The organism is Polyangium spumosum (genome assembly GCF_009649845.1).
GTDB lineage: Bacteria > Myxococcota_A > Polyangia > Polyangiales > Polyangiaceae > Polyangium > Polyangium spumosum.
Map to the genome: position 1 here is coordinate 346,030 of NZ_WJIE01000008.1, position 48,574 is coordinate 394,603.

General features: G+C 66.3%; 20 protein-coding genes (1 of these 20 cut by a window edge). 8 read left to right on the forward strand and 12 right to left on the reverse strand.

The window, feature by feature from the left end:
* Nucleotides 1-2,060: the 5' portion of a DEAD/DEAH box helicase family protein gene (locus tag GF068_RS27905; RefSeq protein WP_338046597.1), read on the reverse strand. It extends 2,197 nt beyond the left edge of the window; 2,060 of the gene's 4,257 nt are visible here — the first part of the coding sequence; it begins with the start codon at nt 2,058-2,060; its stop codon lies off the left edge, out of view.
* A 77-nt stretch (nt 2,061-2,137) separates the two neighbouring features.
* Complete coding sequence (locus GF068_RS27910; RefSeq protein WP_153822520.1) at nt 2,138-3,349, reverse strand: hypothetical protein; 1,212 nt, start codon at nt 3,347-3,349, stop codon at nt 2,138-2,140.
* A gap of 474 nt (nt 3,350-3,823) precedes the next feature.
* Between GF068_RS27910 and GF068_RS27915 the strand changes: the two genes are divergently transcribed.
* On the forward strand, nt 3,824-5,773 hold the full coding sequence (locus GF068_RS27915; RefSeq protein WP_170319720.1) for a ParB N-terminal domain-containing protein: 1,950 nt from the start codon (nt 3,824-3,826) through the stop codon (nt 5,771-5,773).
* Nucleotides 5,774-5,862: 89 nt separating this feature from the next.
* Nucleotides 5,863-6,300 carry a hypothetical protein gene (locus GF068_RS27920; protein WP_153822522.1) on the forward strand — a complete coding sequence of 146 codons (438 nt, stop codon included), beginning with the start codon at nt 5,863-5,865 and terminating at the stop codon, nt 6,298-6,300.
* 383 nt (nt 6,301-6,683) lie between these two features.
* Here GF068_RS27920 and GF068_RS27925 read toward each other — a convergent pair whose 3' ends face one another.
* The 4 genes from GF068_RS27925 to GF068_RS27940 all read right to left on the reverse strand — a co-directional run bounded on the left by GF068_RS27925 (nt 6,684) and on the right by GF068_RS27940 (nt 20,449).
* Nucleotides 6,684-7,934 (reverse strand): 5-methylcytosine restriction system specificity protein McrC, encoded by a 1,251-nt coding sequence (locus tag GF068_RS27925; protein WP_170319721.1) that lies wholly within the window; start codon nt 7,932-7,934, stop codon nt 6,684-6,686.
* Between the two features lie 59 nt (nt 7,935-7,993).
* A complete protein-coding gene (locus tag GF068_RS27930) occupies nt 7,994-9,943 on the reverse strand; it encodes an McrB family protein (RefSeq protein ID WP_170319722.1) in 1,950 nt (649 codons plus the stop codon).
* Nucleotides 9,944-10,172: 229 nt separating this feature from the next.
* Complete coding sequence (locus tag GF068_RS27935; protein WP_153822525.1) at nt 10,173-16,019, reverse strand: pentapeptide repeat-containing protein; 5,847 nt, start codon at nt 16,017-16,019, stop codon at nt 10,173-10,175.
* 173 nt (nt 16,020-16,192) lie between these two features.
* Entirely contained in the window at nt 16,193-20,449 is a 4,257-nt protein-coding gene (locus GF068_RS27940) for a DEAD/DEAH box helicase family protein (protein WP_338046598.1), read from the reverse strand.
* A gap of 207 nt (nt 20,450-20,656) precedes the next feature.
* Between GF068_RS27940 and GF068_RS27945 the strand changes: the two genes are divergently transcribed.
* The 3 genes from GF068_RS27945 to GF068_RS27955 all read left to right on the forward strand — a co-directional run bounded on the left by GF068_RS27945 (nt 20,657) and on the right by GF068_RS27955 (nt 27,122).
* Entirely contained in the window at nt 20,657-22,012 is a 1,356-nt protein-coding gene (locus GF068_RS27945; RefSeq protein ID WP_153822526.1) for a DUF6361 family protein, read from the forward strand.
* Nucleotides 22,009-23,802 (forward strand): phospholipase D-like domain-containing protein, encoded by a 1,794-nt coding sequence (locus tag GF068_RS27950; protein ID WP_153822527.1) that lies wholly within the window; start codon nt 22,009-22,011, stop codon nt 23,800-23,802. Before GF068_RS27945 ends, GF068_RS27950 begins: the two co-directional genes overlap by 4 nt.
* 557 nt (nt 23,803-24,359) lie before the next feature.
* Nucleotides 24,360-27,122: a helicase-related protein gene (locus GF068_RS27955; RefSeq protein ID WP_170319723.1), complete on the forward strand. Its 2,763-nt coding sequence runs from the start codon at nt 24,360-24,362 to the stop codon at nt 27,120-27,122.
* Here the strand turns inward: GF068_RS27955 and GF068_RS27960 are convergent.
* The 4 genes from GF068_RS27960 to drmA are packed head-to-tail and all read right to left on the reverse strand — an operon-like array spanning nt 27,117 to nt 34,944.
* The gene (locus tag GF068_RS27960) at nt 27,117-28,883 is read right to left on the reverse strand and encodes an AIPR family protein (protein WP_153822529.1); all 1,767 of its coding nucleotides are present in this window, start codon (nt 28,881-28,883) and stop codon (nt 27,117-27,119) included. The two genes, GF068_RS27955 and GF068_RS27960, sit on opposite strands and share 6 nt — an antisense overlap.
* A 21-nt stretch (nt 28,884-28,904) precedes the next feature.
* Entirely contained in the window at nt 28,905-29,678 is a 774-nt protein-coding gene (gene drmC, locus GF068_RS27965) for a DISARM system phospholipase D-like protein DrmC (RefSeq protein ID WP_240807472.1), read from the reverse strand.
* A complete protein-coding gene (drmB, locus tag GF068_RS27970; protein ID WP_153822530.1) occupies nt 29,678-31,561 on the reverse strand; it encodes a DrmB family protein in 1,884 nt (627 codons plus the stop codon). Before drmB ends, drmC begins: the two co-directional genes overlap by 1 nt.
* Nucleotides 31,558-34,944: a DISARM system helicase DrmA gene (gene drmA, locus GF068_RS27975; protein WP_153822531.1), complete on the reverse strand. Its 3,387-nt coding sequence runs from the start codon at nt 34,942-34,944 to the stop codon at nt 31,558-31,560. The genes drmB and drmA overlap by 4 nt, the downstream gene beginning before the upstream one ends.
* Nucleotides 34,945-35,283: 339 nt before the next feature.
* Here drmA and GF068_RS27980 point away from each other — a divergent pair, with 339 nt between their 5' ends.
* Entirely contained in the window at nt 35,284-36,528 is a 1,245-nt protein-coding gene (locus tag GF068_RS27980) for an HD domain-containing protein (protein WP_153822532.1), read from the forward strand.
* The gene (locus GF068_RS27985; protein WP_153822533.1) at nt 36,525-37,064 is read left to right on the forward strand and encodes a hypothetical protein; all 540 of its coding nucleotides are present in this window, start codon (nt 36,525-36,527) and stop codon (nt 37,062-37,064) included. The genes GF068_RS27980 and GF068_RS27985 overlap by 4 nt, the downstream gene beginning before the upstream one ends.
* Nucleotides 37,065-37,256: 192 nt before the next feature.
* Here GF068_RS27985 and GF068_RS27990 read toward each other — a convergent pair whose 3' ends face one another.
* On the reverse strand, nt 37,257-41,330 hold the full coding sequence (locus GF068_RS27990) for a DNA methyltransferase (protein ID WP_153822534.1): 4,074 nt from the start codon (nt 41,328-41,330) through the stop codon (nt 37,257-37,259).
* Entirely contained in the window at nt 41,327-44,590 is a 3,264-nt protein-coding gene (drmD, locus tag GF068_RS27995) for a DISARM system SNF2-like helicase DrmD (RefSeq protein WP_338046599.1), read from the reverse strand. Before drmD ends, GF068_RS27990 begins: the two co-directional genes overlap by 4 nt.
* A gap of 85 nt (nt 44,591-44,675) precedes the next feature.
* On the opposite strand from drmD, the gene GF068_RS28000 reads away from it, so the two are divergent.
* The gene (locus GF068_RS28000; RefSeq protein WP_338046600.1) at nt 44,676-48,257 is read left to right on the forward strand and encodes a helicase-related protein; all 3,582 of its coding nucleotides are present in this window, start codon (nt 44,676-44,678) and stop codon (nt 48,255-48,257) included.
* The last annotated feature ends 317 nt before the right edge of the window (nt 48,258-48,574 follow it).

Here is a 48,574-nt window from a genome sequence, read left to right on the forward strand (position 1 = left end):
TCCAGGAAGACGCGGTGATTGCCCACGAAATCCAGGGCGACGAGCCGCGTCTTCCCGTCGGTGGAGCGAAGACCACGACCGAGCTGCTGAAGAAAGACGACCGGAGACTCCGTCGGGCGGAGCATCACCACGCGATCGATGGCCGGGATGTCGATACCTTCGTTGAAGAGATCGACCGTGCAAAGGGCGTCCAGCGTCCCGTCGAGGAGCCCAGCAATGGCACTCTCACGCGCGGCCGAGGTCGGCCCCGAATGGACGGCGGCCACGCGAACGCCCTGCTTCGCGAGGAACGCGCAAGCATGATCGGCGTGGCGGATGGAGCAGCAGAACACGAGCGTGCGCTCGCCCGGATGCTCCTGCCAGGCGCGGAACATCCGTTCGAGCCGACCGTCCGTGTCGATGGCCTGTTCGAGCGCCTCGGGATCGAAGCGACGATTGCGGAATGGGATGGCGTCGTAATTCGTATCGTCCTTCAGCCCGAAGTAGGCGAAGGGCACGAGCAGACCGCGCTGGATCCCCACGCCGATGTCGGCCCGGTAGGCGACGTGGTCGTCGAAGAGCCCCACCACGTCCGCGCCGTCCGCTCGTTCCGGAGTGGCGGTGAGCCCGAGGAGAAAGCGTGGCTTCAGCCGATCGATGATGCTGCGATAACTCGGCGCGGTGCCGTGGTGAACCTCGTCGACGATGACATAGTCGAACCCCTCGGGCGCGAGGCGCGCGAGGTGCTCCGGGCGGGAGAGCTTCTGGATGGAGGCGAATACGATGTCGCCTCCGAGGTCGTCCTTGTCGCCGACGAACCAACCAAAACGAACGCGCGCATCGCGGAGCTGACGTCGGAAGGTATTCGCTGCCTGCACGAGGAGCTCTTCTCGGTGAGCGAGAAGAAGAACGCGGGGGCGGTTCCCGTGTACCTTGGCAAAGGCCGCGACATCGAACGCTGCAAGCCACGTCTTGCCGAGGCCCGTCGCCAGGACACAAAGCGCGCGATTGCGCCCCTCGGCACGCGATTGTGCGAGGGCGGCCAGAGCTTCCCGCTGGATGGGATGCGGATCGGGCGGTAGCGCCTTCGCGTCGTCGTCTTCCTCGCCGGGAGGCAGGGCGAAGACGGGGGCCTCTCGGGCACGACGTGCATAGTCAGCAATCCAATCGGCCGTGAGCGGGACGGCCGCGGCCCAACATTGCTCGTAAGCATCGATGATGGCCTGATACGCAACCCGATCGCGGTGACGATCCACGCGAAGGTTCCACTCGACCCCTGTGCGCAGCGCGGTATGGGAGAGATTGCTCGATCCGACGAACGCTGCGCCGAAATCAGGCCCCTCGAAACGCCAGGACTTGGGGTGGAAGGAGCGGACGCCTTCGGGCAGGCGCTCCACTTCGACGATCCGGGCCTCGAAACGTCCGGGGGACGAGCCCTCGGGTGCAATACGTGCTTCCCAGGCGTCCATCCAGTCCCGTAGCTTTGCGAGGGCCTCGCTCTGGGTGATGTTGAGGTAATCGCCCGTGACGAGTCGGACGCGCGCGCCACGCGAAAGGGCGCCGGAGACATGGGCCTCGAGCAGGCTGACGCCGCTCTGCTGAACGAACGCTGCGAGGATGGCGATATCGGAGGCTCGCCGGAAGAGAGGATCGATGTGCCGGAGGAACGGGTCGACCTTGCCGCCACGGGTGAGGGGGTCGGGCCGGTTCTCCAGATAGTTCCCTTTGCCGGGAATGACATGCCGCACGCCGCCGCGCGGGTCGTCGACATCGCCGCGATACCGCGGAATGACGTGCACGTGCAGGTGCATGACCGTCTGGCCTGCGGCCTCGCCCGCATTGATGCCGATGTTATAGCCGTCCGGGGAGTGCTCCGCGTCGAGCTTGCGCTTGACCTCGTCGACGAGCTGGAAGATGGCCGCCTGCTCCTCGGGGGTCGCCTCGAACCAGGTTGCAATGAGCCGGCGCGGGATGACGAGGGTGTGGCCGGGGCTCACCGGGTAGAGGTCGGGGACCGCGAAGGCGAGGGGATTGCTCGCGATCCAATGGGAAGGCGGGATTCCGAGGAAGGGGGAGGACACGAGGGCTGGGCGGAGGATACACGACGCAGTTGAGGACGGGAACAGGCTGGTGAAGCCGGGCGCCGAAAGACCGCGCTCTACAGGCCGGCCTTCGAGATCCGAACCATGAGCGTTGCTTTGCGCGCATGCCGCGCCCGAAAAGCCTGCAGCAACGTCTGGAAGTCGCCCGCTCCCGATCGCGCGGCAAGATCACGAAGGTCCACGAGAACCCCCACCGCTGCAACGTAGTTCTTGGACTGTTTGGTCGCGACGAGCGTCTCGACATTCAACCAGAGCTGCTTCTCCTTGCCCGCCAGCGCGCCCAGATGCTTCGCCCGCTCGCGCGCCGCTTGTCGCTGCCGCCGGTCCGCCTCGGCAGCCGCTTTTCGTTCGGCGTTCTGCCTACGCTCCACGGCGTGCCTCTCGGCGATACGGCGAATCTCGCCGATGGTTCGTCGTTGCGGCGCCGCCATACTCGTCTTCGCCGGATCGTGGTCCTGCACGAACCGACGATGAAGCTCCGCCGACACGGACAGCGTGTCCTCGGCGAACAAGCGGGCGAGCCACGTATCCTTCTCGGCCGGCGGGAGCGTCGCGAGCCAAGCCCTCAGCTCTTTTCGGCCGGGCGATAGGAGCGACATCTGCGCGCTCGTCTCCGCGGCGGCACGAAGCAGATCCGGGTCGATACGCAGGAACTCGACCAACGCATCGAGCGAAGCGCTGAGTTGCCCCAGCCCTGGCGGCACGGGCGGCTCCGGCTCCTCATCGTCGAGCTCGTCGGCCTGCACGGCGAGCAACCAGCCGAGGTACAGCGCCCTACGATCGCCGCGAGCGAGCTCCGCGCGAAGTGCGATCAGAGGAGATAGAATGCCCTCACCGGAGTCCCAATCTTCTCCCTCGTCGTCCTCCGAGGCGAAGGTGAGGACGACCTGGTCTTTGTTCTTGCGCGCCGTCAGGCTGTTTCTCGAGCAATACGGACGCACATCGGCGAGGTCGAGGACCTTCGAAGGCAGGCGTACTTTGAACACGTGCGTGCCCCAGTTCGCGAGATACAGGAACGCGTCGAAGTAGCGGAACATCCACGCGTCTTCGTCGCCCTTGAAGTTCCCCCACTCGTAATGGTTGACGAAGCTCGTTGGCGTGATGCGGGCACGCGTCGAGTACGAACGGAGCTCGGCCATCTCCTTTTCGGTGAGAGATCTATCGATAGCCTGAAATTCATAATACTGATACTCACTCATTACATTCGCTCCTGCGATGCTGCGATCCAGCCCGGTGCGGGAACCAAGAGCGGCGCCGGGCGCCCCCACGGGATGGGCAACGGGATCGCCGTGCGGCAGAGGACATCGCGCTCCTGGATCGCATGTTCCGCGCCAAACCGCAAGAAGGGACAAACCTTTCGCTACGGGTCCGTGGCACCCGCGCGGACGAGGCTTCTTTCAGGGGCAGGCTCCTGGATCTCGAGCTGCTCGGGCGACATCCCTCGCGCGAGGCGGAGATCTCGGAGCCGTGCACCTAGCTTGGCGACAACCGGGTGCAACAGCAGGACGCCGGCGAGCTCGGGGATGCGGAGCTACCGGATGACGTCGTTCACCTCCGCGATGGGCGTGCGATGACGCCGTGGCGGCTCTTTCGGCTCTGCCACCGATGGCGACGGCCTGATGGTCGACTGTTCTGGCTAGTTAGGTGGTGGGTCGACAGGGACTCGAACCCTTTGTGCAGCAATCATCCAAGTCGGCGATGGTGCTCGTCTTTTTGGCGCAAGGGTTCGAGATCCTTGGCGATTGTGGCAGGCGGGGAGGCCGCGTGCGTCGCGCGTGTCCCCGGGAGTCGACCGGCGTCATGGAACAGTTTTGGAACAGGTTTGGAACAGGTCGGGGACGGGGACGAAGGGCAGGTCGCTGATGAAAGCTGAACGCAAGCAGGGCACGCGACGAGGCGAGAGCGTGATCAGGAGCGAGCGCGATGCGCTCATCATCGACGAGGAGCTTCAGGCGTTGATTCCGCGCCTGTCGGCGGAGGAGCTCGCGCAGCTCGAGCAAAACCTCCTCGCCGAAGGATGCCGCGAGAAGCTCATCGCCTGGGACGACGGGCGGCAGAAGCGCCTGCTCGATGGGCACAACCGGCTGGTGATCTGCAAGCGGCATGGGCTGGCGTACGAGGTCGAATGCATCTCCTTGCCGGATCGTGAAGCGGCGATCCAGTGGATGCTGAAACATCAGCTCGGGCGCAGGAACCTGACGCGGGAGGCGATGAGCTACCTGCGAGGGCGGATGTACCTCTGCGCGAAGCGCCAAGGCGCGCGAACGGATCTGACTTCTGGGCAGAGTGTCCAGAGGTCGACGACGGCTGAGTTGATCGCCGCGCAGCACAAGGTCGACGAGAAGACGATCCGGCGAGACGCGCGGTTCGCGGAGGAGCTTGACGAGTTCGCCGAGGTGTGCGGGGCGCAGATCAAGAACGAGGTGTTGGCGCGGGAAGCGCGGATCACGCGCAAGGATGTGCCTCGGTTGATCGCGCTGGAGAAGGCGTCGCGCGAGCAGGTGGTCGCTGGTGTTCGAGGGGGTGCCAAGGCGTCGGTGCTGCTGCGCGAGATCGAGCGCAGTGGTGGAGAGGAGACGCAGCGAGAGCGCAGGAAGTCCGAGGATGCGGCGGGCAGCATGAGCGCTGCGCTCGAGCATCTGGAGAAGGCGGTGGGGATCCTCCGCGGCTTGGAAGCGGCGTCAGGCTCCGAGGAGATCCTCAAGCGGATCGACACAGAGGTGCAGGTCCTCTCGAAGGAGATCGAGCGGCATCGGGTCGCGCTGCAGCGTCCTGAGACGCTGCGCGTGGATGTCTTCGCAGCCGTTCAGGTGGTGTTCGAACTCGAGAGCGAGGGGATCTTGAAGCCGCCGCTGATGACGGGGGCAGATGCCTTGCTCGCGGATCCCGCGGATCGGCATGCGCTTCGCAGGCAACTCGCGGAGGTGAAGAGGATGAGCGCCAGGCGCACGGGACGGGCTTCGAGCGGCTCGAGCCTCGGGCGCAGTGCGAGTCCCGCGAACGATGTCGTGACCACGAGCGGCGGCAGGCTCCTGTCCTGGAAGACGTTCAACACGATCCGGTGGTATCTTGCACGGCAGCAGCCGACAATGGAGCGCATCTACAATGCCTGCGGAGAGACGCGCGTGGAGAGCCCGGCGGATGCGCGGATCTGCGAGAAGATCGACCGGTTTCTCGAGAGCGTTGGTCCCCAAATCATCGACGACAGCTTCTCGTACACTGATTACCTCGAGGCACACTGCGCCGATCGACAGGCGTATCAGGACGCCCTACGAGTGATGGGCCAAGAGATCCTCGCGTACGTACGGGCGCTGAATCGATCCCCGGCCCAGAGCCTCCAGGGCTTGCAGAACTACTCCGCACGATCGCAGCCCACGCAAGTGCGCACCGGGGCCGCATCCGGAGCCGGAAGGAAAAGGGCAGTGGCGCCCCCGGCCGTGTCGCGCAATGGCGCCGGTGGAGCGCCGTCAGGGAGCGTGCTGAACGGACCGGCTGCGAGCGACCGACCGAGAACACCGCCGATCGAGTCGATCAACGTGCGAGACGAGGTCTGTGTCCTCCTTGCCGAGTACCTGCATGGTACCTTGCCGAGCCCCGCCCACGTCATGGCGGCGATTCAGACGAAGAACTGGCCGCCGGAGACGATCCAGGCCGCGCAAGAGCAGGCGCGGCAGGTGCTCCCGCCCGGGTGATGGCCGCTCAGGCACATGACGAGGAGGACGGGCCGAAAGAAAACGCTCCAACTTGCCTTTCGGCCAAGCAACGCGGTAACACCTTCCGCGTGGAGATCTTCATCTACAGCCGCGGCGCTGTCGAGCGGGTTCCGCCGCACGACGTCCCCCACGTGATCGTCTCGATCACGTCGAGCGAGGCGGATCGAGCTCGGATCCCCGAGTCTCCACACTGTCGGGCTCTTCTCCGCCTTGCGTTCGCCGACGCGGACGCGAAGTCGGAGTCCATTCCCGAAGAATCGCTCTTCTCGCGAGCGCACGCCCGCGCCATCTGGGATCTCGTCGATGAGCACCTCCCGCACATCGAACGGCTGGTCGTCCATTGCGATGCTGGAATGTGCCGCTCGCCGGCCGTGGCCGCTGCCGTCGCGAAGGTGCTGACGGGCGATGATACCGAGTACTTTCGTCGATATCGGCCGAATATGCGGGTGTACCGGACGATGCTGGAGACGTATTACGAAGAGAGGGCGGGCGGGGAGGCGTCGTGAGCGTCCAAGCGCTGGGCTACGCGCGTGTCCTGGCAGCTCTAAGTGATTGGTGGTGATGGGCTCCGGAGCCCGTGCTCCGCGCGCACTGGAGGACTCCTCAGCGCCGCACTTAGATCTTGAACCGCTCGTTATACTAACCACCCAAGATGACCACGGTCCCGGGCCGCGGAGGAGGGCGGGGCAGGGGGATCCGCCGAGGAAGTATTCGTGGCCGAAGGCGCGGCGGGCGAGCCGAGGGCCTTGCTCTCGGCGAACTCTTGTTGCGGCGGCGCCGGGTCGTCATGGCAACACGCCGAGAGGAGCGCGAGCCATGTCATGAGAGAGGGCGTGCGCGTCATCCCGTCCTCCGGAGGAAGACCGCAGGACGGAGCGAAGATTCCGGCTTAATCTGGATCCACAGCGAACCCGAGCGCCTCGATCAGCCGAGAACACGCAGGACCTTTCGCCCCCTCGCGGAGCTCCGCGAGCACCCTGACGATGGGCAACGAGATTACCAAAAGCTCCGCCGCGGTGACCGTCTGCGCGTCACGCACCAGCACTCGAGCAGGTGGTTCCAGCTTATCCGTCGAGGCAGGATGTACGAGCAGCGCCCGTCGGGGACATGGATGCCGACCGTGGCCATAGGCATACAGGAACGCCTGGTAGAGATCACCGGTTTCTACGGCACCCGTCCCGAGCAACTTGTACTTGGCATCGATCGGCAGCAGCAAGCGCTCGCCGTCCGTTCTCTCGACGACGATGTCGGGGACTACGTTGGCGTACGTACGACTCTCGTCTCCGTTCCACAGTATAGACCCGTTCGACCGCTGGTAACGGACATGGCATGGGCGCCCGGCCAATAGCTCCTCGACGAGCCGCCACACGAAGCGCTCGAACAGCCGGTTCATGTCCATCATGAAGGCGAAGGAGCTCGTCTCACCGCCACCGATCACGTCGTCGACGCCCAGTCCCTCGAGGATGATGCGCGACACCTCATGGGCGTCTCGATAATGCTCGTTCACGCGGTGGTAGCTCATCCCCTCGAGCAACGTCTTGGAATCTACTCCTTCCGTCGAGCAGACCTCCTTGAATACATCATTTGCATGCCGAACTCGTCGACGGACGTTGGGATGGTCCGCCCGCCGCGCGCACGAGGCGAGCGCCAGCGCGAGAAGTTTGTTCTCCGGGATGTCCTGGTCGCGCTCGTCGAAGCGGCACTCGACACGATCGACACGCCCGTATCGGCGAAGAATCTGGCGATCCACGAGGATCCGACCACGCACTACGCCGAGGTCCTCTTCCCGCTCGACGTAATCCGAGAGGATGCCTCGCCGGATCACGTGCTCGGACGCCTCGGCGAGAAGAAGCGCGAACAGGTCGAACAGGTGCGTGCCAGATGCGTCCAGGGATCCAATACCCGCGGTGCGTCGCAGCGCATCGATGCCCGTCGTGCGCTCGATCATCTCCACGAGTCCGTGATGCCCACCAGCCGCTTTCGGCACGATATGAAGATCAAACTGCTCGAAGCGGACGAGCCCCACCCACGCGAGCGCCCGGACGCGCACCTTGCCTCGCCACACGTCGATCTCGAGGCGCCTGTCCGCCCCCTTCGCGAGCGCGTCGGCGAGATCCCAGTCTGCGCGCGAGAGCTCCACGCCGTCGATCTCGCGTGACTCCCACTCCTTGATGGTCACCACGCAGTGGGGAGCTCGACTCATGCACCGCTCTGCGAGGTCGGCGAGAGCGCGAGCCTCAATGCCTCGATCAGGTCGTCGGCCTTCGACAGGTACTCGTGATTCAGGGTGCGCGCATCAGGGACGAGCTTGTTGCCGATGTACTTCGCCAGCCTGGAATAGTCATCGTAGCAATACTCTTGCAGCAACGGCAGGATGTCCTGACGGAATCGTCGAGCGAACACCTCCGGATCGTCGATCGCCCGATCGCCGTCGAGGAGGTAGGCATGGCCGATCTGCTTCTCCCGCCCCTCGTTTGCCGCGATGCGCCTGTTCAGCTCCTCGAGAAATACATCGAGTGCGAGTCCGTTCACGCTCGTGCCCTGAAGGACCTCGGGCTCCGGCATGCACTCGATGAAGCCGAACCGGCGCCGCAAGGCGGCGTCGAGCAGCTTGATGCTTCGATCGGCCGTGTTCATCGTGCCCAAGATGTAGACATTCGGCGGGATCGCGAAGCTCTCCTTGCTCTGGGGCAGCGTGATGGTGAGGCCCCGCTTGTCTTTTTCCAGCAGCGTGATGAGCTCGCCGAAGACCTTTGCGAGGTTGGCCCGGTTGATCTCGTCGACGAGCACGAGAAACCGCCGGCTCGGCTGTGCCGCGGCGTCGCGGCAGATGCGCTTGAAGACGCCATCTTCGAGCTTCAGGCTGAGCGTTCCGGTCGACGTGGGCGCGGGGCGGAAGCCTTCGATGAAATCCTCGTAGCTGTACGAGGGATGGAACGTCAGGCGAGTCAGCGGAGCGGACCCTGGCTGCTGCTCGGCGAGGCGTGGGGCCGCGAGGCGTCCCTCCTCGGCCCGGAAGCGCTCGGCATCCGCGAGCACGAGGTGCGCGTCGGCCGCGCCGCTGTGCTGCAATAGCCACCACACTGCGAAACGGCGAGCGAGGTAAGTCTTTCCCGTTCCCGGCGGACCATAAAGAATGACTTGCCCCTTGTGCTCCAGCGCTGCGCTGAGCTCAAGGAAAGTGTCGTCCACCCGCGGGGGAGGCATGGTCGTCGGCGGCCCGCCCTGTTTGCTGATGATGGTCGTGTAGAGCGCCGGCGGTATCGGGTCGACCGTCGTCAAGCCCCAGCGCGGCTGCGACGGGATGTCCTTCGCATAACTCGTATCCCATTTGACGCGGACGGTGTGCTTGAACTCGGGGCGCTCCGGTCTCAGCTCGTAGCCCGGCTCGATCACCTGACCGACCGCCAGGACCTTCGACTGCCCCTTGTTCGCGACCACGATATCGCCGGGCTCGAGCTCCATCAACGTCCAGAGCTCTTTGGCTTTTTGCGTCAGCTTGCTCTTGTTCCCGTTATAGAGAGAAGAAAAACGCTCGCTGAAGGCAGCGCGGAAGGACTCTTTCGAATCATACTCACGCAGGTCGCCGACCTCGTCCCAGCCGACGCAGATGTAGCCCCCCTGCAAACACGCCTCCCAGAACTTCGCTTGCTCTCCGGGGGCGATCTTCACGACCATTCGCGACTCCCTCGGGTCGGCCCACGTGTAGAGGAAGCTCCCGATCTCCGTGGTCGTCCAGCCGTCGAAGCGACCTCGTTCGCGCAAGGCTGCGAGCAGCGCTCGATTCAGGCCGACCGTGCGCAGGTTGCCGTCCTCGGCCTCCGGCCGCCCGAGCAGCCGCAGGAAATGGCGCAGGTGCTCCCTGGAGGCGACGTTGAGAATCTCTTCGGGGAAGTAGACGTGCAGCGCCTTGCACCGAAGGGCGGCCCCGCCTTCGAGCGCACCGAGCTCGTCAATGGCTTGCCAATCACCCATCTTCGCCAGCTCGAACGCGCGGACGAAGGCCGCGCGCACCTGCTCCCACGCCTCCTCCTCGTCCCGGTACTTCTCGTCGTGGTACCACCCGAGGCTGCCCTTGCGCTTGTAGATCAGGTGCTTGCTCGCGTTTCCACCTCGAATGCTTCCGAGGGCCGGCGTCCCCCATTCCATCCACCAGCAAAAGCTTTCTTGAGGTTTTCCCTGCCCCAGGGCGTAGCGCTCGAGGGGCATCGACGGCCAGCGATCGAGCGGGAAGCGATCGAGCATCGCGGAGCGCTGTTGCCGCACAGCAGCGGCGGCTTCGCTGGTGGAGGATCGGTGGAAGGAGGAAAGCGCCTCCTCGAGAGACGGGCGGGCAGCGTCCATGCAACGGCAAGAGAACCGTACGCCGCCGGACGTGTCAAGCCTTCCTGCAATACCCGAGCTGCGCCAATGCTGCCTCGGCGTCGTCACCCGACAGGTCGCCCGCAAGCGCGGCAGTCACCCGTTCGGGCCGATGAAGCGCTTCTCGGAGCCCGCCCAGCGGGACGTAGAGCCGCGCCCGAGAACCAGGCAGTGGAGCAAATGCGATCCGGAAGTCGTCCGCCGATCCATCCACGAATTCGCAATATCCGCCGGGCGTGCGCAAGAGCGCTCCGCCCGCGCCTTCCGTGACGGTCACGAGAGGATGGGGGCGACCTGGATCCCAGACGCAGGCCACCCCGGCTTCGTCGACGCTCGCGAGGCGGGAGCCGTCGGGGCTCCATTCGAGCAGCCAGACCCGAGCTTCGTGGCTCCGCACGACGCTCTTCACCTCGAGCGTCTCGCCGTACAGAAACGAGATCCTGCCATCCTCGTGGCCGGCTGCGGCGAATCTTCCTCGTGGTTGGAAGCGGAGGCTCCAGACCTCGCGCAGCCGCGTTCCTCGACTTCTCGCGTCGCTCCCGGGCGCCCACGCCCACCATTCGTCGTCGTGATCCACGAATAGGATGTCCCCGCCGACCCTGTCCCAATCCCATGTCCAAACGGTCTTGGCCCGCCGACGCTCGCCCTCCATCGGCGCGTCGTCTCCTCGCCGGAGCAAGGTCAAGCCGAATGGATCGGCGACCGCCAACATCTCGCCGCTGCTGTCCAGGATCATTCGTGCTGGGGTTCGGTAGCGCTCCCATGGCCAGGAAGCGATCGGCGCCCCCGTCACGGCATCCCAGAGATAGAAACGATTGCCAGCCGCCCGAGCTCCTGCCAAGAGCTGATCCTCGTGCCGTATCAGGAGTGGTGCCTGCTCCAGAGCCGGTGACAAAACGCAGGCGGCGCCGAGCGGCTGGCCGTCGACGTCCCCAATGGCGACGTTCCTGGTTCGTCCCCGACACGCGATACCTCTCGAGGATCGGGCCCAGGAAACGAGATCGAAGGCCCCTCGTGGCGCCCTCCTCCACGTGGACAATCGTACGCCCCTCTCGTGATCCCAGATCTCCACCGCTGCCCCGAAGGACGCGATCTTCGACTCTTCGTGGGTCCAGGTCACCCCCGCGGGTCGCTCCGGGCCGGATTCCAAGTCGAAGCGAGAGAGCTCCTGCCGTGCCTCCACGTCCCATACTCGGACGGTGCCGCCGCCGGCGGAGACCCCAGCGATACGTGCCCCGCTCGGCGAAAAGAACAAGCGCTCGAAGCCGAGCTCGGGCGTGAGCAAAGGGCGAATGACGCGTTTCCTCGACACTTCCAGGAAATGAAGAAACGAGTCCCCTGCCGAGAAGGCAAGCACGTCGTCGGTCGGGTGGAATGCCATGGATCGAAGAGGAGTCCCCCTCGGATCCGCATGGAACGTCCACGGCCCTCCCTGCGCAAACGCCCAGACCACCCCGATCCCGCTCGCGTACGAGACCGCGAGGGATCCCCCATTGCGGGAGAACGCCATCTCGATCACAGGCGCGTTTATCGAATCGAGCGCCGCGACATCCTCCCCGGAAGACAGGCTTACGACCCGGATGCGCCCATCTTCCTCGGAGACCGCTACCCGTGTTCCACTCGGGTCGACGGCGATACAGGTAAAGCGCCCGCCGATCGTCTGGAGGGCCTGGAGATCGCGGAGGCGAACCGCTCGCATCGCTCCTTCGGGGTCGAGCGCGACCACGACATCCGCTGAAGACGCCCAGCGGATGTTGGATTCGTCTTGCGCGGGAAGCGCTGCGGGGAGGTATGCGAGGCAGCGCTGCGTGTGGACGTCGAAGACGAAGAGGTCTCCGCGGTGCGTCACCATGGCCAGGCGCCCGCCGTCGGGGCCGAAAGAGACAGACAACAGACGCGCCGGGGCCTCCTTGCTGGGGACATCGGCGGCAGGCTCGATCCGATCCCATGCGACGTCCGCTGGCGTTGCGCCGGCATCCGCTTCGAGCCCCTCGGAGCCCGGAGCCATCCACGCGAGCGCGTCCACGCCCTTCAAGGACGCGCCGCCGAAGCGACATCCCACCCACATCGACTGCCGGAGGCACGCGTGATCGAGCCGGGCTCCCTCGAGGGTGGCTCCAGACGCGGTGACGAGCGTAAAATCGGTTTCTTCGGCCAGCACGCTCCGCAAATTCGCGCTGTCGAGCCGGGCGCCTCGCAAGAGCGCTCCGCGCAGAGTGGCCCCCTCCAGATTCGCGCCTTCGAGATCGGCGGAGCAGAGGTTCGCCCCATCGAGCTTCGCTGCCACGAGCCGAGCGCTGCGAAGATCTTCGCCCACCAGCGATACCCCGCGGAGGCCTGCCTTCTCCGGGATCCAGCCCCCCTTGTCGCCACGGAGCCGCGCGAGCTTCACGAGCAAGCGCACGGCATTCGCTGCGGCATCCGCGGCCGACGAGGGATCCTGACTACGCGCGGTGCCTCGACCAGCCAGCCAGCGGCGAACGTGATTGACGAATGGCGATCCGAGCAGACCTCGCTCCCCGACGAGGATCTCGTCAATGAACCCGATCACCTCGCGGGTGAGAGGTTTTACCGAAAGGACTGATGGTAGATCGTGCGGCTCGCTCTCCGCGGCGTGCACGATGGCAGACGCGAGGAAATATTCTTGAAACGACTTATGCGCGAATCGGAAGCGGTCGCCGGTGTCGGCGGGCTGTCGGACGAGAAACATGCCGCCCGTCGTCTCGAGTACCTCCGCGGTTCGTGGGACATGGTCGAAGAAGTGCGGAGGGAAGACTTCGTGGAGTAGACGCCGGAGCGTCTCCAGCGCGACACCAGGCTCTCCGCTCCGCCAGGTTTCAACGGCGATGGTCTCGGCGAGGAGTCGCTTCTGCTCCGTCGTGAAGATCTCCGGCTCCGGGCCGCGCGCCTGCCGGAGCCAGCGCCGGAGGCAAGCTTCGTAAAGATCGCCGCGGCGCACGACCTGCCCGCCGAGAAGCTCGTTTCGGGTGGCGATGATCATCGCGAGGAGAATGGGGCGACGGCATAACTCCTCCAGGTCGTAGGTGGCCTGGATCCGCTCCCAGAGCGCCTCGGCGCTGTCCGGGTCCTCGACCACCGCGACGAGGAGCGCGCGGACCTGCTCGTCGGAGAAGAAGCGCAGCTCGAACCTGCGCGCCATCGTCGGTCCGCCGAGGGACGCCGTGAGCGCCCGCTCGAGGGCCTTGTGCATTTCGCCTTCGGTCGGGAAGTAATGGTCCCGCGACGACAGGACGATACGCCCATCATGCTCGGCCGTGTCGAAGATGTCCGTCAGACGCTGCGGCAGCTCGGAGGCCGTGACGCGGGTCGCCATCTCGTCGAACCCGTCGAAGACCGGGAAAAACCGGCCCGAGCGGATGACGAGGCGGAGGGCCGCGCGATTCTCCGGAGTATCGGGGAGCCGAGCAGCCTCGAGGAGCTGGGCCCTCGGCGACTTGGCCGAGCTGCCGGCCAGATCGACGAGCAGAGGACGCGGCCCCTCGGGCGCGTCCCATAACTCGAGCGCCCATTCGGCGAGCAGCGTGGATTTGCCGGATCCGTACTCGCCGAGGATGATCGCAGCCTTGAGCTCGGGTCCCATCCCGCGCGGACGAGCGCTGAGCCACCCCGCGAGGGCCGAACGCGCGGGCTCGATCACGGTCTCGCGGCGAGCGGTGCTTCCGTCGTACGAAACGTGCTCGTGCGCGAGGCTTGGCTCGACGAAGTGCCCATCGACATCCGAGAGGCGTCGCTCCCGAAGCGCGCGTACGGCCTCGCGGGCCCCCTGAAACCGCGCGAGGATCGCCGCGAACCGCCGCCCGAACGCCTCATCGTCGACGACCTCGAAGCCCTCGATGTCCATTCCCCACTCCTCGAACGCCTCGCGGAGCGGGTCGTGGGAGGCCTCGTCGAGTCGCGCGGAGTGCCTCTCCTCCGTGGCCTCGGGGTCGTCCTCGAATTCGTCCTCGTCTCCGGGATTCGTTTCAGGGCGACGCCGCAGGATACGATATGTCGGCTCGTACGTCGCCAACCAGAGCTTCTGGTTGCGCCGAACGAGCAGGAAGATCTTGCCGCCTTTGAACGTGACGCCCGGCCTGCGCCACCTCACCATGCTCGTGCCGTGCATGATCCAAACAGTCTGAACGACCACGGCTGCCACGGGCTCGTCGCCCTCCGCGGCGAGCAGGTTGGAGAACGCCGTCGCGGAGTGCGCGGCGTGCATTCTGATGATCCCCATGAGAAACCGGGCTTTCCCGTCTTCGTCCGGCGCATGCTCGCTGCGCGGCAGCTCTGGATCGAATTTGATATACGGGAAGATCTGAGCCAATTCTCGCTCGGAGATACGCGGCTCGAGGTCCTGCGCCCGGCGCCGGATGATCAGGCTCACGCCGTTCGTCGCGGTCAAGTTTTTTCCGTAATAATCGGCTGGAGAGGGTTCGCCGTCGACACGGCCACGGACCAACCGTTTCTCCTTCTCGACCTCGGCCTGCGCCTCTTCCACGAGCGTAGGCATTCGCACGCGCGACGCCTCGTCGAGGAGCTTCGCGACCTTCGCCCCGAGCGCCGGAGTCTGCGCGAGCCAGCGCACCACCACTTCCTTGGTCGCCGTGAGGTGCGCCGCTCGCAAGATGTCCATCGGCAACACCGTCGGATGCAGGGGAAGCTCACAGGCGAGTTGCGCCACCACTTCGTTGCTCGGGATATACCTCGCGTCCTCCAGCAATCGATCGAGGCGCTCCTTGCGCGTCGGCGTCGCCGCGTCGCGCACCTGCTCGAGGAGAGCGCGATGCGCGTGGATGTGTCGGAGCGCGTCGTCGAGCTCGAGACCACTCTCCGGGTCGAGGATCTCGCCGAGCGCGAGGCCCCAATCCGAATACTTCTTTGTGAGCGGCCACGCCTTGTAGACCAGGGTCGCCGCGGCCTCCGGCCGCACCGGGCGCGTCTTCGCATACCGCGTCGAGCCGCCCGGCCGCTCGTACCCGAGGTCGATCTCCGCGACGAGGAGCCCTTCCTCCCGGGGCCGCAGGCACCCGGGCTTCTGGGGGTAGGGGAGGAGCTCCGAATGCCGCTCCTCGTCCACGAAGAAGGCCGTCCCCCCGCCGCTCGCGTGGTCGGCGTAAAGGACCGGCCGGCCATACCGCCTGGCCTCTTCCCACGCCTTGGCCTGAAACTCGGGAATCGAATGTGCGGAGGTCCAGCTCGGCACGGCGAGGAAGCGGCATGCGGACAGCTTCTTCGCGACGTGCTCCTGGTAGAGAGGGCTCTCGCGATGGAGAAAATCGAGACAGATGAGCACGCCCATGGGGCCGGGAAACCCTTCGGGCATCGGGACAGGCGCCCATGCGTCACCGGGCTCGATCTCCTCGTGGACCGCGGCCGCCGGGTGGAGCTTCGGGACGAGCGCGAGAATGCGGCCGGCGTGAAGGACGGGCGCGACGGCTTGGCCGAGCTTTGGAAGGGTGTCCTTGGTGCAGCCCAGGTCCTCGTACACCCCGCTGTGAAGCCCCTCGCGCTCGACCCGGTGGGTCCCTGCGACGACGACCATCGGGCCGGCTGTCTGCGCGAGGGGCGCGAGGATGTCCCACGGGACGCTGTACTCCGGCAGGACGACGATCTTCACCTCCCAGGAGCGGCACGTCTGGAGGATGCTGTCGAGGCGAGCGAGGAGCTGAGCGCAATAGGCTTCTCGAACCCGCAGGCGCAAGTCCTCGAAGCGACGGCGCACCTCCGGCGGGATGTCGCTGCTCACGGGCAGGAACGGCGTGATGCCGCCGGGATCCTCGAGCGGACTGCGAAACTGCGCGAACAACGCAGGATGGTAGTCGAGCTGGACAACGGCGACCCGGACGAACGCGCTCTCCATGTGCGGGCAGGGTAGCGCATCACGAGGGCGTCCGGCTGCCCGCTCGCGTCGGTTCTGGGAGGCCTCCCCCGACGAGCACCACCCGATGGATCCAATCCACCTCTCTGCGCCCTCGTCACGCCAAGCCCCAGCGTGAGCCGGTGCGTCGGACGCCGACGCGGATTGGAACTCGCTCAGCCCTTCGTGGCGAGCGCCTCTTTCACGAGCAGGATGGCCCACCCCGTGTCGATGTACCGCGTCGACCCCTTCGACGTGCCCTCCAGGTATCGCTGCCGGTGCACGAGCTCCTCGTCGAGCCGGCGAGGGTCATCGTTCACCTCGGAAAGCGCAGCGAGGACCCACCCGATATCCGTCAGGGATACCGTGCGCTCCTCGAATCCACCGGGCCCGCCGTCGATACGCAGACCACCTCGCTTCGCAGGCCCGACGATCCGGAAGCGCTTTCCTTCCCGCTCGACGACGGCTCCGGCTCCCTTCTCGTGGAGGAGATCCTCGACAAGACGACGAGCCCGCTCCTCGATGGATCGAGGGAGCGTGCGAGAAGCCTCGCGACCTTCCCCGAGTGCCCGAAACGTCGGAAGATCGATTCCCGCACACGCCCAGGCCCCATCGTCCTCCATGAAACGGGCGACGCCTGCATACCGCCATGCCTCGGAACCGTCGGCCCGCGTCAGCACGAACGCCGTTTCGCCGGGCCGCCGCTCGATGCCGGGGAACCGGATCCGATCCGGCGCCACGAGCCTGCCTTTTTCTTCGATGAGCAGGAATAGATGCCCGTCGATCCGGCCGGTTCGCGGAGGCCCCGAGATCCCGAACGCCTCCGCGAGCTTTTCCTCCTCGATGGTCGCTCCGACCTCGGGTCCGAGCGCTTCGGGCTTGACCACCTCCACAAGCATCGCGATGGGCACCATGTGGGCCGTGGCGTCGATGGCAGGAAAGGCATGGTTCTCCGAGCGCAAGACCCACCGCGCGTCATCCTGAACGACGCGCTTGACAAGGTAACTCGCACCGAGCTGAGGATCTTGTACTTCGACCAGCGCGATCTTGCCCTTGATTCCTTCCCGGGACTGCCCCCGTGCAAACCGCATCACGAGCCAGTCTCCATCACGAATGGGCTCCTTGCCGCCGAACATGGAATCGCCCGTCGCGCGTACGGCGAACCAGCCTTCTCCACGCGCCTTCGTCGGCAGCCGGACTTGCTCGCCTTCGGGGGCGAGCGCAATCGGGTTCCGGGCCGCCCCCGCGGCTGCGAGCAGCGTGGGGAACGCGGGGAGCGTGCCCCGAACGGTGCTCGCCGCAGCGCGTGGCTCTTCCGGTTCCACCCAGAGATCACCCTTGGGAGAACGCGAGAAACGAATCCGAAAATTCGTCCCGGGGTGCCCCGCAGCCAGGCCAAACCAGCGCCTCAAAAGATCCGGTAGCTCGTTCCGCTGCGATCCAAGGGGGCGCGCAACATTGCAGAACTGCTGCTGGAACGAGAACTGCCACGTAACTCCGTCCGGCAGTCGCACGTCCTGAAAACCGGAGGGAAGGTCGGGCCATTGCTCGCGGGAGGGGAGCTTCAGGATGGGATCACGCTTGTTCCAGGTGACCTTCGCCGTGAACGAGACACCGGAGACGTAGTCGTTTCGCCGCGCGCGGTACATGGCGAGCCGGTAGTCGACGATCTCACGCACCATGGCCGAAAGTACTTCTTCCGCGCCTGGGGGGCAGGGGATCCGCGAGACGAACCGGTCCCCTTCCAGTGCGAAGAATCGCTTGCCCGGCCCGCTCGTCCAGGCGGCAATCGGGTTGATCCGCCAGTACGCGGCGAACCGGCGCATGTCCGGGTCATGTACATCGGGGAAATCGGTCACGCCTTCCAGATCGCGCAGAAGCTCGGGGGACCGTGCCATGATCATATAGCTTCTTCGCGCGAGCTCGGGAACGGCGAGCCCATCCCGAAGCGCATCGGCCTCGAGCAATGCCTCCAGGGTCACCATCTTGTAGCATTTGCTCATCCGCGTGTCCTCGAGCTCCCGGAGAAACTCCTCGGCCACGTCGAGCACGCGTTTCTCGACCTCGTCGAGATCACCCATGGCGGCGACGAAATGGTAGAATCCCCCATACGCGTCCCGTATCTTCTTAAGGCCGTAGCCCATGCGATACAGCTCGCCAGCGAGGGGCCTTTGCCCCCGGACCTCACGAAGATCGCGATACGCCTGCTCTGCCGGGCTTCCGCCCTGCGGCGGGAGCAACTTTGCCAGAAGCTCCTTGGCTTCGAGCTCGAGGTCGATGATACAGCCAGGGGCCATCCTCGCGGCCTGCTCGTCCTCCAGGAAGTCGCGCAGGCTCGTGGGCTCCGGGCCGAGCGAGATCAGCGTGCGTACCCGCTCCAGGAACACCCGGTGATTGCCCACGAAATCGAGGACGACGAGGCGCGTCTTCCCATCGGTGGAGCGAAGGCCCCGGCCGAGCTGCTGAAGAAAGACGACCGGAGACTCCGTCGGGCGGAGCATCACGACGCGGTCGATGGCCGGAATGTCGATGCCTTCGTTGAAGAGGTCCACGGTGCAGAGCGCGTCGAGCGTCCCATCGACGATCCCCGCAATGGCACCCTCTCGCGACGCCGAGGTCGGACCCGAATGGACGGCGGCCGCGCGAATGCCCTGCGCCACGAGGAACGCGCAAGCATGGTCGGCGTGGCGAATGGAGCAACAGAAGACGAGCGTGCGCTTCCCTGCATGCTCCTGCCAGGCGCGGAACATCCGTTCGATCCGAGCGTCCGTGTCGACGGCTTGCTCCAGCGCCTCGGGATCGAAGCGACGATTGCGGAACGGGATGGCGTTGTAATTCGTATCGTCCTTCAGGCCGAAGTAGGCGAAGGGCACGAGCAGGCCGCGCTGGATCCCCACGCCGATGTCGGCGCGGTAGGCCACGTGGTCATCGAAGAGCCCCGCCACGTCTGCGCCATCGGCTCGTTCCGGGGTGGCTGTGAGTCCAAGGAGAAAGCGTGGCTTCAGCCTATCGATGATGCTCCGGTAACTTGGCGCTGTGCCGTGATGGACTTCGTCGACGATGACGTAGTCGAACCCATCGGTGGCGAGGCGCGCGAGGTGCTCCGGGCGAGAGAGCTTCTGGATGGACGCGAGGACGAGGTCTCCTTCGAGGTCGCCCTTGTCGCCGACGAACCATCCAAAGCGAACGCGTGCATCGCGGAGCTGACGTCGAAAGGTACTTGCTGCTTGCAGGAGCAGCTCTTCTCGGTGAGCGAGAAGAAGAACGCGGGGGCGTTTGCCGTGTACCTCGCCGAAAGCCGCGACATCGAACGCCGCGAGCCATGTCTTGCCGAGGCCCGTCGCCAGGACACAGAGCGCGCGATTGCGCCCGGCGGCACGTGACCGTGCGAGGGCGGCCAGAGCTTCCCGCTGGATGGGGTGCGGCTGGGGCGGCGGCGCCTTCGACTCGTCATCTTCCTCTCCCGGGGGTAGCGTGAAGACAGGCGTCTCTCGGGCCCGCCGTGCATAGTCTGCGACCCAATCGGCCGTGAGCGGAATGGCGGCGGTCCACCACTGCTCGTAAGCATCGACGATGGCCTGATACGCAGCTCGGTCACGGTGACGGTCCACGCGAACGTTCCACTCGACGCCCGTGCGCAGCGCGGCATGCGAAAGATTGCTCGATCCGACGAAAGCTGCGCCGAAGTTAGGGCCCTCGAAACGCCATGACTTGGGGTGGAAGGACCGGACGCCCTCGGGTAAGCGCACCCCTTCGACGATCCGGGCCTCGAAGCATCCGGGGGACGAGCCATCCGCAGTGATGCGTGCCTCCCAGGTGTCCATCCAGTCACGGAGCTTTGCGAGGGCCTCGCTCTGGGTGATGTTGAGGTAATCGCCCGTGATGAGTCGGACGCGGGCGCCGCGCGAGAGGGCGCCGGCGACATGGGCCTCGAGCAAGCTGACGCCGCTCTGCTGAACGAACGCCGCGAGAATGGCGATATCCGTGGCTCGCCGGAAGAGGGGATCGATGTGCCGGAGAAATGGGTCGACCTTGCCGCCACGGGTGAGGGGATCGGGCCGCTGTTCCAGGTAATTGCCTTTGCCTGGGATGACGTGCCGCACGCCGCCGCGGGGATCGTCGACGTCGCCGCGATAACGAGGGATGACGTGCACGTGCATGTGCATGACGGTCTGCCCTGCGGCTTCACCTGCATTGATACCGATGTTGTAGCCGTCCGGGGAGAGCTCCGCGTCGATCTTGCGCTTGACCTCGTCGACGAGCTGGAAGATGGCCGCCTGCTCCTCGGGTGTCGCATCGAACCAGGTCGCGATGAGCCGGCGCGGGATGACGAGGGTGTGACCGGGGCTCACCGGGTAGAGGTCGGGGACCGCGAACGCGAGGGCGTTGCTTGCGAGCCAGGACGACGATGAAATCTCCAGGAACGGGGACACGCAGCGTGAAGAGTAAGCGAACGGGGCAGGTTAGGGCAGAGAATTGCAGAGGAACGAGCGTCTCGCTCGGGTTGGCGCGCGTCTCCGTGCTGGGGTACACGGGGCCGCCCACGAAGTCCTCGGACCCCCGGAGCGTCGTCTGCCCCGCGCGCTCGGGGTCAGCCACACTGTTGCATCGATGGCGCATCCTGGTGGAAGATCGAGGCGATGGCGCGGAAGACGCTCCGGGCAGAGGCAGTCCCCTTCGGCTGGGTGGAGATCTCCGACGCCGCCCTGCAGCGACTCCGTCGCGAGCTGGAGCAGAAGGGGCAAGGGGTGGTGGACGAGATGGGCGTGCTCGCGATCCACACCGGGTACGCGGACCACTTCTTTCCGGGCACCTCGGTGCTCCAGACCCGTGCGCGCTACCTCTTTTTCGTATGCTGGAACTTCCTCTGGCTGGCCCGCCAGCGCGGCATCACGGCGGCGAACCTCGCCAAGCGCAAGGACGAAGCAGATCTTTGGGTGACCCGCAACCTCGTCGCGACCCAGAAACCGGCCGCATCCCCGGGGGGGACCGGACCCGACATGCAGGGCATCATCGGTGTGAACGTGTTTTACGAGAAACCACCGCGACTCCCAGCGCAGCGGGTGGACTTCGTCTACTGGACGGCCCTCCGGCGGTGGGGCTTCTACCGCAGCCGTACCGCGTACGATCGCGCGCAGCTGTTCCGTCGCTGGCGCGGGGCTGCTATCGGTCGGGTTGGCGAGGCCGTGGACGAGGGCCAGGACGACACGATTCGCGCCGAGCGGCTAGCGGAGTTCATGGTTCCGACAGCCCCGACCGATTGGCAAAAAGAAGAGTGCAGCGGGCTCACCTTCGAATTGACTGGTCCGGAGGCTCGCTGGCTGCAAGAGCGGCTCCTTTCGCTCGACGAGGTCGCCGAGGGCCCGCGTCTCCTCGCAAAGGCGGCCGAGCTCTGCGCGCAGACACCACCTCGCATGGACCCCGACGCGCGTCCCTGGGATGATCCGCTCGCCGTGGAAGCGGCAAGAGCCGCCCGGCAATCCGACCGCCTGGAGCGCGCGCGCCAGGCATCGGCGCTCGCGTACTACGTTCGCGCGATTTACGGGGCGCTCGTCGAGTGGGTCGTCGAAGTCACCGCCCGAACACACCGCGATGTTCCGCTCCGCCATTACCGTGATCGGCTCGCTGACCTCGCCGGCAACCGCAGTGTGCGTGACGCATCCCTCGCGATGTCGCTGCCGGACCTTTATACGGACGTGCCGCGGATCCCCAGCCGCTTGCGCCGCGCCCTGGAGCACGTGCAGGGGGGCCTCCGCAGGATCGCGCAGGGCGAGGACGCCGAGGCGGTCTTCATGAACGAAGACACGCACCGCCTGTTCGAGGCTGTCGAGCGCGACCGGAAAGGGGCGCGGGCGCGCCTCACACGCACCGACCAGGGGGCAGCGCGACGGGTGGGATTCGGGCCCGACACCGTCGGCGTGTACGATCTCGACTACCGCTGGGGCCGGGTGCGCTCTCTGCTGTGGGATCTCCACCGGGGCCTCGCACGCCCATGAATCAGCCTACGCTCGGTTTGCTCGAGAAGCTGCGGCCTCCGTCGGGGTTCCGAACGGAAGCTGCGCTCGGCGCTACCTACTCCGCCGACCTCCTGACCTGCATGGCCGTCCTGACGACCCTGGACGGCGGTGAGGGCGAGCGGGTTCAATATGGCCGCGTCGAGGCTTTCCGTGCCCTCGATCGCCTTCGCGACAAGGTCCGCATCTGCCATCAGGCGGGCCGCGTGAGCCGCCGTGACGGCTCGAAATACCCCTCCCTGGCGCTGCTCGACCGGGTGCTCGTGCCCATCCGGGTCCCCGGGCGCGGCTCGTTCCATCCGAAGGTGTGGATCGTACGTCAGGTGGACGGAGAGGGCCACGAGCGGTTTGTCCTCATCGTCAGCTCCCGCAATATCACCACCTCGACCGACTGGGACCTCGGCATTGTCATCGAGGGGATGCTGGGAGGAGCTGGCAAGGCGCTGCCACGGGTCAGGGAATTCGCCCAGCATGCGCTAACACTCGCTGGCGAGCCCGCGCGGATCGAGACGTTCGGCAAGCTGGACGACGTACGGTGGACAGTGACACCGCCTATCAAGGAGATGGCGTTCGACTTCCAGAAGGGGGGCGAGGTGCCACAGCAGCTCCATCCCGCGTGGAGCGGCTTCGACGCGCGACCTTCACGCGTGCTGCTGCTCTCACCGTTCATCGACGCTCGTATGGTCGGCGAGGCTGCGAAGCGCTGGAGCAGCGCGCCGAAGCGGAGGCTCGTCGCGGGCCCAGAGGGGCTCCTGTGCGTCGCGCTCGGGCCCAAGTGCGAGGCGCTCCGGGCGCTCGAGCCGCGCCAGATCGTCGCCGCGCCCGAGGCGCCCGAGCCCGCGGAAGACGAGACCGGCGCCGAAAGTGAGGATGAGATCGAGCATGTGCGCGCCCTCCACGCCAAGGTGATCGCCATCGATGACGGCCGGCGCGGCACGGTCATTCTCGGCAGCAACAACCTGACGGGTCCGGGCTGGTGCGGCGGCAGCACCGAGGCATTCGTGCGCCTCGTCGGGCCGGCGGCGCTCTGCGATCCGTTGTGGGATTGGGCCACCGCGGAGGCGCAAGACTTCGACTTTCCGGCGCCGGGCACGCCGCCACCTGAGCCGCCGATCCTCGAAAAGGTCAAGGACGAACTGCATGCCGTGTCATTCCGGCTGGAGGAGGCCGGCGCGCATGCGCCTTCCCGTCTGGTGATGCTCGATCCCCCGGCGCTCGAGCTCCCGGACGGTATTCGCATGGAAGTCGCGCGTTACACGATGCCGGGCCAGGCGACGCTTTTTCCGACAGGCGCGAGCACCGTGACGCTCCCCGGCTGTACGACCGCGCTGAGGACACGCTTCATTGTCTGTACCCTTCGCCAGGGTGACGAGAAAACGTCCTGGATCGCAGCGGCCGATCTGGAGCCGCCCGTCGACGAGGAGAGGGACCGCGCCCTCGTCGCGCGGCTCCTCGGGGTCCGCGAGTTTCTCGCCTATCTCCAATCCCTCCGCGCCGACGAGGCCATTACGGGGAGCGTCGAGGGCGCGCTCGAGGGCGACGCGCCGGAGGAGACGCAGCAGCACGGGCGCGCGGCGCTCGACGGGGGCGTACACCTCGAGGAGCTTTTACGTCAGCTCGTCAAGGCGCCCGACGCGTTCGATGAGATGGACCGCGCCGTCCAGCGGTACGGCGAGCTGATCAAGCGCGGCCAGATCCCCGAGGACGAGCGCGTGCTGCTCTCTCGGTTCCTCGAAGCCTGGGCAGCCATCCGCGAGGCATTCCGGCCATGACCACGTCACCGTCGTCGCAGAAGGGGCGCAAGCCATTCCAGGAGGCGACCGTGCGCCACGCGGTCGCGCGGCTCCGCGATCCTGCGGGCTCGCGGCGATTCCTCGTCGCCGACGAGGTCGGGCTCGGAAAGACCCTCGTCGCGCAAGGTATTCTCCAGCACCTCGCGACCGGCCCACGACCGCTCAATGTCTTTTACGTCTGCTCGAGCCTCACGATCGCGAACCAGAACCGCGATAGTCTGTTGGAGGTCCTGCCCGAATCCGAGCGCAAAACAGCGTCGGTGAACGTCGATCGGCCGACCCTGCTCCCCTGGACCAACCCGCCGGCGAGCAATCGTTTCACGTTGTGCACGCTCACCCCGGGGACGCTCCCGATCAAGGGCTCCTCGCGCGGGCGTGTAGATGAGCGCGCATCCATCTGGTGCCTCCTCCGCGAGGGGCTTCCGCACGCCGGGGAGAGGGAGCTCGAAGCGCTCGAGGAGAAGCTGAAGCTTGTCCAGGATCCCACATGGAGGACCGCCGTCGATCCACGCTCCAGTGGTCCGATGCTCCAGAGGATGCGCGACCTCGCCGCCCCTTTCCTGACGGAAGTGCGCACGCTGCTACGGTTGCCAGGAGCGAACGATCGCGCGGTCGCAAAGGCGCTTCTGCACCGCTTCGACGACGATCTCTACGGTACGGTTCAGGCGCTACGCAAGCGGCTCGGTCGCCTCGGTCTCCAGAAGTTACGACCCGACCTCGTCATCCTCGACGAGTTCCAGCGCTTCTTCGAGATCCTGGAGCCTTTTCGCGGAACGGCTGACGACGCCACACAGCCGCCCCCTCCGACCGAGGACGAAGCGCCCGCCGACACGGACGAAGACGAGGACGCCAATGGCCTGCTCCGCCTCCTCTTGGACGCGCGAGGGGAGGAGGCTGGCCCGGCGATCCTACTGCTCTCGGCGACCCCCTATCGTCCGCCTGCCGGTGGCATCGATGGCGCGGGGCTCGGCCATTACGAGCAGTTCTTCCGGCTGCTGGAATTCCTTCATGGTGCCCAGGCGAAGATTGAGGTTCCCGCACTTCGCACGCTGTTCCGGCGTTATGGAACGCTCCTCCGCGAAGCGTCTCCCGGGGAAACCGAGGTCCTCCAGCTGCGGGACGATATCCAGGATCGCCTATTTCGCGTGATAGCACGCACCGAGCGCGCTGGCCTCCTCGGCGCCGATGCTCGCTCGACGGCCCCCGAGCGGCGGCCCGTCGGGCTACACGCGGACGACGTACGCATCTATCGTCACCTCTGGGCCTCAGCCAGCGAGGAGGATCAGAGCGCCGTGACGCCCTACTGGAGCTCGATTCCTTATCCACTTCAGATGATGGATCAGGGCTATCTGCTCCAAAAGCGCGCCCGTCCAGCCCCCCTTGTCGCGTCCTCCGAGCGCACGCTACTCCTTCGCGCTCGTCAGGTGCGCCGCTACGAGGATCTCGCGCCGCCGCACCCGCGCATGCGCACCCTGCTCGATGAAGTGGGCGGTCCCTTGCTCGGGCTTCCCTGGCTTCCGCCGTCGTTGCCCTGGTGGCCGCTCGACGGACGCTTCCGCGAAGCCGCGGACCAGGCGAGCCGGACGGGAGGACTTTCGAAAGTCCTGCTCTTTTCACGCTTCCGCGCCGTGCCGCGCGCAGTCGCGTCGCTCCTCAGTTACGAATCCGAGCGGCGCGTGTATGCCGAGGCCCGCGATCGCGGTCGGAGCTACGACTACAACGCGCGCCGCCGGGGCGGTCGCGACGAAGAAGGGACGCCGGAGCCCGATCTCGAGGCGCTCCCGGCCCCGTCGTTCAACTGGCAATCGCGGCAGCGGGAGACCGGCGAGCGCGACCTCGACCACGCGTTGCTCAGCCTCTTCATCCCCGCGCCCCGCCTCGGCGAGATTGGCGACCCGCAGCGGATCGCCGGGTTCGCGCGCGGCGATCTTCGCCGCAGCGACGCCATCGAAGCCGTGCTCGCAGAATTGCAGAGATGCTTGGCAGGGCAGGGGAGCGAGGTGCGGGTCCGGCAGGGCGGTCGCCCCGGCCAGGCCTGGCGCGCGCTGATTTGCCTGGAGAGAAGGCACGAGCCGACGTGGCCGCTCTTTCGTGAGGCACTCGAAGGCTGGGCCGATCAGACGAAGAACCAGGTCGCCAAGGCGGTCGTGCGCACCTGGCTCCGCGAGGCGCAGACCGCGGGCGCGCTGGGGCGGGAGCCGATATCGATCACCGAGAACGATCTCGAGGAGCTCGCGGAGCTCGCGCTCGTGGGGCCCGGCGTGGTGCTTCACCGGGCGTCAAAGCGGGTGTTCGGCAGCGCATGCGACGCCAGGTTGCGCATGCGCCGTTCGGTCGACATCGCGCTCGGCGCCCTGCGCACATACCTCGACGAACCCGAGTTTCACCTCACGCTTGCCGTCCGCGGGCGCGCCACGCTCAACCACCCGGACAACGTGCGCAAGGCCATCTGGCACGGCAACTTCGAGGCCGTGCTCGACGAGTATTTCGCCATCCACGCCGGGCTCGGCGCGCAGCACATCGATCCCGGGCGGGAGCGCAAAGCGCTCGATGCCCTGGAGCAAGCGCTCGCCATTCGTGTCTCGAGCATTCAGGCCAAGAGCCTTGAAGGGACAGATGCCCCGGCGTTCCGGCTGCGCTGCCACGCCGCCATGCCTTTCGGACTCTCGCCGGAAAAGGAGGAGCGGTCCGACGACGACCGCCCGGAGACACGCCCGGATGCCCTCCGTCAGGCATACAATTCGCCCTTTCGTCCCTTCGTGCTGGCGACGACATCCATCGGACAGGAAGGGCTCGACTTCCATGTCTACTGCGATCGCCTGGTGCATTGGGACCTGCCTTCGTCGCCGGTGGACCTCGAGCAGCGTGACGGCCGGATCAATCGTTACGGCGGTCTCGCGATCCGGAAGGTCCTGGCGCGGCCCTACGCCGAGCATGTCGCCCCGATTCCGGTGGAGGGCAGCCCTTGGCTCGCCCTTTCGCGCTCCCTTCCGGAAACGTGCGAGGGCATGGCGCCTTGGTGGGGCACGGAGGGGGCGGTCATCCGCCGGAGCGTCTTCCTCCCGCCGCTCGCCCGACAGGAGGGCGAGCTCGATCGCCTCCTCGCCAGCCTGTCGCATTATCGCCTCGCGCTCGGCCAGTCCGATCCGGAGCAACTTCTCCGGGCGCTCCACCGTCGGCTCGAGGGCGCCGGCACGGAGGAGGCGCGCGCCGCCCTCCATGCCTGGCTGCGGGAAGCGCAGATCGACCTCGCGCCCGTTCGCCGGGGCCCGCCGCCCGAGGAGGGGCCGCTCTCATAGTCCCTGCTTGGTCCAGCCGTATTTCTCCTCCGCCACCTCCACGCAGCGCGCGTAGAGGGCCTTGGTCCGGAGGAAGCTGAGGCGCTCAGCGTCGAGCTGCTCCTTGTATTTCGGATCAGCGACCGCCTCGCGGATCACGTGCCGCACCTTAGACACGCCGAGCGAAAGTAGCTCCTGCGTGAAGTCGGCCTCGACCGTCAACGTGGTCCCGAAACCTTCGAGCCATGCCGTGAGCTTCGCCTGGTTCAGCACGCCCTGCACGAGCAGCGCCCAGAGCAGGTTCTTCGCGCGCGGGACGTACCAGTAGCCCTTGCCGGCCCCATCGATCTCCCGCGCGACCTTGTTCAAGCGGTATTGGATCTTGTAGGCGAGCAGAATACGGCGTGCGTCGGTCTTGAGGTACTTCTCGGCGAAACACGAGCGGTACTGGCTCTCGGATTCGAATACCTCGTTGAGCCGAGACATTCGATCCACCTCGCCCTGTGCCGCGAGGAAGGTCCGCGCCAGGCGCCGTATCTCCATCGCTCGACGATGGCTCGGCTCGAAGCCTTGCTCGAGCAATTCCTCCTCCGAGAGGCTCGCGAAGAGCCTCTCCTGCCGCTCATACAAGAGCCCGTCGAGCTCGTCGCGGAACTTGTCCTGGAACTCGAGCTGGATAGGGTCGCTGGCGCGGAGGTTGACCGGATCGACGGGGTTCTGGCGGTTCGTGTTGATGGTGACGGCCGTAATGAAGGACGGCTGGGCGTGGGTCACAATTTTGGCCAGGACGCGGACCTCCTCCAGTCGGTCTGCTTGCTCGGCGGGTGCCTTAGCAAATTCGGAGCTCTCGACGAACTTCGTCAGGCTCGTGATCGTTTGCGCCCCGTTGAGCACGCGGGGCTCGGTGAGGTGAATGCGGTCGTCGTCGACCTCGAGGTGCTCGGCTGCAATGGTGATCCCGTTGTGATTGAAGATGAACGCCGAAGCGGGGGCCTTGCCCTCCACGACGTCGGCGAGCGCGGCGCGGATCTTGCGATTGATCGGTCCGTCGGGGTCGAGCCCGGCCCGGATGTTGCGCTCGAACAGCCTCTGGCCCATCTCGCGGTACATCCGGTACAGGTCGAGCAGGCGAACGAAGCCGACATGCAGCGCCTCTCCGGCCTCGGTCACGCTCACGATGGAGGACGGCAGCGACAGGTCGTAACGGTGGGTGATGCGGGTATGGCCACCGACGCGTCCTCGCGTCTCGTTGGAGATGAACTGAAACGTGAGGGTGACCTCGCGGCCCGGGAATGAGCGGTCGATGACGTACTTCTTCGCCTCCAGATCTTCGCGGAGCGCGTCGAGCGTGGCGCTCTGGTCAGCGTCGTTCGGGTCGCCGTTGTAGACAAAGTGGATCAGCACTTTGTCGATGACCGACTGATCCTCGTGCAATCGGTTGCGCAGCTCGGCCAGGAGCCGTCCTGGTGCCTCGGGCGCGGGGCAGAAGATCCGCTCCATCCCCTCGCGTGCAAGCCGTCGAAGCGGCTCCTTGAATGCCTGGTGCTGCGCTGCCCACTGGAACTGGAAGAGGTACAGGTTACGACGATGGATGTCGACGTGGAAGGCATTGATGCCCTCGGAGGCTTCCTCGCCGAAGGCGATGTTGCGTGCGACCTGCTCGGACGTTTTCTCGAACTCCCGCGTCAGGTAGAGCAGCGCGAAGTAGTCCTCCCTCGAGCCCCCGTATCGCGACTTGTACTGTGCGTATGCCTGATCCAGCTCGCGCTTCGTGATGCCCATGTCTGCCGATTGCTCCGCCCGTCAGCCTGCGACGTACTCCCCCGCGATCCCAGCATCAATTAGTCCCAGCCACTGCCCTCCGAGGTAACTCGCGAAGCTCGGATCCTCGATCAAGACCCCCACCTCGATGTTCCGCTCCTGTCCTCGCTGCGTGAAATTTGCACTCGACACGAACGCCTTCACGCCGTCGACCACCACGCACTTCGCATGCATGCTGCAATAGGGCGGCCCAGGCTTGAGCGCCCGCTTGTCGTAGTAGACCCGCGGGCGTGGCTCCCCGAAGGGCCAATTCTCGGCCAAAAACTTCCCGAAGCACCGCGCGAGGTGCGCCTCCACGTCGGCGCCGCGCTCGATCTGCGGAACGTCCACGAAGAACCTCGCGCTGACGTTGTGCTGCAGCATGGAACCATGAAGCGGCGCCAGCACCTCCTTTGCGTGGTCGAAGCTGTAGCCGGCCAGGATCACGCTTTCCCGCGCCCCCTCGAACAGCGCGCGCAGCACCACCGCCGTGTCCCGCGCCGTGCCGGCAGGCGCCTCCGGACCCGTCCACACGAGCTCCGGCGTCGGCTTGCGGTCCTCGCGCTCGGCCAGCGCAACGTCGAGCACCGCGAGGCACGCGGCGGTCTTATGGCCGGCAAGGGCGTACTCGATCGCGTCGATCTGGTGGCGTATGCCGAAGCCTACCAGCGACGCCCGATCGATTGGCGCTCGCAAGCGCCCCGACGCGATCGCCTCCCGGAGCTCCGCGAGCACCGTCGTGCTCACGTTCTTCAAGCTCGCGCGGCCGGTCGTCATCACGGGCGCTCTCGGAAGAAGGCCAGCTCGGGGTCATTGCCGATCGTGGGTACGACCAGCGCGCGGTCGAGGAAGCGGTTGAACCACTCGCACGAGCACTCGGCGATGTACAGGCAGCCGTGGCATGCGGCTCCCTCCGTGCGGCGGTCGCTCGACTCCGAGCTCGGGTCGTGCGCGGCGCAGACCGGGTCGTTCGAGCACAGGCGGCCGAGATCCCAGGCCTCACGCAGATGATAGCGGATCCGCCGGCCCTCCTCGACGAGACCACCGAGCGTGCCCTCGCTACCGGTCGTGCCCGTCGTGAGCATCACGGCGGCCATGTTCGGCCCGCCCACCTCGGCCTGCCCGCAATAGATTCGCTCGCGGATGGCGCTGGCCGCGTAGCCGCATTCGAGGCTTACTGCGGTGAGCAAGAGGTGCGAGAGCGAGTGCAGCAAGAAAAACCGCACGCCCGGAAACTCGCCCCGTCCCGTGGCCTCGAAGGCGCGCAGGAGCAGCTCCGCGCGCTTCACGACCGCATCCCGCTTCTCCCACTTGTGGAGCACCTCCTCGTCGAGCTCCACGAAGACGCCCTCGCCGCGGACCTCCGCGGCCGGCAGCCATTTCTCGTTCCCCGTGGGCAGCGTGAGCACCGCGGGCTTCACCTTGCGCGCAGCAAAGTCGTATTCGCCTTGCAGGTTGGCGCCGATCGAATCGAACCGGCTGAAGCTCACCTGCACGCGTACCTCGCGCAGCTCGGGCACGACGACGAGACCCCGAATGCCCGGCGGCAGATCGAGGCGGTGCTTCGGCACGCGGTAGGCGGCGAACTGAACGCCCGGCTCGGGTACGATGCCCTGCTGCTCGAGCGGCGCCGTGACCATTCGGTCATATTCCGCGCTGCGCAAAGGGCGCTCCGACGTCGCGGTCGACGCCTCGTTCTCGGCGCGAATCGCCGCGATCACCTGCTCGGGCGGGGTTTTACCCACGGCGCTGGCCACGTGATCCATCAGCTCCATGATCATCGAGAGCTGCGCGACGGTCGTGACCTTCTGGACGGCCTTCCAGACCTCCTTGTCCCGCAGCCGCAGGCGCAGCGGGTCCGGCTCCGGATCGGGCAGGCGCAGCGCGCTCACGACCTGGGCAAAGTAGGCGTGCGACGCCGTGCGCACGAGCAACTCGACATTCTGGTCGCATTTCTCGTTCGCCGCGCGCCCACCGAGCCAGGGACGGTCGCCATTGCAATGGTAGGGTAACGCCATGGCGCGACTCATGGCGGTGCTGGCGTCGCAGTTGGCGCATCGGACGAAGATGCGCGCGACGTCGCCGAGCGCCTTCTCGATCAGGTAGAGCTCCTGCCGATCGCAAACGCCGCCCTCGCGGTCCATGTGGGCGAACGGAATCCACGGGAAGTCCGAGAGGTGCCCGCGCTTGCACGCGGCCACGAAACGCACGGGCACGGCGCTCGACCACTTGTTCTTCGCGCATTGATGGCGGTAGCGGCCGTTCTTGTTCTCGAACTGCTCCGATGCACGCGCCAGCCGGTGGCAATGCTGGCATACGAACCAGCGGGGGAACTCGAGGGCGCGGACGCCGACACGCGTGTCGGGGTCGCGGGCGTCGCCTTCCGGGGGCATCCGGAAGTAGCCCTCGCGCGCCAGATCGAGGTCCGGGTCGAGCGCCTTGAGGCGGGGGATGAGCGAGCGCCGCAGCCGCGGATCGTCCAGCGTCACATGGCCCTCGCGGCCGTAGCCCCAGTGCTCGAGGCTGCCGATGACGACGGCGCGGTCGACGAGATCGACCATTGCGCCGGGCCCGAACGTCGTGACGAGCTGGCTCTGTCGGAGCTGGCCATCCGGGCGCGCCCCTTTGGCGCCGTCCTTCTTCTTTTTCGGGTCGATCATCCGCCCCTCTCGTCCAGCTGCTTGAACCTGAGCCACACGGGCACGCTCGGCTCGACGTCACGCATCGACGTCGGTACCTGGAAGCAGCGCGCATCGTGGTCGGCGGGCGGGTCGTCGCTCGCCGTGAACAACAAGTGCAGGCCCTCGCTGCCCGCGCGGTCGTTCTTGCTGTACACGCGGCTCGCGGCGCCGGTGCGCGCCTTGTCGACCACGCGCTCCCACGCGTCGAGAAAGCTCCGGCCGCGGGCGCGCACGAGGTTGGCGATGCGCGTCTCGGCGTCATCGTCCGGGAATTTTCGATGGCCGCGAGCCCGTCCCACCATCCATCCGAGCAGCTCCTCGGCGGCAGGTCGCTGCTCGTGGATGTTCATTACGCCCGTTGGGGGCTCCATTGGTGCAATGCCGTGCCGGATCATCGACAGGAGGCTCCCCACGAGGCCGCGGTCCAGCGCCTGTCCACTGAAGGGCGTCACGCTCGTCGCCTCGACCTCGCGGTAGAAGCTCTCGTGGTAGGCGACGAAGCGCTCGTAGTGCGAGCGGTCCCGGGGCCGCATGACGTTCAGGCACGTGACCACGAGGCCCGGATAGGCACGCCCGACGCGACTCGTCGCCTGGATGTATTCGCTGGTCGTCTTCGGCTGGCCCGTGACGACCATCAATCCCAGGCGGTCGACGTCGAGACCGACCGAGATCATGTTCGAGGCGAGCACGACATCGAGCGGCTCCGGGTCGGTCGAGGTGCGACGGGCGGCGAGGCGTCGCTTGGTCTCCTTGACGCGCTCGGTAGGCTCGCGCGAGGTGAGCTCGGCGGGCATCTCGAGCTTGCGATCGGCGGCCCAGGGGTGCGGTCCGATGAAATTCAGCGGTCGCTTTTCCGCCTCGATGTCGTCGATGCGGTTCCGCACCTCGTCCTCGACGAGACGCCGCATGCCCCCGAGCTCGCGCAGGCTGTTGAAGTAGCCGATCAGCGTCATGTACGGATCGGCCGGCTGTTTCGGGTCACCCTTGCGATCGAAATGCTTCTGCGCAGCCGCGAGCAGCACCGCGTACGAGCGCACCGAGACCGCACGAAGCGCGCGGCCGGGAGCGCCGACGCCCACGTAGAGCCGACCGGGCTTATCGTGCTCGATCTGGGAGAAGAAGTTGTCGCCATCGACGATCCCCCGCGGCGGAAAGAGGCTCATCGTTCGCCCGAAGAGCGCCTGGATCTGGTCCCGCGCGCGCCTCACGGTCGCCGTCGAGCAGATCACCTTCGGCGGCCGTGGCGCGCCGTAGGCGGGGCGTTCGCAGAGATAATCGACCGCGGCCTCGTAAAGGCCCACCATCGTGCCGAGCGGGCCGCTGATGAGGTGCAGCTCGTCCTGCACGATGAGCTCGGGGGGCAAGAACCCCTCGGGCAGCGGCCTCGCGCCGAGCTTGAACTCGTGCATCACGCCGTAGGCGCGCTGGTCATCGACGTGCGTCGCGCGGCCGAAGAGCATTCCAGCGTCGCCACGCCAGGGCATCATCGCGAACTTGTCGACCGTCGCGACGAGGAAGCACGGGACCTCCTGGTAGATTTGCTCGTCGACGAAGACCACCGGCAGGCCGAGCCCCGGCACCTTCGCCTCGGTGTAGAGGCACTTCGCGTTGTCGCAATAGACGGCCGCGCGCGCGAAGTTTTTCTTGGTCGGCTTTCCCTCGGCGTCGACGAGCTTGATGTTCTGGATCTTGATCGATTCACCGCACCAGGGGCAGGTCGTGAGCGGGAAGGGTGAATCTGTCCGGCCGGGTGTGTAATCGGAGAGCGCCTGGTGAACGTCCCTTAGGCGGTTCGCGCTCGCGCTCGCGCCGACCCAGAGGCCGATCGTGAAGCGGGCATTGCCGAGCTCTTTGGGGTTGCGCCGCCGGAGCTCCTCGAGCGCGCACATCAGCGTGGCCGCGCGCCCGAGCTGGTCGAGCGTGAGGAGCCGTAACGTGTACCGGAGCAGCACGGCGACGCCGCGCCCCTCGTGCGGCGTCCCCTGACCGCGGATTCGCCTGAGCAGGAGCGTGAATGCAATGAGGCCGAGGTAAGCCTCGGTCTTGCCGCCGCCCGTGGGGAAGTAGATGAGCTCGGCGAGCTTCCGGTCGGGGTGGCTCGCGGAGGCGAGCGAAGGCAGGTTCAAGAGGACGAAGGCGAGCTGAAACGGCCGCCACTCGGGTTGCTTGCCGCCGACGTAGCGAGGATCCTCGCGCGTCTGGTCTGCCTGCAAGGCTGCGACGTGCATCGCCTGGTTTGCGAGTTTGAAGGCGCGGAGCACCTCGGGCTTTTGGCCGAGCAGCGCGATGCCCTCGGCGATGCGCTTTCTGGCCCCGTCCGCCTTGCTCATCAGATCATCACGCGTGCCCTCGAGCGTCGTGCGATCGAGCGGGGCATAGCGCTGCTTGTCGACCCACGCTTCGTAGGCCTCCAGGAGGGGCGAGAGCGCGTTCGCGAGGCCCTTGGCGTCGAGCTTCGCGAGATCGGCCATGCCCAGCGTGGCGTCTGCGATGGGTCGGTGCACGACATTGGGCACCTCGAAGCAGGGGAGCTGCGTCGTGCGCAGGCGCGTGAGCTTGCCATTCTTCACCTTCGGGCGCTCGACGCTCGTGTTATGCCCGACGGCCCACTCCCTCTGGTCGCGGAAGGCGAGCGCGAGCACGCGCTGGTCCTCGTCGCTGCCATCCTCGCCGCGCCGGTTCGGGCGGGAGACGAAGCCGCGCTCGTAGGTGAGCTGCATCCGCACCTGGAAGGCGAATTGCGTGTCGCGGTCCCGCTCCACGGCGGTGCGGTGGTTCACGAGGAAGAGGCTGAGCACGCGCGTGCCGGGATCGAGGCCGTCCATGGTCGTCGTGCGCAGCTCTCCTTTGAGCACGAGGTTGCGCGACCCGGGGACGGGGATGCCGTCCTTGTGCTGCAGGACGCTCGCATCGAGCGGCACCGTCACGGGGACCGGGCCGTAGGGCACCCGCTTCCAGCCGGTCTTCTTCTTGTCGTCGCGGTCGATCGCGACCTCGACCTTGTCGTAATCGGCATACCAGACATCGACCTGAATCGTGTCCCCCACGCCCGGCGGCAAGAACACGGAGAGGCCCATCGATGCGGGGAAGCGGACGGGCCGCTTCGGCTCCGGCTCCTCGGCCCCGGCGTCCTCGGCGGAGCTCTCGCTGCCGGCGGCGAGGCTTCCGTCGGTGGAGTCGCGATCCTCCGGGTCGGGGACACGGCCGCCCTCCGGAGCGAGGAAGCCGGTCAAGTACCAGCGCGAGGGGGCGAGAGGCAGGATCTCCTGGCCGCCCTGCGCGTGTGTGTCGGGGACGAAGGGGCCGACGAGATCGGCTTCGAGGGCATCGACGAGGCGCTTGCGGACGTCGGTTTCGTTCATGGCGGTCCGATCCGAGGCAGGGTAACCGACCTTGTGCCAGACATGTCAACGGCGTTTCCCGCGAGCGCGGCGAACGGGGGCGTCCTGTCCGGAGGACGAGGGCAGGTTGCGCAAGGAACAACGCAGGGAGCCCGTCCGACCCAACGGCGCCCCGTCCGGCACCGCTCGACGCGCGGACCAACGAAGGAGCTTGACCCTGTACTGGTGAACAGGTAAGCCGGCCAGGTGAAACGAGCGCTGCCAGGGCGACCGCGAATCTTTCGCGACTCGATCCACGGGGACATTGCGTACCCGAGAGGGGCCTTTCAGCGCTTGGTCGAGCGGGTCCTGGACACGAGGATGTTCCAGCGCCTCCGGCACATCCGCCAGAACGGGGTGCTCAACCTGGTGTTTCACGGGGCGGAGCACTCCAGGTTCGCGCACGCCATGGGCGTCGCCTGGGTGGCGGGTAAAATCTTCGACGCAGCCTTCCGGAACACGCGCAATCGCTCGTTGTGCATGGACCGCAAACAGGACCGAGAGGACACGGTCCTGGCGGCGCTGCTCCACGACGTCGGACACGGGCCGTTCTCGCACACGCTCGAAGACATTCTCAAATCCCTCTCGGTCAAGTTCGACCACGAGGACATGACGAAGCGTATCCTCGTAGAAGAGGGCTCGGAGATCGCAACCGTCCTCGGGGAGCGCGGGAGGCGACTCGTCCCTTTCATAGACAAGAAGCAGCGGGATCCGAGCCGGTGGTTCTACGACATCGTGTCGAGTGCGCTCGACGCGGATCGGCTGGACTACCTCCTCCGAGATTCGACGATGGCAGGCGTGTGGAGCAACCGCTTCGACATCGGACGGCTGATTGACGCCCTGGGCGTCAAGGATGACGAGCTCGTCGTCGATGCGCGGGCCCGCGACGTGGTGGAGAGCTACCTCCTGGCCATGGAGCAGATGTACGCGTCGGTCTACTACCACCACACGAACCGCGCGGCCTCTTTCCTTCTCCGCGCCGTCGTGGCCCGGGCGGTGGACGTGGCGCGCGCCGACGCAAGACAGAAGAACAAGCTGTTTCCACGGCGAGACGGGCAGGACGATCCGCTCTGGCAGACGGTAGAGAAAGGCACCGCGGTCCCTCTTTCCGTCTATGAGGCGCTCGACGAAAACCACGTATGGAGCCTCATCTCTCTCTGGACCTCCGCCGCTGATTCCATCCTCGCCGAGCTCGCCAAAGCGCTGAAGACGCGCAAGCTGCCGAAGGCCGTGGTCTTCCGGAAGGTGATGACCTTGCCCCCGAAGGCGCTCTCGAAGCTCGAGATCAAGGCGAAGGAGTTCTTCGCCCGCGCCCGTCCGGGGGTGGACTCAAAATACTACATCGGCGAGGACAAACCTGAGCGCAAAGCATACACGGGCGGCACGCACGAGGAGGGGTATGTCGGGTCGATCAAGCTGATCCACCCCGACGGCCGCACCGAGGCGATCGAAGAGACCGATCGAACAATTGCGAAGGTTCTCAAGGACAAGGCCGCTTATCCGTCACTCATCGTTCCAAAGGTCATCCGGAGGGACGTCCTCGAAGAGCTGGAGTCCATGCAATGATCAGCAAGTTCCAGATGGCTGCGTCGTGCCTCTCCGCCGTGACGGAGGTCATCCGCCAGATGGGTGGTACCGTCTACGGCCGGGTCCGGATCCAGAAGACGGCCTATTTCCTCCAGCGAATGGGGATGGCCGAGCTCGAAGGGATCGACTTCTTTTATCATCATTATGGCCCGTTCTCCTGGACGGTCGCCGAGAGCCTCCTCGACGGGGAACGCTGCGGCGCGCTCCGCGAAGAGGCCAAGCCGCTCGTGGACGATCGCCAGGCATACGCGTACAAGCTGGGCGAGGACGTGGACGAGAAGGTTGATGAAGTCTCGCCCGCGTCGCGCGAGCTCGTGGCGCGCCTCGTGGGGCAGGTGCGGGACGAACACTGGCGTACGCTGGAGCTGGCCTCGACGATCGACTTTCTCGAGCAGCGGGAAGGGCTCGACCGTGAGCGGGCGGTGTCTCGCGCGCTTGGGCTGAAGCCCGCGTGCCGTGACCACAAGGACGATGCACTCCGCTTGCTCGATATGCTGAAGCTGCCCGCTTCTTGATTTCGTATACACGCGGGTGCTCCGCGCTGCGCGCTCTGCGGTGTGGTGACGGCTGCTCGGCGCATCCGCGGGGGTCGTCCACGCCTCTTCGAACTCTGGCCGGCGCGTTTCCAGGGGCTCACCCACGGCCGACCCGCGCCAGGTTGGTGCGGCCCCGGCCGGTCGCGCGCCACATCTCGCCAACGCGCCCGTCTAGAAGAGCTTCCCTTGGCCCGTAGAGGTCTTTTTACCTTTACCCGTCTTCTTCGCCGCCGGCGCTTCGTTCGGCGCTGCTTCGTCCGCGTCCCCGTCCTCGCTCGGGGCGCGCCCCTTCTTTTTGCCGGCGAGCCCGAGTCGCTGCTCCTCCCGCGCCCGCTCCGCGTTGAGCACGTAGAGCCGATCGATGACCTCGTCCTCGAAGGCCTGGAGCGCTTCGCGGTCCCCATCCGTGAGGAGGCAGAAGGGCGGGACGGGGATGTCGCTCCAGCTGTAGGCGGCGAGGACGGCGCGGTCCATGTCCTCGTGGAGGCGGCGGAGGTCGAGGATCCGCGGGTCGTCGCAGGCCGGGTCCTTCAAGGCATTGTAGGTCTTCGTGAGGCCCTGGTTGGTGTCGACCATGAAGCGGGCGCGGGCTTCGTAGAGGCGTTCGCCGATGGATTCGAGGTCGGGCAAGACGGTGCGGGGATCGGGGTGGGGGAAGGGGAAGGTGTCGAAGCAGTCAGAGGGCCGGTAGCCTTGTCGGTCCTCGAGCGTAGAAGATGTGTGCCGTACCCAGGCGCCGTGAACGCGAGACTGCAAGGTGACGAATGTGCTTACCGCAGACGATGCAAATACGATAAGGTTTTCCGAGAATATTCGCCCAGATGGTTGGAAAGAGAACGCGACATGCTTGCTGGTGCGAGCAGTGACCAGGCAGCGTTCGAGCGAAGCAAGAGCTGCATAGAGTGCCGGACGCTTATCACCAAAGTGCCACCAGTAGAGCCGGTGTGCATCGCGTTTTGCCTTGTCGCGCTCTGGCTTCACCTTCTCGCGCACGACTTTAATCAGATCCGGCCATCGCTCGGCGGTCTCAAGCGGCATATCTCCGAAGCTGATGACGTACCTATCGAACGACTGCGTAGGACTAGTATTGACTTCCTCGCCGCCAAGATAGGGAAAAATTCGTTCGGTATTCCTCCGCGCTTTCTTCACGAGCACATCTCGTTCAGTTGGCGTGAGCGTGAATCCCATGCCGACGACAATACTGCCTTGGTAGCTGCTGTTCGCATTGGCTGATAGCGGACTGGGGTCTGCGCGCTCGGGCTTGGGACGAAGGCGCGAGTTGATTACAGGTACGGCAATGCCTCCGAGGGCAGGGGCTACGTGGCGGCCCACGTGTCCATGAGCTGCATGCACCAACGATACCGTGACAGTCGCAGCGCCTGGCCATGGCATGGAGTCAGTCGCGTCGTAGATCTCCCATCCGGAGCGCACAAGTACGCCTAGCCCAGCCGTGCGTGTGTCGCCCTGAGCAATGGTATTTGTGGCGATGAGGCCAAACGCCCCATGCTCACCGAGAAGCATCGCCGCTCGTCGGAAGAAGTGCGCGGAAAGGTCGGCATTCATGCTCGTGGAACCGCCGCTCATCGAAAGCCACTCCGAGTAGGCATCCCCGAGCTCGCCCGAGATCCTCCGGCCTCCCATGAACGGCGGATTCCCCACCACCGCCTCCATCAACGCCGCTCCCGTCACCCGCCCCCCATCCAGCGGATCCGGCCTCCTCTCGAAGAACACCTCCGGAAACTCGATCCACCAATGGAAGGGAGAAAGCTTTGCCCGCGCCTCACCCGCAAGCGCCGCCAGCTCCCCTCCGGCGTCCTCGTTCTCCTTCCCGATCCACGCCTCCACGAGATCGAGCCGCCGCGTCCGTTCCTTCTCCCGCGCCGTATCCTTCTCCTCCGCGAAGAACGCCCCCACGCACGCATCCGCCACGATGCGCACGCGCTCGATCGCCTGCTGCGAGAAATCGAACAGCCGCCGCTTCTCCGCCTGTGACGCCGGATCCTCGTGGTCCGCCAGCGCGAGGAGCTGCTGCCGGAGTTCCACCGCCTGATCGAGCGCATCCCGCAGGAGCACCCGCACCGTCTCCGTCTGCCCCGACGGCGCCCAATGGAACGACTCGATCTGCTTGAAGTCCAGACCCACGAGGCTGTCCCCGTGCCGCAATGCATGATCGACGAACGTGAACGGTAAAGTGCGGCTCATCGTGACGAGCCAGAGCGATAGCTTCGCGAGCTCCACCGCCGCCGGGTTCTTGTCCACGCCGTAAAGGCACCGCTGCGCAACGAGCCTCCGAGCATGCAGATGCGCATCCACGTACTGCTCGATTACCCGCGCAAGCTCGCCCTGCCGTGTCCACGCGGCCACGATCTCCCGCGCAAGCTCGTCACACGCCGCCACGAGGAACGCGCCCGATCCCATTGCTGGATCGCAGACCTTGAGCTGTAGAATCTGCTCCGGCGTGCGCGCCTCGCCCAGGCACGCGAGCAGCGGCTCCAGGGTGCGTCGCACGACCTTCGTCGTGAGCGAGGGCGGCGTGTAATGGGTGCCCGTGCGACGTCGCTCCTCACCGGGCTGGAGCACGAGCCGGCCGGCGTCGGCGCGGTGGCGCAAGACATCGCCACGACGGCCGGCCCCATGGGCCGAGAGCGCCTCCGCGAGCGCGCCATGGTCCTTGCCCGCCTCCTTCACCGCCTTCTCGATCGCGCCCACCGCCGCGGGCGTGAGGCCGCAGGTCTCCTTGAGGAAGCGTGCCCGGTCCGTCGGGCTCATCGCGCGCAAAGCCCCGGTCTCGACCCATACGCCATGCTTGCCGAGACGCACCGCAGGGCTCTCGAGCCGCTGCACGTGATACCCCATCAGCGACTCGTACACGCTGCCAATCTGCACGACGTCGAGCGTGCGATAGCTGAGCCGCTGCCCGCCGAAGACGACCAGGCGGTGCAGGACGCGGTAAATCGTGCCGTCGTCGAGGCTCGGCGGCCGTGCCTCCGCGCGCGCGGCGGGGTCGATCACCGCGGCGGTCCACCCGGGCAAACCGCCTTCGAGGAACGGGTACGTGTTCGGGTCGAAGAGGCGCCCTCGACGCGGGGGCAGCTCGAGCGTGCCGTGCTTCACGCCGAAGAAGACGGCGCGGAAGAGCGCGAGGAGCTGGCCGTACGCGCCGAAGCGGTGGTGCATGCTCTCGGGGTGCGCGCCCGCGTCGTGGCTCAGGCGCGCATAGAGGCCTCCGAGGCTCAGGTGCTCGGCGTAGGTGCGGTGCTCGACGGGCAAGAGCGTCTGATCTTCCGCGTAGAGCAAGAAGACGAGCCGCAGCACGACCGAGAGCACGCCCTGATAGAAATGGTCGCCTTCGGCCTCGAGCGCAGGCCGGAGCCAGTCGATCCTGTCGCCCACGCAATCACGGGCGGCGGAGGCCTCGAAGCCGGCAAGGAGGATCTCGACGGCCTCGAAGACTTGCTTGGCGAGCTCCTCGGTGACGTCAGCCTGCCGGCGCCGGCTCTCGGCGAGCAGGCCTTCGAGCGTGTGCTCGGGCGCGGCGCTGTAGGCCCGCCGCGCGTGCAGGAGCAAATCGAGCGCTGTGAGCAGCGGCCGGCCTTCGGGTCCGCGCAGGTGCTCGACCCGAAACGTCAGGTGTGCGGTCGATTCGCTGACCGGCGCGTAGACCAGCCGCAGGTGCTTGCCATTGAAGAGCAGGCCGATCGGAATGCCGACGTGGCGCAGAAGCCGCTCGAACTTGGCCGTGGGCGGGTAGCGCCACGGGCCGGTCGTGGCCTCGGGCTCGTCGAGGTCGATGTCGGCGCCGGCCTCGGTGAGATCCCACAGAAGCGCGAACCAGGGCTTTGCCGCGGATGCGTCCGCTGGGGCGGGGGACGCAGGGGGCGCAGGCGCTTCCTCGAAGGCAGCAAAAGGGTCGTCGGCGACGAAGGGGCCGCGCCCGAGGGCAAAGCTCGGCTTGATCTCCTGCCCGCCCTCGGCAGCGTAGAACGCGAGCTCGGCCGGCAGCTCGGCGCGCGGCACGAGCATACCCGGCTGGGAATAGCCGAGGAAGTCGTGGAAGAACGCTTCGAGGCTCCGGATGCGCGCGGTGTCGCCATCGAGTTGCGCCGCAAAAGCCGTGGAGAGCTCTGCGCGCTCGTCGGGGGCAATCTGCGCGTCAGCGAGCACGGGGACACTGAAAACGAGGCCCTCGACGGGTTGCGCGAGGCCGAGCCATTTCTTGTGGAAGATGACGTCGCGGTCTTTCATGTCATCGACTCCGGCCACGCAACGACGAGGCCCACCGGGGTGAGGCGCGCCATGCGCACTTCATAGAGCGCCTCGATGGCGGCCGGCTCGGATTCGAGCTCGCCCGCCGCCGCCGCGCGCCGCCGCTCGAGGTGCCGCAAATCGAGGTCCACCTGGCGCTTCTGATCCTTGTCCTGCACGTTGAAGAGGTCCGTCTGGCGCAGCCGCGCCTCGGCCTTGTCGATGGCCGTGCGCTGCCTCAAAAGCAGTCCGCGCAGCTCATCGGCCTCGCGCCGAGCACGCTCGGCGAGACCTTGCCGCGCCTCCACATCCAACGCGTCCGCCTCGGCTTCGATGTGCGGCCAGAGGGCTCGCAAGAGAGCCTCGGCGTTCTCGCGAATGCGCTTCATGATCGTCGCATTGGGCGCGCGACCTCCACCTGCGAGCAGCCGCTCGGTCGATGTGATGGCCTGGGCGGCCGTCGCCCGGTTCTTGTACGGCTTGATCGCGCTGGCCTCCCCGGACCACGCAGCCGCGAGCGGGACGAGCTGATCGTGGAGCCGCGCCGCCCCGGTGCCGAAGAGCGTCAGGCGGGCATAACCGACGACGCGCACGACGCTCTCGTCGGGCGCGACCACGGCTGTCACCCGTGAGAGGTCATGCGCACCGAATCCCTGCGCGAGGAACCGATCGAGAATGCGCTTTACGAACGGGTGCGCGAGGTGGAGCTGCTCGGCCCCCTCGGAGAGGCTCGCGAGCGGGTGGAAGGTCACGGGCCGCGGAGGCTTCTGGCGCCACTCCCAAAAGTCCTCGGTGCGCCCGCGCGGCGGCCGGAGCGTGTCGAGCGTGACGTCCCAGGACCTGTCGAGCGCCGGCAGCTCGTGTGTCGCGCGCCCGTCGCTGGTCTTGCCTGCGTCTTTCAATGGCGGAGCGCCGGCGAGCGTGAGGCCGATCTCGACGACGCCCCGCAAGGAGTCGGCCTCGACCTCCAGCGTGCGCCGGGAGCTCTCGAGGCGCCGGCCAGCGCGCATGACCTCGTCGCGCACAGCAGAAAGGTCGGTTCGCCGCGCCTCTAGCTCCTCATCGACCGTGGCCGTCTTCGCGTCAGATCCGACCTTCTCAACCACGCCGCGCACCTTGCGCGTGATGCCGTTCTCGAGCGCTGCTTCGATCTGATCAAGCAGCACGGCCCCGAGGGAACCGAGCTCGCGCTGCACGGTCGCGATCTTCCGCACGACGGTCTCGAGCACCTGATCCTCGGTGCGCTGCGGGTAAACGAAGTAGTGACAGCGGACCTCCTCCGCGGGCTGGAGCGTGCGGTCGATGCGGCCGTTGCGCTGCTCCATGCGGGCCGGGTTCCAGGGGATGTCGATGTGGAAGAGGTCGGCGCAGTGGGCTTGCAGGTTGACACCTTCGCGGGCGGCGTCGGTCGCGACGAGGATGCGCACGGGATGCTCGTCGGGCGGGCTGTTGAACGCGCGCTGCACCTCGTCGCGGGCCTCGTCACCCATGCCGCCGTGAAACTGCATGATGCGGTTCTCGCCGTCGTCGGTGTGCGCAACGGCTGCGGAGAGAAGCTCGACGAGGTAACGCTTCGTGTCCGCGTACTCGGTGAAGATGAGCACCCGGCGAGGCGACCATGCACGTTTCGCGCGCGTGTCCTCGCCGAGGCCGATCGCGGGGCAGAGGTGCTCGCGCATCCAGGCGAGCAGCGCGAGCGTCTTCGCATCGGGCTCCCTGCGGGCCTTCTCGGCGAGGGCGCGCATCTCGGCGAGGAGCGCGCGGGCCTCCTCGGTCGGGGTCGGGAGCGTTGAGCTGGCACGACGCACGGCCGCTTCGCTCTCCTCGGCGAGCGTCTCGTCCGACAGCCCGTGCGTCTCCGGGTCCGCCTCGGCATCGATCGAGGCCTTGGGTTTGGCCGCGGAGAGCTTCAATTGCTGGGGCGCGCCGACCGGCCCGCCCTTCTTGGCGAGGCCCTGCGCGTGCGCGTCGATGGTGCGTGCAAACGCCTCGGGGCTCGAGAGGAGCCGCTGCTGCATGTGGATGAACGGAAGACGCCCCTGCCCAGATGCAGGCGCGCAGAGCTCGGTGTAGCGCTGGAGTTTCTCGCCGAGCGTCAGCTCGATCGGCTGACCGGGGCCTAGATGGCTCGCCTCCGCCTTGCCCTCCTCGCCCGTCTCGGCGTCGTAGTTCTTCTGCGCGAGGCGCCAGATGCCGCCCTCGTGCATGAGCGCGAGCTGCACGAGGAGGCGGCGCGGGAAGCGCTCGACGCCGAGCTGACGCAGGTCGCGCTTGAGCCTGCGCACCATGATCGGCTCGAGATCCTTCTTGCCCTCGACCGGCACGCCGCGCGTGAAGCGCACCGGGTCGAGGATCTCGAGCAGCGCGCTGAAGCTGTTCGAGTGCCCGTTGTGCGGCGTGGCGCTGAGGAAGAGGCGGTTGTCGAACCGCGGCGCGAGGTCGCGGATGGTCCGCGTGATGTCGGTGTCGGTGGCGTACTTGCTCGCGGAGGCGGGCGCCGCGACGTGGGCCTCGTCGAGGATGAGCAGGCCCTTGCGCGCCCGCTCGCCGAGGTGCAGGAGCGGATCGCGGTACTCGGGCCGGCGCAAGAGTGCGTGCGAGACGATGAAGCGGTTGTGCGTGCTCCAGGGGTTGGTCCCGAACCCGCGTTCCTGGCGTCGATAGGCGACGAACTGCCGGGTCATCACCTCGAAGCGCAGTCCGAAGCGGCGCTGCATCTCGCCCTGCCATTGAAGGCAAACCGAGGCGGGGCAGACGACGAGGACGAAGCTCGCCTGCTGCCTGAGGATGAGCTCCTGGAGCACGAGGCCCGCCTCGATGGTCTTGCCGAGTCCGACGTCGTCGGCGATGAACAGGTTCGCGCGGGGAAGCTCGAGCGCCTTCATCAGGGGCGTGAGCTGATGCGCCATGAGCTTGATGCCCGCGCGGAATGGGGCCTGAAAGCGGGTCGCATCCGCGGCGCTGACGGCGCTCCACTTGAGTGCGTGCAAGTAGGCGCCGAAGTGCGCGGGGGGATCGAGCCGCGAGACCTCGCCGAGGCCGTGGGTCTCGGGCGCGACGATACGGGCGCCAAGCTCGAGGTCCCAGAGCACGTCGATCGGGCGCCCGGGATCATCGTCATCGAGGCAGACGAGTCGAACGAGCGGCGAGTCGTTGCCTTCGCCCGCGACGACGTCTTCGACGAGCCACTGGCGATGCCGGGCATGTACGATCTGGCCCTTGGCGGGGAGACCGTCGGCGCTCGCGGCGGGTGGCCGCACGGTGGCTGCGCGCGGATCGAGGCCTGCGGCTTCGAGGACGAGCGCCTGGAGGTCGGCGCGAGCGCGGGCGGAGGGTATCGAGGCCGTGACGGCGGCAGACGGCCCGAAGCTCGTCTCGACCGAGCTCGCGGAGCAGGGCCGGGAGACGCTTGCCGAGGTGGTTCGAGAGCTTGGCGATGAGGCGGTCCTTGCCGCCAGACACATCGCGAACCTCGCAGCCGAGGAGCTGACAGAGGTCGAGGAGCCGCCCCGCGGCGATGACCGCAAGGACCGAGGCGACGGTGGGCACCGAGGTCGGTGGGGGGAGGACGAAGGGCTGCGCGCTGGCGGCGCTATCCGGCGTTTTCTGCGGTCTTCTTGCGGCCACTCGTGTCTCCCGGTGGTGCCCGAGCGCGCTGGCGGCGCCTCGGGCGGCGGGAGTGTAACAGGAAGGGGAGGGATGGGATGCGGAGATGAGGCGTGGTATCCGGGATGTGCGTTCGTGGAGAAACCGAGGTCCGCGATGTCCGTTGGGAGGCTATCCAGCGAGATCATTCCCCAGGCCGATCGCCTCGACATCGTGCTCCGCGTTCTCGCCTTCATCGAGCGCGAAGGCCGGCGGCCCACTCCCGCGGAGATCGACGTCGAGTTCACGGAACGCTATGTCGGCTACTGTTGCCAGGCCGCGACGCTGCTGAAGTTCCTCGATACATCGTACAAGATCACCGACAAAGGAAAGCTGCTCCTCACGCTCGAAGATGACTTGCAGCTCCTGCGTGTGATCTGTGCGTTCGAGGAGAGCGAAGCGGGACGAGCGTGGCTGCGCTGGGCTGGCGTCAAGGAGCTCAACGACCTCGACCCCGAGTCGGCGTCGGACTTTCTCCATGCCTGTGCCGACTTCGCCGACTCGACCATCGATCGACGCGCGCAAACGCTCTGCGCCTGGGCCCGCGAATTCCTCGAGCTACGTGGCAAACGCAAAGGAACATCGCTCAGCTTGGAAAAATGGGCCTCCACGCAAATGCATCCGTGCGATCCGGAAGCCCTCGCGCAGGTGACTGCCCTCGGGCCGGAGGACTCGGCGGGCATCGTGCAGCGCCTCGGCCCCGGCACGCACCGCGTCCGCGTCGTCTCGGGCTTTTTCACCATCAGCGGTTATCAGATCCTTGCGAAACGGCTCACGGGGGCCGAGGTCCGTCTGCTCATCGGGCAGGACGAGCGCAACCCGTTCGCGCGCCGCTCGGTCGACGATGCAACCACCGTCCTTCGCCTTTTTCGGGAGAGCCTGGACCAAGGCTTGCCCTCGGCCACGCGCCGCAAGGAGATCAAGAAGTTGCACGCGGACGTCCTGCGCAGCCTCGTAGGTATTCGCCACTTCGAGCCTCGCAAGCAGAACAAGCTCCACGCCAAGGTATACATCTTCGATCTCCGTGCAGCCTACATCACCTCTGCCAACCTCACGGTCAACGGGCTGAGGCAAAACATTGAAGGCGGCGCGCTGATGACCTCTCGCGCGCACGTCGAGTACTACGTTCGGCAATTCGAAACCTTTTTCCACGAAGCGACGCCGATCACGCTCCCGATCCTGGAGGAGATCGAAAAAAGCTGGGCGTTCACCAAGCCGATCCCTCCGTATCTGCTCTTTCTCAAGGTCATGTACGAGCTCTTCGAGCGGCTACCAGAGCTCGAGACGCCGACCCGGTACGAACTGGCGGAGTTCCAGCGTCGCCTCGTTCGACCTGTCATCACCAAGCTCCTCAACTACCGAGTAGCCATGCTCATCTCTCCGACGGGAACCGGCAAGACGGTCATGGCGAGCCACGTGGCGGCCTATATGGCGCAAGAGCAGCACGTTCATCGCGTGATCGTCGTTTGCCCCAACCAATCGATAGGATTGAACTGGAGGAAGCATCTGGCGGCCTTCGGCCGCTCGGCTGATGTGATCACGCATGGCCTCCTGCGTCGCATCGAGGTTAGCTCCACCGACAACCAGCGACTATTGAAGGAGCTCCAGGAGAACCCACGCGAGACCGATCTCTACATCGTGGACGAGTGCCACCATTTTCGTAACGAGGACACGATCGGGCGGGAAAGCCTACTGCGCCTGCTACGGCCCGCGGATGGGAAGGTGCGCCCGTACTGCCTCCTCCTCACCGCGACGCCGATCAGCACTGGGCTGCGCAACCTGAACATGCTGCTCGATCTCATCTGCCAGCCGGAGATCGAGTCTGTCAGACAGATCGATACTGTCCCCGCTGTCGTCAACGTCACTCTGCCGTTCATCATGGCCCACTACGGGATCCGCCAGAAAGGCGTGCCCGGCATGGCGCTGCGCTTCGGAGAGGACCACCGCTACTTTCCCAACATCCGTATCCGGACGGTCCACTATCTGTCGCCCATGGTTGATCTATTCAAGATCATCCGCGGCCTGCAGCTGAAGTTCGAAGACGGGGAGCGGATCGCGGTCCGATGCGCGCTCGGGGGCGGCGAATGGCCCGAGACCCCGCAAGGCCGTGAGTACGGCCTCCTCCGCGCTCTGCTGGCCCGGCGTGCCGAGAGCAGCCCGCTCGCACTCCATCGCACCGTGGAGCGTCTGCTGACCAGCATCGACCAGGGAGCACTGCGCCCCGTCAATCGGGACGAGCTGTGCGCGGGTCTGCGCAGCCTCGCTGACAAGGCGTGTGCTCCCGCGGAAGACTCCAAGCTTCAAGCGCTCTTCGAGAAGGTGAGGGAGCTCCACCGCGAGACCAAGGTGCTCATCTTCTCCGAAGCCGTCGATACCGTCGAGTACGTGGCGGACGCGCTGCAAAAGCGATTCCCGAAGAGGTGTGTCGCCGCACTCGACGGTAGCACGAGTCTGGCCGAGCGTCAGCGTATCATCACCCGATTCGCGCCGATCGCCAACGGTCGGAAGAGCGTCAGCGAAGATGAACCGGACATCGATATTCTGGTTACCTCCGACACCTGCGCCGAGGGAGAGAATCTCCAGGATGCGATGATCGTCGTCAACTACGACCTGACCTGGACGCCCCTCATGCTGACGCAGCGGCTCGGGCGGATTGACCGTGCCACCGACCAGCCGCGGGAGGTCCAGGTCTTCAACTTCTACCCAGGAGCCGTGGAGTATGACCAGCTCGTTGGACTATGGAGCCGGCTGGAAGAGCGCTCCAAGGAGCTCTCGGTGCTCACGCGCGGGCAAGTGATCGGCGAGCACGAGCGCCGTCTCGAGGAGATTCCGTCCGATGATCTGGGGCCCGTTCGTGCCCTCTACGAGAACGAGGACTACAATCTGTTCCTGAACACGCTGCTCCCAACGCCGCGCTACATGGAAATATGGCTCGGTGCTACCGAGGAAGAGCGGCAGCTTGCCCGACGCCTTCCGGATGGCGTGCAGGCTGGAGAGCAAAGACACTCCAGCGGGTGCTACGTCCTGCTGCGATACGAGGGGACGATTCATTCTATTTTCCTTGACAGGACGAGCCAGCGTCTCCTGCGGGCCCCCGACGATGTCACCCACGAATTCTTGGTGAAAGAACACGTCTTCACCGAGAGAGACTCAGCCACGATTGCACCCCCGGAGAGCTTCGATGATGAGGTAGCCAAAGCTGTAAGGCTATGGAGCGAGAGCGCCGGCATTGACGTCGACGTGGTGACGGTAGTCGCTGCGAAGTTCCTCACACGAGGGTGAGTGCGGTCAGCAAGACGCGACCGCAGCGGACTCTGCTCTGGTTTTGCATGCCGTCAGCAGATGCTCGACAGGCCGAGCCGTCCTGGCAATCTGGTGAACGCCCCGGAGATAAGAGCCACGAAATAGAAAGGAGACGCTGCATCCCGTGGCAGACTCGCCCGAAGCTCCTCTCACCACTGCCATCATCGACCCCTCTGTGCCAACATCCGATGAGACAGCGCTCCTCCCGAAATTAGTGTAGAGAAGAGGGCGGAGACTGGACCTGACCCGCGTGCCCAAACCTTCCCATCTTCGATCCATCGATTCTACCTCCGCCC

Bases quoted from the DNA above. Each gene is read 5' to 3' on its own strand.
- drmA (WP_153822531.1), bottom strand. From the start codon at position 34,944: ATGAACGAAACCGACGTCCGCAAGCGCCTCGTCGATGCCCTCGAAGCC.
- GF068_RS27985 (WP_153822533.1), top strand. From the start codon at position 36,525: ATGATCAGCAAGTTCCAGATGGCTGCGTCGTGCCTCTCCGCCGTGACG.
- GF068_RS27945 (WP_153822526.1), top strand. From the start codon at position 20,657: ATGGCGCGGAAGACGCTCCGGGCAGAGGCAGTCCCCTTCGGCTGGGTG.
- drmC (WP_240807472.1), bottom strand. From the start codon at position 29,678: ATGACGACCGGCCGCGCGAGCTTGAAGAACGTGAGCACGACGGTGCTC.
- GF068_RS27960 (WP_153822529.1), bottom strand. From the start codon at position 28,883: ATGGGCATCACGAAGCGCGAGCTGGATCAGGCATACGCACAGTACAAG.
- GF068_RS27990 (WP_153822534.1), bottom strand. From the start codon at position 41,330: ATGAAAGACCGCGACGTCATCTTCCACAAGAAATGGCTCGGCCTCGCG.
- GF068_RS27980 (WP_153822532.1), top strand. From the start codon at position 35,284: ATGTTCCAGCGCCTCCGGCACATCCGCCAGAACGGGGTGCTCAACCTG.
- drmB (WP_153822530.1), bottom strand. From the start codon at position 31,561: ATGATCGACCCGAAAAAGAAGAAGGACGGCGCCAAAGGGGCGCGCCCG.
- GF068_RS27955 (WP_170319723.1), top strand. From the start codon at position 24,360: ATGCGCGACCTCGCCGCCCCTTTCCTGACGGAAGTGCGCACGCTGCTA.
- GF068_RS27935 (WP_153822525.1), bottom strand. From the start codon at position 16,019: ATGGAGAGCGCGTTCGTCCGGGTCGCCGTTGTCCAGCTCGACTACCAT.
- GF068_RS27930 (WP_170319722.1), bottom strand. From the start codon at position 9,943: ATGGAATGGGGGACGCCGGCCCTCGGAAGCATTCGAGGTGGAAACGCG.
- GF068_RS27950 (WP_153822527.1), top strand. From the start codon at position 22,009: ATGAATCAGCCTACGCTCGGTTTGCTCGAGAAGCTGCGGCCTCCGTCG.